A 57,671-nucleotide genomic window follows, 5' to 3' on the forward strand; every position below is an offset into this window, starting at 1 on the left:
GGTGTGGTGCGGGGCGATAAACGGCGGGGTGCGTTGCAGTTGGGTCATTTCGCTCAACGCACCGTGCGTGATCGAGTGGACGGCGGTGGCCTCTAGGGCTTGCTGATCGTCAAGGGGCGCCATGATGGTTGGCAGGCACTTGGCGAGCATCGTTTTGCCGGCACCGGCGGGCCCCACCATGATCAGGTGATGTCCCCCGGCCGCCGCTAGTTCTAAGGCCAGCCTGGCTTCGTGCTGCCCGTTGACTAGTTGCAGATCCGCCTCTTCACTGGCCGCCGGTGTGATGGCGTTCTGTGTTCCGGCAGTTACTTGATCCGCGCGTGGATGGTGCAGATAGGTGCTCAGTAGTTCTCGCGGTGCCCCACAGTATTCAAGAACCTGGCCGAGGTGGTGGGCGGAAAAGATTTCCATGCCCGCAACGAGCCTGGCTTCGTGGGCGTTGGCTTCAGCCACAATCACCCGGCCGAGTCCATGTTCTTTGGCCAGTTGTACCGCCGGCAGCACCCCGGGCACCGGGCGCAACGTGCCATCCAGACCCAGCTCGGCGAGGTAGAGCGTGTTGGGGCTGGTGACTAGCTGTTGATCCGCGGCCAACGCAGCGGTAAGGATCGCTAAGTCAAAACCGGAACCATATTTGGGCAGGGTGGCCGGGGTGAGGTTCACCGTGAGTTTTCGGTTAGCCAGAGGGATCCCGGTATTGCGGGCTGCGGCCTTGATGCGTTCGCGTGCCTCGTTGAGCGAGGCGTCAGGCAGGCCGAGGATGATGAACCCGGGGATGCCGTTGCCAAGATCGGCCTCCACCTCGATCAACGACACGTTGACCCCGTGGATGGCCACCGCGGTAGTTCGGGCGGTACTCATGGTTGCACCGATTGGTGCAGGTCAAAGAGGTATTGGTCGCCCGAGGGATAGACTTCAACGATGTCGATGCGCGGTTGGGCGATGAACATTGCGTGCGCTTGGGCCCAGAGGATCAGTAATTTGTGCAGCCGGCGATACTTTTGCGCGTTGATCGCGTCAAAGCCGGTGCCGAAGCGCTGGCTGGAGCGAGTTTTGACCTCGATGGCCACGATCTGCCCGTTTCCGGCTCGGGCTACCGCGTCAAGCTCACCGGCCGAGCATCGCCAGTTGCGGTCGAGAATCTCATAGTCGTTGTGGCTTAGGTACTCGGCGGCGGCTTGTTCCCCGGCCGCCCCCAAGCGCTGTGCAGCAGTGCACATGATCGCTCCTGGATGTTCAAACTATCTGTAAGGAACATCCTGGGCTTGATCAGCACGCCATGGTGCGGTGTTGTGGCCGGTTGTGGATTACTGCGGTGGGGAATAAAGCGCAGCGAGTGGTTAGGAGTCGATGCCCTCTTTGGGGATCTGCAGTTCGTCGCGGTTCAGTTCCTCGACGTTGACGTCCTTAAAGGTCAGTACCTTCACGGCTTTAACAAAGCGGCCCTGCCGATAGATGTCCCAGACCCAGGCGTCGATGAGGTTCAGCTCGAAGTAGACCTCGCCGGCATTGCTCAGCGTTTTCACGTCAACCTGATTGGCCAGGTAAAAACGCCGTTCGGTTTCAACCACATAATTAAAGAGCCCCACCACGGTTTTGTACTCGCGGTACAGCTGTAGTTCCATATCGGACTCGTAATTTTCCAGGTCGTCGCCAGCCATCACTTTGCTTTCTTTGTTGTGGCTTCACCTTGGGCTGTGTTGGCCCCTGAAGTCAAGTTCCAGCTTTTGCGGTGGTAGTCGCACGGGCCCTGATCCACGATCGCCGCACGATGCGCAGCCGTGGCGTAGCCCTTATTAATTTCCCAGCCGAAGCTCGGGTAGCTTGAGGCCAGGTCGACCATGATCGCATCTCGTTCAACCTTGGCCAGAATGGAAGCCCCGGCGATCGCTTGGCAGGTCATATCGCCCTTGATGATGGTTCGCACCGGCAGGTGTAAACCCACCGGTTCTCGATCATCGGCCAATAGGTCAAAGAGGTCCGGCTCCGGGGCGGTCAACCAGTCGTAACTACCATCAAGCAAGATCGCCTCGGGTGCGACACAGCACTGCGCCGCGGCGCGGGAGCCGGCAAGACGCAGGGCTGCGGTGACACCAAGCTCATCAATTTCTTGGGCCGAGCTGTGCCCCACACCGTAGGCCACCGCCCATTGACGAACCTGCGGCACCAAATCAACCCTGGTTTCGGGACGCAAAAGTTTGGAGTCGCGTAGTTGTGGGAACTCGCTGACCGACTGAATGTCGATCACGGTCATGCCCACGGTGATGGGACCGGCCAAGGCCCCACGACCCACCTCATCCACCGCGCCAATGAAGCGCACCTGCTGCGTCGCGGCTAAGGCACGTTCATGATCGAGGGTGGTGGGCTGGTTTTTGGCCGAAATTTTAGTTGCTGGCACGTTAGTTGGCTGCCGGCTCGGGAACGTTGGAGAAGACCTCATCGTGGGAATCCACGGTGCCCCATCGCGAGGCTGGCCAGGAAATGATCGACGCGCGACCCTGCACGGAGTTTAGGTCCACAAATCCGCCCTGGATGTCGGTGTGGAAGCGTGAATCGGCGCTGGCTGCACGGTGATCGCCCATGACCCAGATCTTGCCTTGTGGCACGGTGACCGAGAATTCCATATCTGAGGGCTTGTTGCCCTGGTACACATATGGCTCGTCGATTTCTTCGCCGTTGATCTTCAATTTGCCGTCACTCTGCGAGTAGGAGACGGTGTCCCCCGGCATGCCGATGATGCGCTTGACCAGGTACTGCTCGTCGGCTGCGGGCAGGATTCCGACAAAGGAGAGCACGTTTTCAAAGGCGGTGGGCGATTGCTCTAGGGGCGGCAGCCAGCCCAGATCATCACGGAAGACGACCACGTCGCCGCGGTTCAGCTCAAAGGGACCGGGAACCATCAAGTTGGCGAAGATTCGGTCGTTGATTTCCAAGGTGCTTTCCATGGATCCCGAAGGAATGTAGTACGCGCGGAAGAAGAAGGTCTTGATCGCGAAGGAGAGCACCAACGCGATGACAACGATGATGACGATCTCGCGAACAAAGCGCCATATTTTGTATAGCGGTCCCGATTCGTGGGAATTTTCAGCTGGGGCGGCGCTCACAGTTCGATTTGTACCTTCCATTATCGCGTAACACCCCCATCTTACGTGCCCCAAGTTGTTCAATCGGTCATTGGGTGGTGCGGATCCTTGGGATGCGCCTGGCGACCGGTTAATTACCCGCCGCTGGGCGCGCTAATGGCCGGCCCGAATTTTCGGACCAGCCACTGTGCGCACCCTGACGGGATGGTGGTAGTTGGTTGGTGGTGGTTAGTTGCTCGCCGGTGAGCCGATGCCGCCGCTAGGTTCTAAGTCCACCGGAATCTCGCCGATCGGCTTCTCGGTCTTGATCAGTGTTTGAAGCGCGTCGATCTGGTTGCTATCCACTGAGAGCGTGAGGCCGCCGGTTTCCGGGTTCAGCGAGTAGGCGTGGATCGAGGAACTGATCGGGGTCTCCTGCTTGGATTGCCAGCTCATGATCTTGCCGATGGCCGCACGTAGCTCTTTGTTGCTGAACTTCACTACATGACCGATCGCCCCAGCATCTTCAATGATGATGGTCTTCGATTCATTGGTGGTAGACACGTGCAGCTTGCCGTCCTTGATCCAGCCCTGCACGTAGTCCTCGCCCAATTCCTTCGAGAGCTTCTCGTTGGTGTCCAATAGTGCAGTTTGGTCCACGGTGTTCTCGCTCGATTCTTCGGAAGGGTGGGCTGAGTGCGTGCTTGCTGACTCTTTGGTGCCCGGTTCCGCTTCTTGGCCACAGCCCGACAGCAGCAGGCTGGCCATGAGCGCCGTCGACGCCAGAGCTAATGGGGTGCGGGATGTTTTGGCGTTGAAATTCATTATTTCCACCTCAGTATTTTTTGCGTTGCCACAGCCTACCTAGAATTCAGGCTAACGCGCCTTTCGTAAAGCATTCGGTGAAGCACATGTGTGCCTACTAAAAATGTCCCGCTACCAATGATGAAGTAGCGGGACATTTTTAGCGGTTGCTAGAACCTCTTAGCGGTTCATTGCTGGACCGTGTGTTGCTTAGCCGTGACGACGGTTGCCGCGACGGAACAGCAGGAACATTGCGCCGACCAGAGCCAGTGCGCCACCTGCAGCGATCAAAGGAGCGCTAGCCGAACCGGTGTCTGCCAAAGGATCGTCGTTCTTAGGAGTTTCCTTTGGAGTAGCCGAGTTGGTTGGCTCATCGGAGGTCTCATCCTGTGGAGCTTCGCTCGACTCTTCAGTTGGAGTCTCGGAAGGCTCCTCAGTAGGAGTCTCCGAAGGCTCCTCAGTAGGAGTCTCCGAAGGCTCCTCAGTTGGAGTCTCGGAAGGCTCCTCGGTAGGGGTCTCGGAAGGCTCCTCGGTAGGGGTCTCGGAAGGCTCCTCAGTTGGAGTTTCCGATGGTTCCTCAGTAGGAGTCTCCGAAGGCTCCTCAGTTGGAGTTTCCGATGGTTCCTCAGTAGGAGTCTCGGAAGGCTCCTCAGTTGGAGTCTCGGAAGGCTCCTCGGTAGGGGTCTCGGAAGGCTCCTCAGTAGGAGTTGGGGTTGGAGTCGGGGTAGGCGTTGGAGTCGGGGTAGGCGTTGGAGTCGGGGTAGGCGTTGGAGTCGGGGTAGGCGTTGGGGTTGGAGTAGGCGTTGGAGCTACAACAACTACTACGCTGCCCTTGGTGGTTGCCGACTTGTCGAACCCATTGCGTGCCTGCAAAGTGAAGGCGTAAGCGCCAGCCTTATCCGGTGCGGTGAACTTGAAGTTGCCATTGCCATCAACGGTTATGGTCTCCACAACCTTGCCGTCGACGATAACGTCAACCTTGGTACCGGAGCCTGCACCCTCTACGTTGCCGGAAATCGAATCTCCAGCGTCAACCTCTGAACCATTCTTGGTGGTCAGGGTTGGTGCGTTGATGAATTTCTTGACGGTGTAACCCTTGACTCCACTAATGCGGTTCAGTGCATCAGTCAGCCCGGTGTACATAGCGATGTCATCACTGGTGTTTTCCACACCGTCGGTTCCGGCACCATTGGCAGAGTTGATGCCGATAGCCTTAGTGCCAATCAGCACGGCTCCACCCGAGTCACCCTGGTCCAAAACACGCTGGCCTGGGTTCTTTGCGGTGTAGCCCCAAACGTCACGCAAGGTTCCGTCTTTGCCCTGCACGAAGAAGATGCCTTCGCCGGTAATTTCCGAACAGCCCCAACCGGTAGTTGAACCCGAGGAACAAGCGTTGGCGCCAACGGCACCGGAAGCGGCACCGGTAATGTTGATGACCTTATCGCGCTCGTCTCCACCTGCTGGCCACTGCGAAACAGCTGGCTTCAGGTTCAGATCTGCGTTGATACCCTCGATAACCGAGATATCAGTGCCTGGGTTTTCAGTGTCAACGTCATCCCATGTTGCATCCGTTGGGTAACCCGAGTTGCCGGGTCCACCAAACTGAGCGAAACCAAAATTACCAAGTTCCGCAAAGTATCCGAGGAACTGGTTTGGAGCTTCTGCTTCAATTACATAGGTGTCGGTCATGGAGCCATCTTCAGTACAGTGACCTGCGCTGAGGATTGCGTCCTTACCAGTCGAGTCCCACGCGTTGAAACCGATCGAGCAACGAGCGCCTGGTTCCTGTCCGCCCTGACCGATGGCGTAGCCCATACCACCGTAAATATCTTCGGTAGCGCCCTGCTTCGCAGCTCCACTGCCATCTTTCTTAGATGGCGCGAAGACAACGTCAGAAGCGGCTGCATGTTCGGCAAATTCTTCCAAGGAAAGCTCGCCGGCAGCGGCCTTCTTCTTGGTGACAGTCTTACGCTTGGTTCCCTCAATGGAGCCAGGACCCGAAGCAATGATCTTCACGACGTTCTTGCCCTTGACGGTCGTATTGACGATCGCGGTCAGTCGGCTTAGCTGCGAGTTATCGACGTTGTCAACGATTTCCTCGTAAACGCCTTCAACGGTTGACAGGTTGTTCTTGTTGATTTCAAGAGACACAGCCGCAGGGGAAACCTCGACAATTTTCTTGGCCTCGGTCGCGTCCTTCTTACTGACCTCAACCTTTGCCTTGCCGTCCTTGACGGACGTGCGGGACTCGATACCCTTGGCCTTCAGCTGCTTTGCAAGGGCTGCGGCGGTTTCGCTGGTCTTCGATTCTTCGAGGTATTCCTCGACGGTTTTGCCTAGGTCGCGTTCGATAGCTTCAGGCAGTCCGGTCGTGTCCACTGCACTTTGGCTAGGCGTCGCGCTAGGGGTTGCCGAGCTGCTCGAAGGGGCCGACGGCGAGCTAGTCGCCTCCGGGGCCGCAACGGCTGGCATGAAGCTACTGCCAACTACCAGAGCGGTAGCGGCTGCAGCAACGAGACCTCGTTGCGCAGTCTTTTTATTTGGATTTGGCATTAATGCTTCTCCCACATTTTTGGTGCGAGTGCTAGCGCGGCCCATACCTCCGGGCACACCTCAGCACAGGTGTTGTTACCAAAATGAAACAATAGCGGGTGCAATGTATGGTTTCAAGTAAGGAATCCAACGAAAATATAAACATCAAAACGCAAACCGCCTAGTCAGTGCGCGCTGTCGAATTTCGACTAGGTCACATCTCGCACCGTTACTCAATTGGTTTAAGATTGGAGTACTCTTTCTAGCGCCTAGTCAGCTTATTGAAACCTGTGTACTGTCGCAGAAATTCCATACTAAACACACAGATTCCCGGTCGAGTCTGGGAACTTGCGAAAAAATACACGAGAAACGAAAAAATAGCGTCAGATGTCGAGGATTTCGTCATCTGACGCTACTTTGCAGCCGTTGTGGCAGTTGCGCACGGGCCATTTATTGGATCTGGGATTTCTGGTCCAGCGGCCACACGATGTTGGTTGCTTTGCCGGTTACACGCTCAACGCTGATCATGCCACCACCGCTGGCACCAAGCAGGGAGCGCGAGTCTTTGGAGGCGGAGCGGTGATCGCCCATCACCCAGAGCCGGCCCTCAGGAACCTTCACCGAGAATGATTGCTCGCTTGGTGCATCGCCGTCAAAAACGTAGGGCTCTTCTAGGGGCTGACCGTTGACGGTGAGCTGGCAGGGTGTGCCTTTGCACTCGATAGTATCGCCGCCAATACCAATGACGCGCTTGACGTACTTGCTGCCGGTGCCCGTCAGGCTCAGTGCTCCGAGCAGATCGTCGGCAAAACTCGCCTTGGCATAGGGCAGGAATGAGCCGCGGCCGTCAAAAACGATCACGTCCCCGCGCTGCGGATCGGTGTCTTTGTAAGCTCGGCGGTCAACGGCGATGCTTTGGCCAGGGTTCAGGGTGGACTGCATCGAGTTGGAGTCGATATGAAACAGGTCAATCACGCTCGCGCGGAAGATAATGGTAGAGAGCAGGCCGAGAATGATGGCGAGTACAGCGAAGCGCCAGACCCATGAAAAGGCCCGGCGCTTCAAAGTTGCTCGCTCGGAGCGGGCAGTCTGGTTCATCGAAGAACGCAGATTACTTCTTTGCGTTGAAGTCACGCTTCTCGCGGATGCGAGCAGCCTTACCGTGACGATCGCGCATGTAGTACAGCTTGGCACGACGTACGTCGCCCTTGGTTACAACCTCAATCTTGTCGATGATTGGGGAGTGAACTGGGAAGGTACGCTCAACACCGGTACCGAAGGATACCTTGCGAACGGTGAAGGTTTCGCGAATGCCGTCGCCGTGACGACCTACAACGTAGCCCTGGAATACCTGGACACGCGAGTTCTTACCTTCGATGATGTTGACGTGTACCTTCAAGGTATCGCCGGCACCGAAAGCTGGAATGTCTGAACGCAGCGAAGCTGAATCAACAGAGTCAAGTAAATGCATGTTGCATCTCCTAGGATCAATGCCGCAGGTCACCGAATCCTCGTAGCGGGGCTCTTCGCTAGCCATCGGCTTTGCGAACTCCCGGAACGTATACCACCGATTGGCTCTAGCAATCGGTGCGGTGGTTCTTTCATATCCAGTCGTCCCCCTGCGGCAGGAGCCGGACAAAAACACACCAAGAAACAATTATGCCGTATCTAACTAGCGGAAGCGAGTCTGCCAGAAATTAAGCCGTCGTGATGTTGACCTCTTAGCTGGCCGATTCCGGATCTGGTGCGGTTGCCGGACTGGTTTCGGCGCCGGCGCCGGTGGCCCACTCCAGCTGCGACTTAGGGGTGATCGTCCCTTCAACTACGGCAAAGCCGTTGTGCCAGAGGGCATCACGGTCGCGACGGTTCAGCGATTGCACGTCGAGCTGCTCGATCAAGTCCGGGCGACGGGCGGCGGTGCGCTTAATCTGTTCGTCGCGACGGAATCGACCCACACGCTGGTGATTGCCACCGAGCAGAACCTCGGGGACCTCGCGGCCACGCCATGAGGACGGCTTGGTGTAGACCGGGTATTCCAGCAGCACATCGGAGTGGGATTCTTCGACCAGCGACTCAGGGTTGCCGATCACGCCCGGGATCAGGCGGGCGATGGCCTCAACCATCACCATGACCGCTACTTCTCCCCATTAAGCACGTAGTCGCCGATGGAAACCGGGATGACATTAAAATTCTCGTGCGCGTAGTCGATGACACGTTCGTCGATGCCTTCATAACGGCCGCAGGCGAAGACCAGGTGCTCTTCTTCGGCCAGATCGTAGGCCATCTGCTGGTTGAAGACCGCGCCGGCAGGCGAAGGAACAATCAGCGTTGGCTTGGGGCCTTGCGCGTTAGCAGAGCGTACCGAATCAAGGGCCTGGCCCCATGGCTCGGGCATCATGACCATGCCAGCGCCACCACCGTAGGGAGTGTCGTCCACCTTGCGGTGCTTATCCTCGGTGAAGTCACGCAGGTTGGTGAGATTCAGGTCCAAAATTCCGTCTTGGGCGGCGCGGCCGATCAGCGACAGTGAAAGCGGCTGCAGGTACTCCGGGAAGATCGAGATGACATCAAGACGCATGGCTTAGCGCTCTTCCTGATCGCTGGAGTTCTCGTTGTCGAGCTGCGCTTCGTCGTCCGCGTCGTCGCTATTGAGGGTGAGCAGGCCCGCTGGTGGGGTGATCACGACGATGCCGGCTTCCGGATCGACATCCGGGACAAACTCGTCGACGAAGGGCAGGTAGATTTCCTGTCCGTCGTTGTCCTCAAAGACCAAAAGGTCCTGGGCAGGGTTGGTGCGTAGTCCGGTGATCACGCCAACCTGCTGGCCATCGAGCATGACCTTCAGGTCCAGCAGCTCGTGCTCGTACCACTCATCGGAGTCATCCTCTGGCACGTCCGAGACTTCAATTTCCAGTCGTGCGCCGCGCAGGGTTTCAGCCTGGTTGCGGTCGGAGATCTCCTGGAAGGAGAGCAGCAAAATGGTCTTGTTCCAGCGCGCGTTTTTCACCGTGAGGGTTTTGACCGGGCCATCGACCACGATGATCTCCACCCCAGGGGTGAATCGCTCTTCGGGGTTGTCGGTCTGGACCTGGGCGGTGACTTCGCCACGGATACCGTGGGGCTTACCAATACGGGCAACCTGCAATCGCATAGTCTGCTGCTCTTTCTGCGTGGTGATCCGGGGATACGCCGGGAGGTGGGGTGCAATATCTGGGTGAAACACGAAAGGAGTTCCCGTCACTTGTAGGACGGAAACTCCTTTCGAAATGAAGCCAACTAGAAGTTGAGCTGCAGTTGCTTAGCCGCGGCGACGGTCGGTGTCGATAACATCAACACGAACCGATTCCTTGGCCAGCGCTGCCATGACGGTACGCAGTGCTCGTGCGGTACGTCCCTGACGTCCGATCACACGACCGAGATCTTCAGGGTTGACCCGTACTTCGAGCAGATCGCCGCGGCGGGTGGACTTCAAGTCAACCTTGACGTCTTCCGGTTCCTCAACGATTCCGCGAACCATATGGTCGAGCGCATCAACGAGCACTGTTACTCAGCCTCGGTAGCTTCGGCCTCTGCCTCTTCAGCAGCTGGCTTTTCAGCCTTCTTGGTGATTGCCTCTGGGAGGATCACTGAACCCTTGTCAGGTGCAACGAATGCTGGCTTAGGCTCGGCAACCTTGTAGGTGCCTTCCTGGCCATCGATGCCCTTGAACTTCTGCCAGTCACCGGTGATGTTCAGCAACTTGTGAACCTGCTCCGATGGCTGAGCGCCAACGGACAGCCAGTACTGAGCACGCTCAGAATCGATCTCGATGATCGATGGGTTCTCGGTTGGGTGGTACTTACCGATCTCCTCGATGGCACGGCCATCGCGCTTAGCGCGGGAGTCCATGACAACAACGCGGTAGAAAGGTGCGCGCATCTTACCGAAGCGCTTCAGACGAATTTTAACGGCCACTGTAGTGGTCACTCCTGTTTCTCAACATGGTCGAGCCCAATTTTTAGCACCTGTGGGGCAGGCCTTACTGATCGGACTCTAAAAGGGACAGGATTCGAAGCGGAGAGAGGGGCCGAATCAAATCGAGTACCCTGCAATTATGCCAGAGAGCGAGCATGCTGGCCAACTCTATTTTGGTCGCGCGTGGCGCTGATGCCATGAGGTTGATCACTCACGCAGTTAGCCGGTAGCACTAGTTTAGCTCAGGGCTTGGGTCAGGACACCGTGTGGATCCGGTTTCGGGCCGGGATCTGGAGCGGATCAAGATGTTTGGGCAGCGTGATGTACGCCAGTCCCCCGATGGTGCTCAGCGTTAACAATCCGGCATGGATCGCATGGTGATGGGCGCGGCACAGGCAACTGCCATTGGCGCTCGAGGTACAGCCGCCATTTTCCCACCAATTGTTGTGGTGGTATTCGAGCATTTCCACCGGCGCGGTGCAGCCCGGAACGATGCAGCCTTTATCGCGAGCATAAATGGCGCGCTTCATCGCCTCGGTGAAGAAGCGTTGAGATCGGCCTACGTCGAGCGGTTGAGAATTAGGGCCAAAAATCACCCGGTAAATTTCGCCTTGGCAGATTAGTTGGCCCGTATCTGCCGGCCCGAGTTTTAGTCCGTGTTCGGTGATAGAGGTGAGCTTGTCCAGATTTTTTAGATCCGCCAATGCGTCGAGCTTGATGTGGATGGCGATCTTTGGGGTGACGGTTTTGGCGGTGTTGCTCGGATCCGAATTTTTCATGGCCGCGAGCAGGGCGTTCAGGCGTCGTTGAGCGACCGAGATATTACCGTCGCCGGGAACCTGCGCGCTGGGATTAACAAAACCTGCGTTTTGTTCTCCCTCCTTTAACAAGGGCTGCGTTTCGGGGGTGGGGTCTTGGGCCCACGGTGGCATCGGGTCGTTGCTGTTAAAGAGGGCATCGCTGTTCAAGGGTGCATCGCTGTTCAGGGGTCCATCGTCTGCCGGGTGGTCTTGATCTTTTGACGCCTGCGTTTCATCAGGTGAGCCGGACTGGTCAGCGCGGGCAGATTTGCCGGCATCGGTGCGCGGGTTATCACTCTGGGCGGCGTGGGAGCGCATTTCCTCGCGCTGATCGCCGGCGACAACTAGCTTCCAGATGTCGCGGTCCCCCACCTGGCTCTGTAAAAACAGTCCGCATTCGGGAGCTGTGGTTTCTTTGCGCGCTTTGCGTTCGGCGGAGATGAAGTTGTTCAGTAGGCTTTCGCGGGTGTTGCGTTCGGGTTCAGCCAGAAGCTGCACTGCGTGATCTTCAAGTAGCTGGCCGTCGGAGTGGAGGGCGGTGGGCGCGAGAGGTAGCCCTTCAAAACAAGTGTCGGTTGGCTCGAAGGAGTCCAGCGCGCGGGCAGCGCGGGCCACCATACGGGGGTCAAGATCGGCCGAAGAAGTGTAGAGGTTGGCTAATTTGGTCAGGCGCGGAGGCATGGTGCTGCCGTCGATGGCGCGGCGGGCGATTAGTAGGTGTGCGTCGTTCACCCGGCGCATCGCCTCGTGGGCGTTGAGCCCCAGAAATTTGGCGGCGAAGTCGGCGGTGTTCAGGTAGTGCGCGCGGCCTGAATGCTGATGGGCGGGGGTGGAAAAGTCGGTGGTGCCGGTGCGGACGGCGGCCAGGTCCTCATCGGCGAGCAGGTGTGCGCCGGTGGATTCCAGCGCGATGATGCTGTGCACCTGTTCGCGCAGGGTGTAGCGGTGCAGGGTTTCGATCAGTTGTGCGTGGGTGGCGGCGATCCGCGGGTCGGTGCTGGTGCTCAGGGTGTGGGAAAGGCGGAGCAGGAGCGCGCAGCAGGCGGCCATGATTTCCAGCAGCAGTGCGGTGGCGCCACGGGGGAAATTTCCGGTGAGGCTGATGCGCAGTGCTGCCAGGGCGGCGGCCAACTGATGAATGCTCATGGGGACGTCATGGTGCGGCGGCGGGAGGATCGGGCACAAAAAATACCGGCTGTGGGTAAGTGTGATGCTGTATAGGCGCTGTTCGACTCGTGCCAAGTTGCTGATCCACTGCGCACAATGAGCTAGGCGACTGTAGGGTAAAAGTTGGATGCGCTGGCGCTTAGATGTCGGCCGGTTGCGTTCGACGTTTTTGAGATCGACCGAAGGAATACCCCCGTGGCTTTGCGCAGCGAAGAACGCAGCGAAGAACTTGACGCCTACATGGTGACGTGGAAGCTCGAACGCGAATTTGGTGGCATGACTACGGTGTGCACCCAACGCGCTGGGCTTTTTGCGCAACGTTATGGCCGCTCGTTTATCGTCACCTTTAATCGCGACCCGAAGCTGTCGCAGACCGTTGAGGATCTGGTGGCGCGCGGTAAGTTGGATCCCAAGGTGCAGGTGCTGAACATCTACTCGTTCTTGGCACAACACGATATCACCGCGCAGGATAGGATTCCGGAGCGCAAGGCGCAGCCGGAACATCAGGATTTTGAACTGCAACATACGGTGTACTACGGCGATGAGCCACAGCTTGCCTTTAGCCAGAGCAGTTCGGCCGGGCCGGACGCGGCCACCACGCAGTTACGTTTTTTGCGCAAGGACGGCAGCACCTTCCTACTTGATACCCGATTTACCGATACTACCGGGAAAAACCGTCGCATCGTCGAGGTGCTTGATCGTGCCGGTAATATCACCGCGCGTTTCCCGAGCGCAGCCTCCTTGTACCGGCATTGGTTAAGCCAGTTGGCCGATCGCGACAATACCTTGGTGGTGGTGGACAGCAAGTACACCGCCTCGATGCTCGGGAGCTGGGAAACCAAGATCGTGCCTAAGTTGTACGCCTTCCACAGTGTGCACGTGACCAAGGGCGAAAGCCTGCTCACCGGTGAGCTGTCCGATCCACATTCCCCGGTGATCGCCCAACGAAAATTGTGGGACGGTTTTGTGTTCCTCACCGAGGGGCAACGCGCCATTTATAACCGCCGTTTTGGTGATGCCGATACTACGTTTGTGATCCCCAATCCGCTCAAATCCAGCGCGGTCACCCCGGTAGTCGAGGGCCAGGATGCACCGGAACGAAAGCCAACGCAATTGATCGCCGCCGGATCGCTGACCACCAATAAAAACGTGGCGGCAGCCATTAAAGTGGTGGCCGAATTGGTGCGCCGCGGACATGCTCCGGTCTTGCATGTGGTCGGCCAGGGATCCCAACGGGAAAAACTTGAGCAGCTGTGCGCCAAGCTCGGCGTTGAAGATGCGGTGATTTTCCACGGCTTCTCCGATAAGTTGCCAACCTTCTTTGCCACCTGCACAGCGCAGTTGTTTACCTCTAGCAATGAGGGCCAGGCTTTGGTGTTGCTTGAAGCTCAGGCCCAGGGCTGTGTGCCGATATCCTTCGACATCAACTTTGGCCCGGCCGATAGCATCCAAGATTCGGTCAACGGCTTCTTGGTTCCGGCCGGTGACATTACCCGGATGGCTGATCGCGCTGAACAGTTAATGACCGATCCACAATTGGCGGCGCAGCTTTCGGCCAACGCTCGAAAATTTGCTCAAGAGTATGCTTCGCGGGACCTGGTCTCGCTCTGGGAGGAAACCATGTCCATCGCGTCCAAGATCAAGCAGCTCGGTGCCCGCCAAGAAGTTCCAGAATTTTCCGCACGACTAAAATCGGTGGAGTTCTTGGAGCGCGGTGCCCTGAAAATCAGCGTTGCGCATAAGGCAAAATTGCCGCGTGACACCGGTTTTGAATTGGTCATCGTGCAGCGCGACAATGAGGCTGAGGTAAAGGTCTATGCAGCCAGCGAATTTGATGAGCAACAGGCCGTGTTCACCATCGACGTCGCCGGGGTAAAGGCAGCTCGCACTCAAGAGAAGCCCACCGACGTGTTTTTGCGTATGCGGGTAGGTTCCAGCATGTTGATGAAGCGCTTGGGTGTGGAAAATTCGCGGGTGCTACCGTACTTCACCAGCCACAATAATCTGTCCTTTAAACCAGAGAAGTAGGCTTCCAGCGCGCATCGGCCTCGCACTTATCGCTCGCCCAGAAACACGAACTAGAGTTGAAGCTATGAAAATTGCGATGTCTGACCTGCAGCCACTGCTCGGCCACCACCGAATCCTGCTCGCAGGCCAAGGCGTGGACACGATGGAAAAGTCCGGGGACTCATACGCTGCGAACACGCAGGTTACTTTTGAGGCAGACCTAGAGCTACACCCTTACACGACGTTTTATGGCACCGCAGGCACCGCCTTGCCACGGATGGGTGCGTTTTCCTACACGATTTCAAAGCTGCATAAGTCGGTGAGCGTAGGTCGTTACACCTCGATCGCCAAGGGTATGAGCGTGATGGGTGCCCGACACCCTCTGGAGTGGGCCTCAACCAGTCCGGTCTTTTACAACCAGCGCGTGATGGCCCAAGCCTACTCTCAAGATCGTGGCGTCAGCCTTGAATCGACCAATTTTGACTATGACCAGGGCCAAATCCTCATCGGCAACGACGTGTGGATCGGCGAGAAAGTGTCCCTCGGCCATGGAGTGAAGATCGGCGACGGTGCAGTCATCGCCTCAAATTCGGTGGTGACCAAAGACGTTGACCCGTATACCGTGGTCGGCGGGGTGCCAGCTCGTGTATTGCGTGAACGTTTTGCCCCCGGGATCGTGCACGCACTGCAAGCCTCAGAATGGTGGGAGTTTGCACCGGAGGATCTGACCCGTTTTGATGTCAGCAATCCCGAGGAGTTTGCCCACCAGGTGATGCGCGGCCGCGAGGATGGCAGTTTAGTTCCGCTGGTGACCCAACCGCTGACCGCGCCAATGATCAACGAGCACCTGAACACCCTGAAGTAGCTGGCACTAACCGCTTAGCCCAGAGTGACGCGCAAATTGTTGTTCCATGGGTCGTTAAAGCGGAGTTCCGATCCGGTGTGATGGTGCGTTACCTTCGCGAAGCTTAGGCGTTCGGCCAATTTGCCAATTTCTTCTTCGCTGGGCACATTGATCAGTACTTCGCCGAGGCCCAGGGTGTCTTTGCGCGGACCGGCGCCGCGGGAGTTCCAGACGTTCATCGCCATGTGGTGGTGGTAGCCGCCGGCGGAGACAAACAATGCCTGCTCACCCAATGCGGTCGTCTCATCAAAGCCGAGGGTGTTCACGTAGAACTGGCGCGCGGTGGCAACATCGCCAACCTGCAGGTGCACGTGTCCGATATCGGCCGCGGCCTTGCGCTGGGTTGCCACAGCCTGCTCACTCAGGTGCGAGTTGAGATATACGTTGGGGTCCAGGTAGATGGTGTCCATCGATACCTCACCGTTTTTCCACGTCCAGCCTTCACGCGGGCGGTCGAAGTAGAGCTCGATGCCGTTACCTTCAGGATCGGTGAAGTAGAAAGCTTCGGAGACTAGGTGGTCTGAGCTCCCCACAAATTTGCTCTGATCAAATTGTGCAGCCGAGAGTACGGTGGCTGCTAGATCGGCCTGAGTGTCAAAGAGCAGTGCGGTGTGGAACAGTCCTGCTTCATTGCGCGAGGCCAGCTGCAGACCCGGAGCATTACGCAGGTTGACCAGCTCTTGAGTCCCGCGGCCCAGCGTGGTGCCTTCGGCCGATTCAACAAGTACCTCTAACCCAAGTGCCTTTTGGTAGTACTCGCTCATGGTCTTCATATCGCCGACCTTGAGCTGTACGGCGTTCATATGAGTTTCGGCGGCGAGCTTATCTTCTTTGAGCGTAGTCATGACCTGTCCCCTGTTTTCTGTTCAATTGTTCCTGATTGATACCTACCGTACTCCGATTTGGTTGATGCTTCAAGTAATTTTCGAAGCTCTGTGCATCACAGTGAATTTACGACGTCGCCAAGAGACTCTTGCTCGCCCTTGCGCGAAGGTGCGCAGCGCTTGCCAAAATGAGCTCCGGAGAGCCATGTGCCAGGGCCACTTCCATCAGGTTTCAACCAAGCTCGACCCCCTAACCTGCGGGTGAATAAGCAAATTCTCCGAAAGTGCAGCTGGCATGCTCCAGCATCAAGGAAGGCGTCAAGGTTCAATAGGAAAAGAATGTGGCAGCCCGGTTATCCGAACTGCCACTGCAGACTCCTGAACTAAGAAATGCTACTGATCCGCCTCAGAACTGTCGTCATCCTGCTTGTTGTACGGCTTCGAATTGTTTCTCCGGAGAGCGGCGAACAAGAAAACCGCAAGCCCTACTGTTACCAATAGTGGAATTATGATGAAAAATACCAATTCAAATGCGTTGGGCACTAGTGGATTCATAGTTCTATGCCACCCACTTACAGGACTGTGTGATACCAAAGCTGTTAGTAATAAACTGGATAGTTGCCGCCCTTCCGGTGGTAGCCCAGCCGATTGTCCTGTTTGAAGTTGCGTCAATTTCCATATGGGCACGGTTATTGCTCTTCCACGCTTTGTCCCCACTGAATGCGATCTTGAGGGTCGGGTCGTACACAGTGGTGATGCGGGCAGTAGGGTTCTCCACGCGGACTAGCGTCGCCCCGAAGTTCTTAGCCCAAACACCGCCAGACACCTTGACTCGTGCGACCACAAGCCCTCCTAGAGACACACCACGCAGATAGCAGGCAACTGGCTGACGGCTTGTTGTGGATTTGGCAGCTGGAGTTGCGAACGGAATTTGAGTGGCCACTTGCGGCTCATCTTCGGCGAATTCCACTTCGCCAGTGAGAATAGAAGCCGCTTCGTCCAACTGTTCCGCACGAGACAAGCTGTCCAATTTCCGAAGGGATTCGATAGCTGCCTCGTCGCCCTGTTCAGCACCTTGCTTGTAGCTGAATTCCAACGCGTCAATTAGCTTCAGTTTTTGAGATTTTGATGGGACAGAACTCTCTTCGCCAACGACCGCAAATACTTCAACGGATGGCCCCAAAGACTGCGCTTGAGCAGGCAATGCCAACCCGCTGGCCAGGAGTGTGGCAGCAAGGGAACTGAGCGCTATTTTTATTTTGATCTTCACGGTTATCCTTAGACGATAGACTTACAAAAAATAGCCTAGTCGCAGCTCGTCTAGCGTGCAATCACACTTAAGTAGTAGTTGGGTGCGCCGACCCACCGCACACCCAGCATGAAGATATCCACTCAAATTCGTAGCGAACAATGGTTCCCCAAACAGTTCCGTTTCGCGAAGAAACTGAAGGCTGACGGAATCAGGCCATCTTTGCGTCTTGAAACCTGAAGCGGGAGTAGTCCTTCTAAACCCTCGTCAATTATGACCTCGTTTCTGCCATAAAAAACGCGTCATTTGAAAGTTCAATAAAACTAGCTATTCTGATGAAATCACTCGATTTTCTGCCAGGGAGCAGAGAATTAGCACTCGCACATCAAGGAACGAACACAATTGAAGAAAACGACTATCTGGGTCTCCGCGCTCTTAGCCGGAACCCTCGCGACCGGTGGCGTGGTCTACGCAAGCACCCACGAGCCTGACTCACGAGGAACCGTGACCCGCGTTATCGACGGCGATACCATGGATATGGAAATTGCAGGCCAGGAAACCAGGGTGCGACTTCTAAACATTGACACGCCAGAAACCGTAGATCCCAACAAACCCGTCGAATGCATGGGCCCAGAGGCATCAGAGAACCTCAAGTCGCTGCTCAAATCGGGCGACAAGGTTGATCTAAAGTACGACGTTGAGCGCGAAGATCGTTACGGCAGAACACTGGCGGCGGTATACAAAGACGGTGAGTTCATCAATCGCTCCATCGCGGCGAACGGCTTGGGGGTCGCCGTAAAGTTTGAACCCAACGTCAAGTACTACCAAGAGATTCTCGACGCGCAGCAAGAAGCGGAACAAGATGATGCCGGCTTGTTCAGCGCCGACATCTCATGCACAATTCCAGCTCAGGTAACCAAGGCACTTGATGAACTGGGACAAGTGCCGAGCGAAACAGCCAGCAGTGTAGAGCAAGCGGAGTCAGCGGCCCAAGAAGCTGCAGCTGCCGTGACTACCGGACTGGCTACAGGCAAAGCTTTGGCGGCAATCACTCCTGACACCCACCCGGTCACGGCCATCTTGCTAGCGACATCGTTCAAAAAATCCGTGACAACGATGAACGAAGTTACCGCGCAGACCCAAAAGCTGGAACAAAAACACACGCAGCAGCACGATGATCTTGTCGCTGAGGATAAGAAGCGCAAAGAGGAAGAAGCTAAGGCCAAGGCAAAACAAAAGGCCGAGGAACAAGCCAAGCGCGAAGCTGAGAAGCAAGCAGCCACCGAAAAGGAAGCTGCGCAATTAGCCGCCAAAAAGAAAGCGGAACAAGACATGGCCGCTGAACAGCAACGAAACGCTGCTCCCAAATACGTTGCACCCAAGTATGTTGCGCCTAAGAATGTTGCACCCAAGAAGACCCCACCAACCTACAAGGCACCAAAATCGGTGGCTCCTAAGGTGAGGACGCCACCAAAGTCATCGGTGCCAGAAAAATACACCGGACCACGATGCTATGCACCCGGTGGAAAATCCTGGAAGCCGTGTGGCTAGCAGCGGAAGCACAGACGCGTAATAGCAGTTTGATGCTCATTAGATTCCCGTATGGCTTCGGCCGTGCGGGAATCGGTCTTTTGTGGCGGCATCACCCCTTCAATCCGTGAGCTCGATTCCATAGAACACAGCACGCAGCCAGAAGGTCTTTCAATTACTAGGACTTCAAAGTAGATTATCTAGTGAGCCACCTCACATCGTCGTTTGTGTCGCTGTAGAGGTGTAGATCTTCCCAGCGACAGAAGGTTTGATTGTGAGCGTTACCGAAGAATTCAGAGCTGCCCGTGACCGACTCCTAGAATTACGCACCGATTACACGAAGGCGCGTGCCGAATTCAGCTGGCCAGAATTTACCGAATTCAACTTCGGCTACGACTGGTTTGATCAGGTAGCCAAGGATCCGGCCCGTGCGCAGGCTCCGGCGCTGATTATCACCGAACGAGATGGAGCCTCCACTCGGCGTACGTGGGCTGAACTGTCCGAACGCTCCACGCAACTAGCTCGTTGGCTCAGTGATCAGGGTGTGGCGCGCGGCGAGACGATCGCGGTGATGCTCGGTAACCAGGTAGAACTATGGGAATCCATGCTCGCTGGCATTAAGCTCGGTGCGGTGCTGATCCCCTGTACCACCCAGTTGACCCCGACAGATCTGGCGGACCGGATCGAACGCGGACATATCAATTGGGTGATCACCAACGAGTCCGAGATGCCCAAGTTTGAAACCGTGCCGGGTGACTACACGCTGATTCAGATCGGCGGCACCCCGGCGGATGGAATTCTGGACTTCGCACAATCGCATACGGCGGAAGCATCTTTTGAACTGGACTCACCGACCCGCTCCGATGAAACTTTGCTGCGCTATTTCACTTCGGGAACCACTTCCAAGGCAAAGCTTGTAGAGCACACACATACCTCTTACCCTGTCGGGCACCTGAGCACGATGTTCTGGATCGGGCTGGAGCCAGGGGACGTGCACCTGAACGTTGCCTCTCCGGGCTGGGCCAAACATGCGTGGTCCAATCTTTTCGCTCCATGGATCGCCGAGGCTACGGTCTTCCTCTATAACTACGACCGCTTTGATCCGATCGCCCTGATGAATCAGATGGATAAGGAAAAGGTCACCAGTTTCTGCGCTCCGCCTACGGTCTGGCGTCTGCTGATTCAAGCAGACCTGAGCGCGCTGAAGACGGCTCCGCAAAAGTTGGTTTCGGCCGGCGAACCGCTGAACGCTGAAGTTATCGATCAGGTTCACAAATCTTGGGGCCAAGTGATCCGCGACGGCTTCGGGCAGACCGAGACCACAGTACAAATCGCCAACCCACCGGGAGAACCGGTCAAGATTGGTGCCATGGGCCGAGCGATGCCGGGCTACGAGGTGGTACTCATCGATCCGGCCACCGGCGAGGTGGGTGATCTGGGGGAAATTTGCTTGGTTACCGAGCAGCGACCGCTGGGTTTGATGAAGGGGTACTTCGAGAACGCGGAGAAGACTAACGAGGTGTTCCGCGACGGCGTCTATCACACCGGTGACATTGCCGAACGTGATGAGCGTGGAATCCTGACCTATGTGGGCCGCGCCGATGATGTGTTCAAATCAAGCGACTACAAGATTAGCCCCTTCGAACTGGAATCGGTGCTGATCGAACATCCCGGGGTCGCAGAGGCTGCCGTGGTGCCAGCTCCCGATGAGCTGCGCCTGAGTGTACCTAAGGCGTATATCGTTCCGACTGCCGATCATGAACCAGGAGCAGAACTGGCCGAATCCATTTTGGCGCATTGCCGCGAGCATCTTTCGGCCTTTAAGCGGGTGCGGCGTATTGAGTTTGCGCAGTTACCTAAAACCATCTCGGGAAAGATTCGACGGGTGGAATTGCGCCAAGCCGAAGAACAGCGCTTCGCCGGCGGCGCGGTTGCGGGAACCGAATACCGAGACACCGACTTCCCGAATCTGAAGCCATAACTGAATCCATAACTGACATTCACCATTGGGGCCTGTAGTTCAACTACGGGCGCCAATGCTTTATGTAGTGACAGAGCCAGATGACCAAGTTGAGACACGAAGTTTACATCGTGGGTTTCAGCTCATACTATGAGTCGAAGATCAGTGACCTAGCTCACTAAGACCCACACCCCTTTGTAGATCGGACCGACCATGTCAGATACCGCGATTCTGATTAATACCGCTGTGGCAGTACTCGCCACGGTGCTATTGATCGTGAAATTTAAGGTCAATCCAGTCATCGGACTGGTTCTTGGATCCCTCTACCTGGGGCTCAGCACCGGGCTGGGCATCACCAAAACCGTTGAGACCATCACCCAGGGCTTTGGCGACATCATGGTGGAAGTCGGGTTGCTGATCGCCTTTGGTGTGCTGATGGGCGCCATCCTGAACGAAGTCGGAGCCATTCGACGACTAGTTGAACGGCTGCTTAGCGTATTTGGGCCGAAGTTCTTGCCTTACTCCATGGCTGTGGCCATGAGTACCGTCCTACAGTCAATCTTTGTTGACGTATTGCTGGTCATCTCCGCCCCGTTGGCCCGGCGCATGGCTCCCAAAATCGGTCCTCTGGGTACCGCGCGACTGGCTACCGCCATGGCCATTTCGCTGGAGTGCGGCATCATCTTCATGGTTCCGGGCGTCGGCGCACTAGCCTTGGCTGGCGTACTCGAAGTCCCCCTGGGAACCATGCTGATCTGCGGTCTGATCGTGGTGGTACCAACGGTATTGCTGGCAATCATGATCATGTCCTTCCTGTTCCGTCGCGGCTTCTGGAAGCCCGAACGCGATGAACAAAATATCTTTGACGAAGAAGATTACCCCCAAGCAAGTCTGCGCAACACCGCTGGCACCAAAACGCAGAATGATGCGGATGAGGCACGCAGCGAACCGGGCGCAGTTAAGCTCGCGGTTGACCCGCAAGCCAAACGCGAAGCACCACTGTGGGTACTCTTTGCTCCCCTACTACTGTCACTGATCCTGATTGCCGTTGGTGCTGTCACTGAAATTGCCAAGATCCATAACGGTGTTCTTGAGCTGCTCGGCAACCCGGTGGTTGCACTGCTGATCGGCCTGATCGGCACCACCATCGTGGGACGGCGCACCCTGGGTCAGAAGGGTTTGGATGAGGCCATCACCATCGGCTTTAAGGACAGCGGACAGATCCTGCTACTGACCGGCGCCGGCGGATCATTGGCAGCCACCGTGGCAGCTGCAGGTCTAGGCGATATCCTCGGCGGCTTCTTTAGCGCCAGCGCCGTAGCACCACTGGTAGTTGTCTGGGTGATCGCCGCCGTTCTGCACATCGCCGTCGGCTCGGTAACCCTCTCGGCCATTACCGCTGCAGGCATGCTTGCCCCAATAGCCCCGGCGCTAGGCCTCGACCCGGTACTGATCGCCCTGGCCGCTGGTGCAGGATCGCTGTTCATGATTCACGTAACCTCCAATACCTTCTGGCTGTTGCAATCCTTGTTGGGCCAAACCGTGCGTGGTGCCCTGAAGTCGGTCAGCGTGGGAGTTTCGGTGGCTTCGGTGATTGCACTAGGCATGGTGCTGACCTTGAGCATCTTCATCTAGTGCGCAACCGATCAACCCAAGGAGTTAACTCATGAACGAACAAGCAACGATCGCACCATTATCCTCAATCCGCGTCCTAGAACTAGGCAACTACATTGCCGCACCCACCGCCGGTCGACTACTTGCCGACTTCGGTGCAGAAGTCATCAAGGTAGAACGCCCGGCCACCGGGGATGAACTACGCAATTGGCGGCTAAAAAAGGGCAGTGTCTCGATGCTGTATCGAACGATCAACCGCAACAAAAAATCCGTTGTCCTTGATCTGCGTAGCGACGCCGGACGGGCCGCAGTACTCGACCTAGTCCGTGAATGCGACGTGTTATTGGAAAACTTCCGACCCGGCACCCTAGAAAAGTGGGGTCTGGGACCCGAGGTACTCAGTGAAGCCAACCCGGATCTGGTCATCACCCGCATCTCCGCCTTTGGCCAAACCGGACCACTCTCCCAGCGCCCAGGCTTCGCCGCAGTCGCCGAAGCCTTCAGCGGCTTCCGCAACCTGGTGGGAGATCCCGACCGGGCCCCGGTACGCGTGGGTGTCTCTATTGGAGATTCCATCGCCGGACTCTATGCAGCCTTCGGCGTGGTCATGGCCTTGTTTGAGCGCGATAAAAATCGTCCCGAGACAAAGTCCTTGCCACTAGATCACCGAGTAATCGACGTGGCACTGCACGAAGCGATGTTCTCCATGATGGAATCGTTGATCCCGGATCACGGCGCCTACGGAGAAACGCGCAGTCGTACCGGTGGACGCATGGAAGGCATAGCGCCATCCAACGCCTATCGCTGCGCCGATGGGGCCAGCATCGTGGTGGCCGGCAACGGGGATGGAATCTACAAACGCTATATGCAAGCCATCGGTAGGCCGGATCTGGCAGATGACCCCACCCTGCAATCCAACCAGCAGCGCTGGGAACAACGAGAGCTGCTCGACGCCGCCATCGGTCAATGGAGCGCCACACTAGACTCGGCGCAAGCATTGGACATCCTTGATACCGCAGGGGTTCCTGCAGGCCCGATCTACACCGCGGCCGACATTGAAAACGAACCACAGTATCAAGCCCGCAATATGATCCAGCACCTCGACGTCTCCACCGGCGAAGAAACCCTGAAAAACGTCGGCTTCCCCGGCATCGTCCCGGTCATGGGAGGAACTTCCCTACCCATCCGCAACCTCGGACCAGACCTCGGCGAACATACCGACTGGGTACTTGGTGAGTTACTGGGCTACGACCAAGACCAGATCCACGACGCCAGCGCCAGCGAAAAGAGCCAAGCATGAGCTACAACTTCACCCCAGCAGCCACCCTTCGCGACGTCACCTTGCGCGACGGACTACAGCTGACCGGCAAACTGTTAAGCACGGAAGAAAAGATCGCCACCGTCAGACAACTACTACACCTTGGCGTCCAAGAGATTGAACTGGGCTCCATGGCCCGAGCAGATTTGGTCCCACCCATGGCCAACACCCTTGAGGTGGCTCAAGCGCTCACCGCAGAAGAACTGGCGCACTGTTGGATCTGGGTGGCCACCCCGGGCCATGTAGCCAAGGCAGCCAAAGCCGGCATCACCAACTTTCAGTACTGCCTCTCCGTCTCCGATGCGCACAACCAGGCGAATATCTCGCGCAGCACCGAGGCAAGCCTTGAAGCACTACCCGAAGCCATCAAGTATGCACAGGCCGTCAACGGGCGCATCCAGTTATGCTTGGCCACCTCATTTACCTGCCCTTTTGAGGGTCAGGTGCCAGAAGCACGAGTACTAGAAATAGCCAACGACCCGCGTGCCGAAGGCACCTGCGACATCGTCATCTGCGACACCCTGGGCCAAGCCGTCCCCGCTCAAGTGGCCTCACTGATCAGCAACGTTAAGGAAAACTCCCCGCAACGAAGAATCGTCTTCCACGGCCACGACACCTGGGGACTGGGAGTTGCCAATACCTTGGCAGCCATCAGCGCCGGTGCCGAAGTTGTAGACGGAGCCCTAGGCGGCTTGGGTGGATGTCCCTTCGCTCCGGGAGCCAGTGGCAACACCTCCAGCGAAGACATTCTCTTCGCCACCCGCCCAGCATGGCTGAGCCCAGAACGCTTCGGCTCTCTGGTGCAGCTCTCCGAGCATCTGCTCAACAAACTGGGTGAACCCAACCGATCAAAGTCAGCCCAAGGGGCAAGGTCTAAAGCCAAAGCGTTCGAATGGGTCATCCCCAGCGAAGAAAGCTAAAGCCGAGCAGGAACGACTAGCCTGCAGGGCGGTGGGTCTCACCGGGGAAACGTCCACCAATGAGTCGAGTCATTCGCTCTGCGGTCTCCAAGAGCGGTTCAACCCACGACTCGCAGACCTCTTGCGACATGCGTAGGGATGGACCACTGATTGTTACCGCAGCGACCAACCCGGCTGAAGAATCAAAAATTGGTGCCGACAATCCTGAAGCTCCACTTTCGCGCTCGCCGGTGGTAATGGCAAAACCATCGGCAAGTGTGGTGTCCACTGCACTTTGTAATTCATCCAGACCGGTAATGGTGGAGGCGGTCAAGGGTTCCAAGGAACCTTCAACAAGCCGTTGCATCAGTTCTGGCTTCCAGGCCAGAAGTACTCGTCCTGCGGATCCAGCGTGCAGTGGAGCCAGTTCCCCCAGATGCATTTCGCGACGCAAAACGTGGCGGGTTTCGGCAATACCTACGCACACCCGGTAGGACTGTTCGGCACGGAAGATGCAGGCGGTCTCCCCTGTAACATCACGCAGTTCGCCAAGCAGTGGGCTGATCACATCGAGGACTTCTTTGCCTCGGGTAGCCGGAGCAGCCCAATAGGCCATCTTCATGCCGATGCGGTAACCGTCTCCGTCCCGATCTAAGAAGCCCTGCTCCACGAGGTTTGATACTAACCGCTGCACGGTAGAGGAAGGCAGGGACGTGGCCTCACGAAGATCCGTCAAGGTAAGGACCGGCTGGCGTAAGGAAAAAGCATCAAGGATGGAGCTGATTTTTCCCAGCACAAGAAGCTGATTCTGATTCTTTGCCGGAGCTTGATCCTTTGACATATTTCAGACGCTAGACCATCGGACCATCACCGTCCAATTGCTCACTATTTTTGACTCAGACATCACAATGACAGATCGAGGGGTCAATCATTGGACAAATACTGAACTGCAAATCAAAAACACCACGCACAATGACGCAACAATTCGTCTGCACTGATCATTATCGTATATTTGGGTTAGAGCAACGATCAGATTCAGGGGCATTGGCGCCCGACAAATGAAGGACTGCGATGAACAATACCGAGAAGTTCCGAGCCGCCCGCGACCTCCTGTTGGCAGCTCGGGATGACTACGAGCGAGCACGGGCAGAGTTCACTTGGCCCCAATTCACCGACTTCAACTTTGCCTACGACTGGTTTGACGCCGTCGCAGCAGATCCGCAGCGTGCCAATGAACCCGCACTGATCTTGACCGAACCTGATGGAAGTTCTGCCCGGTACTCCTGGGCCGAACTTTCACACCGTTCCACCCAAGTAGCGCGCTGGCTCAGCGACGAAGGACTGGAGCGTGGAGACACCATCGTCTTGATGCTGGGCAATGAAGTGGCCCTCTGGGAGACGATGTTAGCCGGTATGAAGCTCGGCGCGGCGATCATCCCGACCACTACACAGGTCACTTCCGAAGATTTGGTTGACCGCATTAATCGCGGCAAGGCCAACTGGGTCATCACCAGTGATGACCAACTGGAGAAGCTACAAGAAGTTCCCGGGACCTACGCCATCGTTCAGGTTGGTGGTCAAGCGCTACCCGGCACCCTGCATTATGCAGATTCTTACCAAGCACCAGCACAATTCTCACTTGAGACTCCAACCCGTGCAGATGAAAACCTGCTGCTGTATTTCACTTCGGGAACAACCTCGCAGCCTAAGTTGGTGCAGCACACGCACACGTCCTATCCGGTGGGGCACCTGGCAACGATGTTCTGGATCGGCGTGGAGCCAGGCGATGTGCACCTGAACGTCGCGTCGCCTGGCTGGGGCAAGCACGCGTGGTCAAACTTCTTTGGTCCTTGGATTGCCGAAGCCACGGTATTTGTCTTCAACTACAAGCGCTTTGACCCCGAAGCGCTGATGAATCAGATGGATAAGGAAAACGTCACCAGCTTCTGCGCCCCACCGACCGTGTGGCGCTATCTAATCCAGGCCGACTTGAGCACCTTGAAGAATCCGCCGCACAAACTGATCTCTGCCGGCGAGCCACTGAACGCTGAAGTGATTGACCAGGTGCGTAATGCGTGGGGTCAGGTGATTCGTGACGGCTACGGACAGACCGAAACTACGGTGCAGATTGCCAATTCTCCAGGTTCCCCGGTGAAGGTAGGCGCCATGGGTCGACCGATGCCTGGTTATGAGATTGAACTTCGCAACCCAACCACCGGCCAGTTGGCTGAGGTTGGCGAGATCTGCCTGCGAATTGATCCTCGCCCGGTTGGGTTGATGAAGGGTTACTTTGATGACCCGGAGAAAACCGACGAGGTTCTACGAGACGGTTTTTACCACACTGGTGACATTGCGGAAATCGATGAGTCTGGTGTTCTCACTTACGTTGGTCGTGCCGATGATGTGTTCAAATCAAGTGACTACAAGCTCAGCCCTTTTGAGCTTGAATCCGTGGTGTTGGAACATCCCGCTGTGGCTGAAGTTGCGGTGGTGCCCTCGCCAGATCCGCTTAAGCTCTCGGTGCCTAAGGCTTTCGTGATACTTGCCGCTGGATACGAACCTAACGCGCAGACGGCCGAGGACATTCTTGGGTTCTGCCGCGAGCACTTGGCTCCCTACAAACGCATCCGTCGTTTAGAGTTCTCAGATCTTCCAAAGACCATCTCGGGCAAGATCCGTCGAGTTGAGCTACGCCTTGCCGAGGCGGAACAACATGCTGCGGGCACAACTCCAGCTGGAGAATTCCGTGACACCGATTTCCCCGATCTCAAGAAACTGAGCTCAGCCTAATTTAGGGGCAGTCCCCCGCAAAAAACGACGGTTGGTCGGAAGCGACTTCGATAGAGCTTCCGACCAACCGCTAAACAAAGAGAGAATGCAGCTTAGAATTTGTTCTTTTCTTTGACCGCGTCAACGACTCCCTTGCCCAGGTAGAACGCGCCGTCGGCATACCAAGCGGACATCAATAGTTGACGTGCGGGCTTGGGTAGCCAAGCAAATTTCTGACTATTGGCCATAACCGCGTGTGCAGCGGCGCCCGAGGCAAGAACCAAGGCGCCGGAGGCCATCAGTGCTTTGGGGTTACATCCACCGCGGAAAAGTACCCGTGAAATACCGGTGGCTTCGCGCTCTTGCTCGCTCAGTGCAGCGCGCAGGCTTCTGAACGGACCGCCAGTGGCAATAATCCGACGGTCTTCAGGGATGGGACGGCCGGTGAGGTAGTCCACGCTGCGCGGGTCGAACCCGAACAGGGCCACAAAGCGCTTGAGGCTAGCCACGTCCGTGGGGTTGCGCAGCAGTGTTAATGCTTCCTGACGCTGGGCGTCATCACTGAGCAACTGGTCAATCAACTCAATAACTTCGTCGTCGATACCACGCAACAACGCATCTAATTCTGCCAACCGGGTTGCAGCCGGCGACTCAGCACCTGGATCAAGAATCACCTGTCGTTCCAGGTCCAGCACCATGGTTAAGGCTGGAGCAAAAAGATCCTTGCGCGCACGTTTGGCTTCTATGGTGGCCATGATGACGTTACCGGTGCGCGTCAGCGACAAGAACGGACGGTTGCTTCGAGAGATACCAGGAGCAAAGACTGGATACGTAGGCATGGCCATGAGCCCGGCTTCACTGTTCCATACGGTGATCTGGTTATCCTCAAACCCGGCAGCCAAAACTAGTTCCGAAGCCTTGAGGGTGGCACCATGAAGCAACTCGTTGGTGGAGCCAAGTTCACCGAGAATGTCTTCATCCGGAGTGGGACCATCAATTTCTTCACCATCAACCAAAACGTAGTTTGCACCGGTGGAGTTCTTCAGCTCATGGACAAGCTTGGTCACTCGGGAACCCTCACGCAGTTTGCCATTGGCATCAATGCGGTAGAGGACCGCGTCGCGTGCTTCGCTGACGGTGGCAACCTCAGCCAATACTTCGGTGGCTTTCTCTCGCTCGATAGCTCCGCCAATGAATCCGAGCAGACGACGGTCGGCCAAAACGCTGCGCACAGCCTGAACGGCATCCGGCTTATCACCCATAAAAATGAACTCAAGGTTGAGGTAGTTGAACTCTGAAGAATCCACGAAGTCTGATCCCTTTCATCTGTGCAATGGTTAGCTACTGTCAATTCTAGTTACCTCGCTGAAGAACAGCTCCAAGACTTCTGCCTATCAGCCAGCCGAAGCCCTTGCGCTCCGCCACTTGACGTGGAATTCGAAAAGTTAGGTTCTCTTCGGAAGGCAACCTGGTCGGCCTGAATACAGCAAGAGCCCTTGCATCGATGGTCATTGACCGATGATGCTTGGGCTCTTGGCTGTCAGATCGCTAGACCATACTCAGCGCATGGTGGAAACGCGGAAGGTTGTATTTTATTTAGCAGTCTTACGTACCGGGTCGCTGATCGAATCAGTACCCTTCAGCCGCTTCTCGGCGCGCTTTTCCTTGATGGATTTGGTGGGCTTCTTCGCTTCGCCCTTGCGTGGTGACTTGTCGGACATGATGTGCCGCCTTGCCGGAAGCATTAATCGCTTCCAAAATATGGGGAGAGTACCCCATGGCCTCATCCTACGGTGCATTCGGTACAACCGATACCAACTGGCTGAAAGGACTCGCTGGCATGAGATGAGAAAGGACCTGCACCAATCGTCTACTGACGATCGGCGCAGGTCCATTTCTACGCGCTAGTGCTTACTTACCCAAGTACTTCTCGAAGCCTGCAGGCAGGTTCAAGCTTGATGGGTCGAAGTCCGCATTGGCGTTCTGACCAAACGCGGCACCCGAAGGTGCTGCTGGCTTCTTGTTCTGAGCTTCCAACTCGGCCTGTGCAGCCTTGGCGGGGTTACCGAACTTCTGCTGCTTTTTGCCCTTGCCCTTGGCCTTTGCCTTGCGAGCTGCGCCCTTACCGGCACCTGGCATACCAGGAATACCGCCACCGGCGGCCATCTTCTTCATCATCTTCTGCGCTTCGGTGAAGCGTTCAAGCATCTGGTTCACCTCGGACACCGTAACGCCGGAACCCTTAGCAATACGGGCACGGCGTGAACCATTGATGATCTTTGGAGCCACACGTTCGTGCTGGGTCATCGAACGAACGATGGCTTCGACACGGTCGATCTGGCGCTCATCAAACTGTTCAAGCTGCTGACGAGAAATCTGTGCACCGGGCATCATGCCCAGCAGCTTCTTCATCGAGCCCATCTTCTTGATCTGGGCCATCTGAAGAAGGAAGTCATCCAGGGTGAAGTCTTCCTGGTCGGCGAACTTCTTCGCCATACGCTCGGCTTCGCCCTTGTCCCAGTTCTTCTCAGCCTGTTCGATGAGCGTCATGACGTCGCCCATGTCCAGAATGCGTGAAGCCATACGATCTGGGTGGAAGATCTCGAAGTCGTCCAGGTTTTCACCGGTGGATGCGAACATCACTGGCTTACCGGTCACCGATGCTACCGACAGTGCGGCACCACCACGGGCATCGCCATCCAGCTTGGAAAGAACGACACCAGTGAAGTCGACGCCTTCATGGAAGGCCTGCGCGGTGTTGACCGCGTCTTGACCGATCATCGCATCGATAACAAAGAGGACTTCGTCCGGGTTGATGGCAGCGCGAATGTTCGCAGCCTGGGCCATCATTTCGGTGTCAACACCCAAACGGCCGGCGGTATCCACGATGACTACGTCGTGCAGCTTAGCCTTGGCTTCAGCGATACCGTCGCGGGCTACTACTACCGGGTCACCGGTTGGAGTATCAAATTCCGAGGAGACACCCGGGTGCGGTGCATAAACAGGTACCCCGGCACGTTCACCGTTGATCTGTAGCTGCTTTACAGCGTTTGGACGCTGAAGGTCACAGGCCACCAGCATCGGGGTGTGGCCCTCAGACTTCAGGTGCTTAGCCAACTTACCGGCCAAGGTGGTCTTACCAGCACCTTGTAGACCGGCGAGCATGATCACCGTTGGAGGGTTCTTGGCCAAGTTCAGACGGCGGGTTTCGCCACCGAGGATGCCAACAAGTTCTTCGTTGACGATCTTGACGACCTGCTGGCCTGGGTTCAGAGATTCGGAGACCTCGATGCCCAGTGCACGTTCTTTCACCTGGGCCACAAAGGCGCGGACCACCGAGACGGCAACGTCAGCGTCGAGCAGGGCGCGACGGATTTCGCGGACGGTACCGTCAATGTCTGCTTCGGTCAGGCGGCCCTTGCCGCGCAGGTTTTTGAAGGTTGCTGTCAGGCGATCGGAAAGTGAATTAAACACGTGCCGGGCACTTCTTTCGATAGGTCTTGTGGTGCGTATAAAAAACGCACAGGACTCGACTTATAAGAATATCAAGAATCGAGGCTGCATCTAACCAGCTCCACACCAATACTGGTTGTGCGTTTGCTTGCTGCGCTCCAGGGTAAAGAAAACCGCCGGTGGCTGCATGGCCCACCGGCGGTTTCCCGGACACCGTAACCGATGTCCTACCCCTTGATTTTGTTCATGTTATTTTTCAGATTCCACCTCGTTACTTGGAAGCCAGCTGGTATCCAGCGTCGTTGTGTTCTGCGGCGTCGATACCGGCGATTTCAATATCTGCCGATACTCGCCATGGGCTGAACTTTCCAATGACTGTTGCGATGATCCAGGTCATCACTGCTGAGAAGATCATGACTACGGCCAGGGTTACGAACTGTGCAACCAGCTGGGCTAGTCCGCCACCGTAGAACAGGCCACCAGCACTTTCCTCGGTTGGCAGTGCGAAGAAGCCAAGGAATAAGGTGCCGATGATACCGGAGACCAGGTGAACGCCGACCACGTCGAGTGAGTCATCATAGCCAAGCTTCCATTTGAGGTTTACTGCCCAAGCCGAACCGGCACCTGCCACTAGGCCAAGAACCAATGCAGCCCATGGGGCCAGGTCTGCACACGAAGGAGTGATGGCTACCAAACCAGCGACCAGACCGGAAGCGACGCCTACCGAGCTTGCACGTTCTCCGCGCAGCTTCTCGATGAGGACCCAACCTAGAACTGCTGCACCAGGGGCAGCGAAAGTATTGATCCAGATCAAACCAGCCTGCTCAACGGTGGTGGCTGCACCAGCGTTGAAGCCGAACCAACCGAACCACAGTAGGCCAGCGCCGAGCATGACCAGTGGGGTGTTGTGTGGCTGTGGACGATCGTGGAAGTTGTGACGCTGGCCGAGCTTCAGTGCGAGTACAAGAGCTGCGATACCTGCGTTGGTGTGAACTACTGCGCCACCGGCGAAGTCAATTGCTTCACCGAAGATCTTGCCCAGTGCGCCATCAGCGGAGAGAAGACCGCCACCCCATACCCAGAAGGCCACCGGTGCGTAAACCAGGGTGACCCACAGTGGGATGAAGAAGAGCCATGGTGCAAAGCGAGCGCGGTCGGCGATTGCGCCGGAAATAATGGCCACCGAAATCATGGCGAAGGTGCCGGAGAAACCGGCAGCAAGCAGATCCGCTTCTGCGGTGTTGTGCATGGCGAAATCACTGATTGGATTTCCCACGATGCCTGCGATGGTTGGCTCACCTGCGGAGAACGAGTACCCCCAAAGTACCCAAACTACTGCGGTGATCGCTGCTGCAGAAAAGCTCATCAGCATCATGTTCACTACGCCGGTAGAACGAGTCATACCGCCGTAGAAAATTCCAAGTGCTGGTGTCATCATCAGTACAAGTGCGGCTGCTATCAGGATCCATAAGCTGGCAACGTCCAACTCCATCTGGATCACATCCCCTCAAGGTGTATCGGTGTATCGGTGGCGAGTCGGGCCCTACTGCAGGAATACGGTGTCCTTGGCCCGGTGTTGACTCCATTCTTCGCCACTGATGTTTCGACATACTCGCGGATTCGTTTCGCGTGTGTATCAAGTCACCCCTTTAAGTAACGTTTAGTTCTCTGCTATGTTTCGAGCCTGTTTCCCCTCTTTCACCACGAGGTTAAATACGGGCAAAAAAGGTTCGGGCGAGCGTCTCTGAATCGAGGACTGACCCGAACCTTTGTGAATTCACACCGTCTTTAGGAGCGCTTAATCTTCACTACCTGGAACTTCGGCACGGTAGTGGAGCCGCCAATAGTGGTGTCATAGGTCAGTGAACCGGTCACCGTGGCGGTGACCTTCACCAGATCCTCAGCCACATAATCATCTAGCTCGGCGCACTCGGAAACTCCATCACCAGCGGCGAACAACGCGTTGTGTTCGTAGTCGTATTTGCCCACCAAAACGTTGCTCAGCTCTGCACGGAACATGCACGGTCCGGTACCGGAATCGAACTGGGTGATCCGCGCGTAGAAGATGACGTTTTCACCGATGTGAGAATCTGGATTCTTCACAATCTGATCAAGTTCACGCTTGCTGATCTTTTTTGCCTTGTTCTCTTGCTCCTTCTGAGCTTTCTCGGCAGCTTCTTTGGCTTCTTTTTCTTCGGCTTTGCGAGATGCTTCAGCCTCTTGCTCTGCGACGCGTTCTTCCTCAGCGGTGCGCAAGGTGTCCGCTTCGTCTTGAACCGTTGCCAAGGTGGTCTTGGTATCAGCAAGTTCAGCTTCCAGTGCTTGCTTCTGTGAGTCCAAGGACGCAGCGGATGCCTGGGCAGCTTCAAAGTCTTCTTTTGAAACTCCACAAGCGCTCAAGGAAAAAACGACAGCGACAGCGACCGCTGCCAATGAGAACCTCTTCATGGTCCTACTCCATTTCGTGGGTGCGAGTTCCCGGATCCCCCAATTGCATCCAGGTACTGCTGATCATGACAGTGGGTAGGGACACTTTGGCTTTATCGGATGTCTCCGCACAGACAAAGCTGCCACCGGTCCGGGACCGGTGGCAACTTTGATTATTCAGTTAAGTTGTTGTTGCGTTCCTAGGACGTTGGAAACAGCTTGGAAGATCCCACAGCCTTTTGTAGACGCGAATCCAAAGTGCCCGAAAGTGACGCGGCGTAGGTAGCACTGAGATGGGAGTGGTCCCAATAGGCCAAAATTCCGCCGATGACGGTGTAGCACTTCTCGTCCTTGCACAGCTGATCGTTCATGTCGACCTCGCCGATGTTTGGATCCTTCAGCGCCTTAGCGGCATCAGCCTGTGGATCCATCGGGATCCAGTCTTCGGCCTTGCCGTTGCATTCATCAAGATCGTCAGAGTTTTCGGCAACACAGTCAGGCGCATTTTCTAGCGTGGCTCCAGGCCACGCAGTGTCACGGATGACCGCTACTTCAGCCCCGGTGTCGGACCATTGGCTCAGGATCTTCTCATAGGCCTTAGTGGCAGGAGCTTCAGAACTTTCCATCGTATGTCCAGCAAGAGGCTCGGACTGGCGGTTGGAAGAGATGACTAGGTCATAGTCCTTCTTCTTGATCTGACCGGTGACCCAGTCCCCTAGATCTTCGCAACCTTGCACGCTGGCTTCATCATCAAATCGCTGACCTTCGCCCATGATGGCGCAACGGTTGGCTACGTAGGTATCAACTTGCCAGCCGTGCTCTTTGGCAATGCGGTTGATTGCTGGATACCACTGGCCGGCATGCGAGTTACCAACCAAGGCAACTTTGATCCTGCCCTTACCGTAGCTGCAGACCGGGCGCTCTTTGAAGTCGGTGACTTGGCTGGCGAAGCAATCGTCCTTGTACAGCACAGGCTTATCGGTTTTTGCGGCTACGGGCGCAGGGGCGATCTCTTGGTCTGGCGTTTGCGCGGCATTAGGCAACGAGCATTTATCGCTCAGTGCTGATGCGCCGAGGCAATCTTCACCGACTGTTTTCTCAACTTGTGCCTTTGCTTTATTGATGTCCTGGGCCTCATCTGCAACATTGACGCTGTTCATGTAGAAGGCGCCAGCAAATAGGGCAAGGACCAGGCTGCCTGCGGCGAGGAAGCGTGGAGCGGTGAGAAGTGCAGAAGTCTCAATGAACTTTTTGAAGCGAACTTCAACGAGCTTCTGCGTCAAGACTGACAGGATTAAAGTCAGCGCAAGGGCAGCAAACTTTTGAGGCCATTTGAAGTCGTCAACCACAAACGGCACTAGGACCAGCAACGGCCAATGCCAGAGGTAGATGGCGTAGGAATTATCGCCGAAGAACTGAAAGAGCTTAGTGCTCAAGAAGATATTTGGGGAATACTTGTGCGTTGAATTGCACAGCAAGACTAATGCAGTACCGAACACCGGAATGGCTGCGATGTAGCCCGGGAATGGCATGTCACCGGTAAAGGCAAAAGCGCTAAAGGCGATTGCGAGGATTCCGCCCCAGGATCCGATCAAGCTAGCTAGATCATTCTTGGCGGCGTGAGCCTTTGCCCCGAGGGCGGCGACCAATGCTCCGGCTGCGAATTCCCAAACTCGGGTGAAGGTTGAGAAGTAGGCAGCGCCCGGGTCTGTTGCCGTGGCGTACAACGAATAAGCAATGGACAGAACGAAGACTAGGCCAACGCCTGCCAGAACAATGTGCTTGATCTGCTTCTTGTACTTCAGTGCTGCGAAAACTAGCAGGCCGATGAGTACCGGCCAGACAAAGTAGAACTGCTCTTCAGCGGAGAGTGACCAGAAGTGCTGGAAGGGGCTTGGCGCGTCACCTTCAGCAAGGTAATCAACTTTGGTGAGTGCTAGGAACCAGTTCTGGAAGTAGAACGTCGCTGCAAGTGCTTGCAGACCCCAGTCCTGCCAGACCGTTTGCGGGGCGAAGATCCAAATACCCAGCACGCTAACGAAAATAACGAGGAACGACGCCGGGAGCAGTCGCTTAACGCGCCGCATCCAGAATCGACCGACATCAACAAAGTTCTTTGGCGGCTTAGAGATCAGGTGGGAAGTGATCAAGAATCCTGAGATGACGAAGAAGACGTCGACACCAACAAAACCACCTGGGAGATAGTGACTCCAGAAGTGATAGAGCACCACAATGCCTACGGCAATGGCACGTAACCCCTGGATATCAGAGCGAAATCCCGCGGGTTTAGGATCCTTTTAAAGGCATGGGCAAGTCTTGATTTGACGACACGTCGTGGTGGATCCTTTACCGGCTGGTTTAGCTTACGGAGCAGGCATCCATGGAGTTCAAACGCCGTTGCTCGCATTCAATAATTACCGGAAATTCTGGTTGATTTCTGAAAATCCCTTCGCTGCTTCGCTTCTAGGGTCGGTTCACATTTCGCTCAGTTCTTGTTTACCTGACGTTTGACTTGGGATATTTCTCAACTGCCCACGAACTGACGCGCTGATTCGCGTAGACCTCGTCCCTGTCGGGCTTTGGGCGTGTCGCAATACGTCTACAAGCAAGAAACCAAAACACTGCCGTAGAGCGCACAAGGCGCCTAACTTCCACGACAGTGGAAGCCAAGCGCCTTGATTGTTTTGAAATGACCATAGTAGCTCCAGGTCCATCCGCCGGTCTTGTCTGGGTCGTAAACAACCTCACCGGTTGCGTAGGGAGAGTCGAGGATGACCTTGCCTCGAATTTCATCCCCTGCTCCGACTGCGATATCTAAGGCATCATCCACATCACAAGAGAATGCCGCAACGGTATTCAGATCATAAACAACAGTGCGGTTCTCCCCGGTGAGACGCCGAAAGCCGAGGCGTCCAATGGCGTCAGCGCAATGTCTTCCTTGACTACCTTTTCGGCTGATTCCGCGAGCTTGGCGCTGACATCCAACAACAGGAACTTCTTGTGCTCTGGTGCGATCTTTTCACCGAAGCCACGCAGTGTGCAGGTATCCAAGACCTTCACGCTGTGCACGGTCACTTCAAAAGACGGTTTGGTTGCCCCATCCATCGTGAGCTTTCCTGCCTGACCCAAGTTTTTGATGACTTGGGCTTGGGTGTCAACGTGGACGTCGTCTCCAGTTTCCGCGTCGGTCTTTGCTACGTCTGCCATCTCGTCCTGCAACTTCTGGGACGTTGGCCCTGCCTGGGCAGAATAGTAGTTGGTGCTCATGATGAGCCCTACCGAGACTGCAGCCACCGCGATAGTGGAACCTACAGCCAGCGCGACTTTGCGCTTTGGGCTGTTGGACGGATTCTTCTGTTCATTGAGTGTGTTCATTGTCCAGTCCCCTTTTCTATGAACGCTTCAGGAAGCCGCCGGAGGAAATGTAGCGGCCCGAATTCTTGACCACTTGCTCCGAGAACGATGTTGTCTTGTACGTCCACGACTCAGATCCGTCGGTGAGCGGAACATTTTGCCTGGTGTACATCGGCTTGCCTTGGTACGTCAGCTGGCCTTCGTAGATATCCAGCTTCCTCAGCATGCCTGGACCGGCCGAATCCGAATATTGGAATTGCTCGGCCACAACGGTTTTTGGACCATTGGTAAGGAAGGTCCAATTCCTATTCCACAATTGGTACAGGGACGAGTTGGCTAACCGCTGGTCCTTGACCTTTTGCTGGAACCCGCCCATGACGTTGTAAGCAGATTGTCCGGTACGCAAGGTGCCGTAGACGGCTACAGAATATGGTCCGTGCTTTCGCAGGTTCCCCGATTCCTTGATCCAACCAGAGATGGAGCCAGCATTAATATGCACCCATCCACCTTCGGCCTTGTGCGTGACAACAACTTTCCAACCCTTTTTGATGCTGCCAACGGAAGCAGAGCCGGAGATCGGATTCTTTCGCAAGGTTAGCCCCATGGTGCTGAAACGGGCGTAGTTCTTGACGTCCACGGCGGGAGGAATGATTGGAGCCGGCTTGTTGCGGTCGGTAACCGAGGACCAGACCCATTTGCCATTAACATTGATTTCACCGCGACGATTAGCAGAGTCCCAAGCACCCCAACGAACACGGGTGCCTCTGGTAATGGTGCCTACCACTTTCAAATTGGTCTTTGATGCGGCGCTGTAGACCGATCCGTTGCGCTGTGCGTACCGGTATTGCGGGGTCACATAGTCGCGATTGGTGGTGCTGGTCCAGACCCAGCGACCGTTGACGTAGATCTCATCACGTCGGTTTGCGGCATCCCAACGACGGTACTCATACTTTTCAGCATGGTGAATCCGGCCCAGATAGGCATCGGTTTTTGGATTCATTGTCGAGTAGATGCTGCCGCTTTTTTGAACGTATCGATACTGCTTTGCCGGACGGGTGCGAACCACATTCTTGGAATCGACCCAACCGTGATAGTACGCAGTCTTGATATGAGAACTGGTTCCGCTAACCTCTAGCAGACTTACCTCAGTGCGAAGGTTCACCGAACCAATTCGCTTGGTACGCGCTGCGGTGGAGTAGATACCTGAGTACCTAGTCATGTACCGGACCGAGTCATCCTTCAAGTAAGTTCGTGTGCTCAGATACTGGGTTGCCGACCAACCGGTCTTGGATCCCCAGGTAAGTTGGCTCCAGGTGCCAGATTTCTGACCGGTCAGTTTAACGATGGTCCCTTCAGGCATGACACCAAGGGATGCTGCACTGGTTGAGGGAGACTTCCTGAGATTCAGATTTTCCGTGGTCTTCGTCTCGGTGACTTTCTTGATGTACTTTGACGGCGGAGCGTTCTCAGGATCGTAGGGGCTTAGTGATACCTGGACTGTCTGAGGTGGAACTGACGAGTTGGCGCCCACGGCCACTAAAGGCGTGACAAAGAGTGACATGATTCCAAGGGTTGCGACAAGCGCATACCGAAGTTTGAGTTGTGCCATGTGCATCGGACCTTGACCTCATCTTCTATTCGAAAGATGCGACTGATGGTTCCGGGCAAGGAATGCCCGGGAGGTTACCTCAATTGAAGAATCGAGCCCAAGAGGTGGTGCCACAAGCGTTTTATCAACTCTTTATATTTTAAGTTCCCACGTGCCCTATGAAACTCGAATGCACCAAAGGTTGTCCATGCAATGAAGTGCCTCGCGCCACTCAAGTAATAACTTGAACCACTTGCAGGTATTCACGACGTGTTTATTATTTATTGACACGTTCTCCCAGTAACCATCGCGCCACGGTGCCTGGCGCACGGAGCGCTGAGACGTAATTGTTATCTTGGAGATGCCTTGGACGGTCAGCGCAGACAACTGTGGCCCCGCCAAAAGGCGGGGCCACAGTTGTACAGATTTTTGGTTCGCTTAGCCTTCGAGCAGCGCGTCCACAAAATCTTCTGGGTTGAATGGAGCAAGGTCATCCGGGCCTTCGCCCAGACCAACTAGCTTCACTGGAACACCAAGCTGACGCTGGATAGCAACGACGATTCCACCCTTGGCGGTACCGTCGAGCTTGGTCAGTACGATGCCGGTAACGTTGACAACTTCCGAGAACACCTTGGCCTGTTGGAGACCGTTCTGTCCGGTGGTTGCATCGAGTACTAGCAGGACTTCGTCAATGGTGGCTTTCTTTTCAACCACGCGCTTGATCTTGCCCAGCTCGTCCATCAGGCCGACCTTGTTCTGCAAGCGACCGGCGGTATCGATCATGACAATATCGACTTCTTGATCGATACCGGCACTGACGGCTTCAAAAGCAACCGACGCTGGGTCAGCACCATCAATATCGGACCGTACCGTGGGAACACCTACGCGGTCGCCCCAGGTAGCCAGCTGTTCGGCAGCTGCCGCACGGAAGGTATCGGCAGCACCGAGCAACACGTCTTTGTCGTCTGCAACAAATACGCGGGCCATCTTGCCGATGGTGGTGGTTTTGCCGACGCCGTTGACGCCGACAACCATAATGATGCTTGGGCGGTCAGTATGAGGTTCAGGCAGGTAGCTGCGATCCAGACTTGGATCTACTAACTTGAGTAGCTCCTCGCGAAGCATCGCCTTGACCCGAACAGGATCCTTGCTGCCCTCGATCTTCACTCGTTCACGCAATGCGTCAACAAGCTCCATGGCTGGTTCGGTTCCGAGGTCTGCCATGAGCAGGTTCTCTTCGATCTCGTCCCAGACATCCTCATCGATGGTGTCTTGGCTGAGCAGGGCCAAAAGACCCTTAGAGAACATGTTGTTGGACTTGGTCAGTCGAGCACGCAACCGCGCAAGACGACCCTGAACTGGCTCGGGTACATCAAGCTTTGGCGCTGCTGGGAAAACTGGTTCCTCAACAGCAATGGCAGTATCGGTGGCACCTTCCGTCGTAGCGGTAGAGCCATCCTCGCCTTGACCAGCTGACCTGTCGTCAGCATCGCGCTCGGAAGTATATGGAGTCTTCGGCTTGCGACCCTTGGTGACAAAGGCGATAACGCCAATGGCCACCACGGCAACAACCGCGACAATGATGATGGTTAATGTAAGCGAATCAGACACAGGTTAAATCGTCTCACACCTTCTGTGAGTTACCACGCCTTGTGATGTCGCAGAAAGCACTCTTCTAGCGATGTCTAATGCAAGGTGGAGAACATAGACTTAGTCAGTTACTGACCCAACTCACTGCTCCGCAGAAAGGCTGGCAGGTCTGAGCTAACTCAGACCATCGGCAATGAACAAGATTTTCACTCGCAATACCAAGGCAAGTGCCCCGATCCCCCGGGAAATCGGAGTCCTTCTGGTGGCGGCCTTTATCATCGCGCTGGGCTTTGGCCTGATCGCACCGATCCTGCCGCAGTACGCAGTTAGTTTTGATGTGGGCGCAGCGGCAGCCAGTGTCATCGTGAGCATTTTTGCCTTCACTCGACTGATCTTCGCACCCGTGGCTGGTGCCTTGGTAGGCAAGCTTGGTGAGCCGCGCATTTATGTCACCGGTGTGCTCTTGGTTGCGCTCTCGACACTGCTGTGTGGATTTGTGCAGAACTACACTCAGCTGTTGATTGCCCGCGGACTGGGTGGCTTTGGCTCGACCATGTTCACCATTTCAGCCATGGCCCTCATCGCTCGACTCTCCCCGAGGCATCTCGCGGTCGAATCTCAGGTTTGTACGCAGGAGCGTTCCTGCTGGGCAACGTCGCCGGACCGGTGCTCGGTAGCGTGCTGGCACCTCTGGGTATGCGGGTGCCCTTCTTCATTTACGGCACCGCGCTGGTTGCCGCTGCAGCCGTGGTGTACTTCGCGTTGGGACGTCGCCGAGATCTGGATCGTGACGCCGAAGATCCGAAGAAGACCCGTGCAGCCATCGAGGTGGTCACCACCCGTGAGGCGTTGATTTCACCTGCGTACCGTGCGGCCCTCTTCTCTGGCTTCAGCTATGGATGGTTAGCCTTCGGTATTCGCAACAGCATGATCCCGCTGTTTGCTTTAGCAGTATTTGGTCAAGGCTTAGGAACCACCGTTGCCGGTTTCTCGATGGCATTGTTTGCTATTGGCAATGGCCTCGCGCTTCTTTTCTCCGGAAAACTCACCGACGTGGTGGGGCGCAAGATCCCTGTCATGGTTGGCCTAACTTTGTTGCTGGTGTCCATCGGCTCGATGGGTGTATTCACCAGTGCCGCAGGATTTATCATCTGCTCAATCTTCGCCGGATTTGGCGGTGGCATTCTTGGCCCAGCTCAGCAGGCATCAATCTCCGACGTGATTGGAACCGGCCGTAACGGCGGTAAGGCACTGGCCGGCTTCCAGATGAGTCAGGATCTGGGTGCCATTATCGGCCCACTGCTCGCAGGTTTCCTCGCCGATGCGTTCAACTATGAAATCGCATTCGGGGTCTCTGCCCTGGTCGCTCTGGTTGGTCTGATCGGCTGGTCCTTTGTTCCCCGGACCATCCGGCCGGTGGCCATTGGCGATGAAACAGACGCCATTGGTTCGCAGAACACCGACACCACAAAATAAGAGCCAGGCGATAATCGGGCTGCGTTAAATCAATAATGGCGCCACTACCATAATTGGGTAGTGGCGCCATTATTTTGCTCTAACGAGGCTGTTTACGCCCACTTGGCTTTACGTAGGTCAATGCTCAACGCACCATTGACAGTTCGGTAGACCCGAACACCTGCAAAGCTAGTTTCCTTGACGTTGGCGGGAACGCGCACTCGACGGGTCTCCGCATGGTCATACTTCACGTGAACATCGGTGATGGCCAGGGACTGCGCCGAAAGTGCTGCGTATGGAAGCAGAGCAACATACTTTCCAGCACCCTGTTCGGTAACCGGGAATTCCAATCGACGATCAGTTTCTCGTTCGTCAACGTACACAGCGCGCGGCGTAGGCCCAAGAGTCGGAACCACAAACTGCAGTTCGAAGTGATCACTCTTGCTCGCAGACTTGGTCAGTTCTGGGCGAACTGCGACCTGTTCATCCAAAGCGGCCAGACGCTTGAGCTCATCGTGATCCCCAGCGATGATCGCATGTGCCTTAGCAGTGTCCTGGTCGTTGAGCACTTCGTTGGTGCGTTCGGACAGGAATTCCTGCACGAACGGGCCAAAGGCCGTCATCCACAACTTGGCACGTGCATCGCGGTACTTCAAGAAGCGTTCTCCAACGAAGAACTTCAGCCCCTTGCGCTTGAACAACCCGGCGATCAATCGACGACCCAGTTCGGGATCATCCTTGGTGTTATCGCGAATGGTATTGCTGATGTGAGTCATGGACTGCACGTAGCCATGTGGCTCAAATGGCTGGGCGCTGATGTTGTTTCCGTCGCCACGTTCACGAATGTAGTAGTACTCGTAGTCGGCAAGAACGCTTACACGTTTTGCGTGTAGGTAGCAGCCGGCTAGAACCATGCCGTCTTCCAGACGGACCTTCTCTTCAGCGAAGCGCAGATCATTGTCGAGGATCATCTGGCGACGGATCAGCTTCTGTGGCATCAAGGTCGCAAAGATGGACTCTAGTGGTACGTCAATCTGGGTCGAAGAGAACAGCGAGGTTCGAATGACGCGGCCGCCTACTGGAACCAGCTTGGGTGCAAGCACGTCAACGTCGTGCTCCAGCGCGAAGTCGCGCATACGGCGCAACGCTTCGGTACCCAACGTATCGTCGGAGTCAGCGTAGAAGACATACTCGCCCTTAGCCAAGGCAGTTCCAACGTTGCGGGGCTTGCCTGGCCAGCCACTGTTCTCCTGATGGACCACGGTGAAGTTCTCATTGCGCTTGGCGTAGACGTCCAAGATTTCTCCACCAAAATCGGTGGAACCATCGTTGACGGCAATAACCTCGTACAGGCTCTTGTCCAGATCCTGAAGCTCTAGAGAATTGAGCAGCTCGGTCAAATATGGCATCGAGTTGTAAACAGGGATGACGACGCTGACAAAGATACCCTCAGGCTTTGCGGGCTCAATGTTTTCGTCCGGCGCTACCGTCGCTTCGGCCGCTGGTGCCTGCGGCTCGGGAGTAACAGTCTTTTGCGGCTCCGAGGTCGTCGACTCTGGGGCTACGGCCTCCTGAAGAGCTTTGTCACCAGTAGTTTTGCTACGTTTTCTAAACAGCGCCATCAAATTCCCAAATTTCAGAACCCGATTAGGTTCAGTGTATGTCTACCCTAATTATATACAGATACACACGATTTGCGAGGCGGACTCACTGGATAATAAATCCGGTCTGATCAGTACGGTTACGATTTGGTAACGGTAAGCCAGATTGGCCATATCCACCACTTCGTCGACTACCTAACGGTAACTAGGGACACATCTTGCACGAACTGAGAAAAATAGTTCTGGGTACATCCTACGCCCCTCCAATCCCCTTAATATGTTGAACGATTCAGCGCCGCACAGCTAAGGTTTTATCTGTGCAAAAGAATGCTATTAATCATGAAAAACTATTTGTCGGCGAAGACCTTGCGGTGGACTACCACGACGGGGTTTTCCCATATCAATCGTCACTTTTGAGGCAAGAAACAAATACATCAGTGCGGTTGAGACAAGCCCGTTTGAAAACGGATATGGTCGCGGTATATTTGCGCAACTAGGTTTAAATGAATTTTTGGTTAAGCGTAGTAGAAATCATTGGTATCAGACCGATGAAATCGAAGAAGTCATCAGGCTCATCAAGGATCGCGCCAAAGGAACCACCGTAATCACCTACGGCGGAAGCATGGGAGGTATGGCGGCGATTAGTCTTGCACCTAAACTCGGCGCCAAATACTTCATTGCCCTCTCCCCTCTGTACGACATTGCTGAGGGTGGCGAAGTCGATGACGACAGGTGGGGCGACGAAGGACAGATCCTTGACTTCACGCACAACTACATCCGGACTGGCGAATGTAAGGATTCCAAAGGCTACGTTTTCTACTGCCCAGACACCATCGATGCGGAACACGCACGCTGCATTGAACGAATGACCGCCGGAACAATGGTTCCCCTCGAATACGGCGGACACCCCGTGTCGTTTTTCCTCAACGACACCTACAAACTGAAACGACTCGTCAGCGAAATTGCTCACGAAGAATTCAACGTGGACCAGTTCCGTGAAGTCGTGAAGACCCAGACTGCGCTCACGCACTATCCGTATGAGTCTCAGGCTGCCGTACTCAATCGCGAAGGCTATCTAACTGAAGCGATCAATAGCTTACGAACCGCGGTCACGCTGAATACAAAACTTGCACGACTCCCCTATAAGCTCGGTGAGTTACTTTTCAAAGCCGAAAACTACGATGAGGCAAAGACAGCCTTCGAACAGGCATTAAGCAGAGAACCAGCGTTGGCCAAGGCGCACGTTCGGCTCAGTCAGATTTTTGAGAACCAGGGCCGCATATCGGACGCCATCAGGGCCATTCGACGAGCCATCAAGATTTCCCCTTCCAAAGCCGACTTCCACCTGCGTTTGGGTGTACTGCTGCTACAAGCCGACAGAGCCAAGGAAGCTCAGGCCTCGATCAGTAGGGCAATCAAGATTGATCCGAAAGTCTCGGCTGCTCACGTTCGATTGAGCTATGCCTACGCCGCTCAGGAACATTGGGTGGACGCTATCGATGCAATGAAACAGGCGCTCGTTATTGCACCTGACCGGGCTAAGTATCACCTGCGTTTAGGCGAGTGGCAGCTGCAAGCTGAAGACTTTGTTGGTGCAGAAAAGTCGATGCAACAAGCCATCACGCTTGAGCCGGATAATTCCCACTATCTGGTTCGGCTCAGCTACGTCTTCGCCGCACAAGACGACTATGAACGTTCGGCGAGCGCAATGGAGCGAGCGGTTGAGCTTGCGCCTAAGACTTCCGCATTTCATCTGAGATTGGGCGAATGTCTGGTGAAGGCCGGAAATTTGGACGCCGCCCAGACATCCATGCGTGAGGCAGTTCGCTTAGCACCGAAACATCACCGTTCGAAGAAGCGCCTTGTGGCAGTACAAGCGGCCGTGGCCAAAAAGAAGCTAGCAGTCACGAGCTGATTGTTGATCTAGCTTGTACACGGCATCCAGACAGAACACGAGATTTACCCGCTACGAAGAAACAGCGCGGTCCATCTTCTGACTGATCACGGTAGTGACGCCATCGCCTCTCATGGTCACGCCATACAAAGCGTCAGCGATTTCCATGGTCTTCTTCTGGTGAGTGATCACGATGAGCTGAGAAGATTCACGCAACTCTTCAAAGATGGTGATCAGGCGTCCCAGGTTCATATCGTCAAGGGCAGCTTCCACCTCGTCCATGACATAGAACGGTGAAGGGCGAGCCTTGAAGATCGCTACCAACAGAGCCACCGCAGTCAATGAGCGCTCACCGCCCGATAGCAAGGACAGCCGTTTGATCTTCTTACCGGCAGGACGTGCTTCTACTTCAATACCGGTGGTAAGCATGTGCTCAGGGTCGGTGAGAACTAGTTGTCCTTCTCCCCCAGGGAAGAGTCGGTCAAAGATACGTTTGAACTGAACAGCAGTATCGTTGTACGCCTCGGTAAAGACGAGCTCTACGTGCGCGTCAACGTCAGCGATGATCTGTTCTAGGTCTCCACGTGACTTCTTGAGATCTTCTAGCTGTCCAGAGAGGAAGTTGTGACGTTCTTCGAGCGCTGCGAACTCTTCAAGCGCTAACGGGTTAACCTTGCCCAGTGCGGAGAGGTCTCGTTCAGCTTTTTTCAAACGCTTCTCTTGCTCAACACGATCAAAAGGTTTGGTGCCGATTGGATTACCATCTTCATCGACATTTTGACGCAGTGATCCCCATTTGTCGTCTTCATCGATAGCTTCTGGAATCAACTGATCTGGGCCAAAGTGAGCAATGAGGTGGTCCGGGGTGAACCCTAGCTCTTCTAATGCCTTGGTCTCTAGATTCTCAATGCGCAACCGCAACTCAGCACGGGCCATCTCGTCTCGATGTACCGCGTCGGCTAGACGAGCTAGTTCGGTGGAGAGCTGTTCAGCTTCGGTGCGCTGGCTGCTGAGCAATTCATCAAGTTCGGCCTTCTTCGCGGACAGTTCTTCGCGTTCTTGGCCGGCCATGGAAACCGAGACTTCAATAAAACGCAGAACTCGTTCAGCGGCCTTTTCAATACGTGCCGCGTTTGCGGCCTGCGCCTGACGTTGTTCGGCCCGGCGCGCAGCAACTTCGCGGTGATTTCTTTCAGCTGCAGCGGTACGGCGTAGTCCTTCAATGCGTGAGCGTAGTGCGGTGACGCGCTCTTCACTGCTTCGAAGCGCTAGCCGAGCTTCGAGTTCCTGCTGGCGAGCGGACGCGGCAGCATCGGCTAATGCCGCGCGTGCTACATCATCGATGGTTTCTTCCTCTTGGTCAGTAGAGGCAAGTTCCATGCGCTCGGTGATCTCTTCAAGAGATTCCTGCTCAATTTCAAGCTTTTCCCTTGAGGCTTCAAGGCGTTCAACGAGCTTTTGCTTGTCTTCTTGTGCACTACGCAGCTTCTGGCCCAGACGGGCAAGGTACGAACTGAGCTCATCAATGGTGGCATCCGATTCGCCCAGTGCTCCCAGTGCGTCTTCTCGGCCCTGTTGTGCTACGGAGAGGATTGGGGAGCGTTCAGCGATTTGTTCTTCAACTCGTGCCAGTTCTTCTTGGCATTCGGTGAGTTCGGTTTCGGTTTGTTCCACCATGGCCTGCTGAGCAATCAGCGAAGCACCTGAAGAGTCACCGACCGAACTGCGTAGTGCGGAGAGTGTTGCCCCCTCTAGGGTGGTCAGTTGAGCCGTTGGGTTCTCTTTCAATATCTCAGCAGCTTGGCTCAGCTCTTCAATCACATAATGACCGGCGAACAAGTTATCTAGCAGGGCGGTCAGATTTTCTGGACCGCCCACTACCTCGCGGGCACTGATAGCACTGGCAATCTTTGGTGTTGTCTTAGCTGCTTCAGGATTAACTGCATGCAGGAATACTGCGCTAGCCTCATCCGCCTGCAACTGTTCAATCAGCTGCTGTGCACTGTGCATATCCGTTGCTACCAAGGACTCCGCGTTATCGCGCAAGATTGCAGCGACGGCCTGCTCGTAGCCGGCGTTCACGGTCAACAGCTCACCGAGGCGTCCAAGCAAGATTTCAGAGGAATCACGCAGTAACCGGGAGGACTGATCATCCGGTTTGGTATTGAGCTTCAGCGCTTCGAGGCGCGAGCGCAGACCAGAGACGCGAACCGAAAGCTCACGTTCTCGATGCGCATCTGAAAGTTGTGCTTGCGATAGTTCTGAATACTCATGATCCGCGGTTTCAAAGGCATCGTTTAGTTCAGCTTCGCCGGCTAGCTGCACATTGAGGTCCACGGAGACTTCATCATGGGACCGCTGATCAAGTTCAAGGTCAGAGTCAAAGGACTGAATACTTTCCTGAAGTCGCACAATCTCTGCTCGGGTGACGTCCACACGGCTACGAGCGGAGGCTACCTGAGAAGCAAGACGAGAGATTCCTTCGCGACGGTCCGCGGCGGCGCGAAGCATTGCAGCCATGCGCTGCTGTTCCGCGCGCGATTCTTCTTCAGCCTGTTCCTTGGCTTCGACCGCTTCGGCAAGAATCTCGTGGCGGTCTTCTACGGCTTCTTCTAGCTCTTCGAGTTCTTCGCTCACCCGTTGGGCTTGAGCTTCTAAGCGTTCTGGGTCTCGGCTTGAATCAAAATGAGTCTCGTTGCTTTCCAGCAGCTTGCTTCGTTCCCGGGCCAGGGCAGCTAGCGAACGATAACGTTCAGCCTGGGTACTCAGAGCCACCCACGTGTCTTGAATTTTCCCTAGGCGTGGGGCAACATCTTCAAGCTCGGTGCTCAACTCGTTGATGTGCTTCTTGACGCGTTCAAGGCGTGAAGCTGCTTCTTGCTGCTGAGCCTGAATCTGCGACTCATCATCAATGTCTTGAGCTAGCTTATTGTTCAGCGATACCAAGTCATCAGCGAGCAGACGCGATTTTGCATCACGCACATCATGCTGGACGGTTTGTGCACGGCGAGCAATCTTAGCTTGGCGCCCCAATGGCGCCAACTGACGGCGGACTTCCGCGTTGAGATCTTCTAGACGGTCAAGATTTCCCTGCATCGCCTGAAGCTTACGAAGGGTTTTTTCTTTCCTGCGACGGTGCTTGAGTACACCGGCAGCTTCTTCAATGAAGCCACGGCGATCCTCGGCCGTTGCATGCAGAATCTTGTCCAGCTGACCCTGTCCAACGATGACGTGCATCTCTCGGCCTAGGCCGGAGTCGGAGAGGAGTTCTTGTATATCAAGCAGGCGGCAGGAATTCCCGTTGATGGCGTACTCTGAGCCACCGGCACGGAAGAGCGTACGAGAGATGGTGACTTCTGCATAGTCGATTGGTAGCTGGCCATCTGAGTTATCGATGGTCAAAGACACGTGGGCTCGACCCAACGGGGCCCGCCCGGTAGTGCCCGCAAAGATGACGTCTTCCATCTTGCCGCCACGCAGTGTCTTGGCGCCCTGCTCACCCATAACCCAAGCAAGTGCGTCCACCACGTTGGACTTACCTGAACCGTTGGGACCAACCACCGCGGTAACACCTGGCTCAAAGTCTAAGGTTGTTGCCGACGCAAAAGACTTAAAGCCGCGAACGGTGAGAGTCTTTAGATGCACGGCGTTAAGTTCCTATGTTTGGGTCAGATCGCTATGGTTGGTTTGGGTAGTAACACTCAATCCTTCACGCAATTCTAGCGAAGCGTGCTTGGGTTTTTCTGATTCTGCTCGCATATACCGTCAAGAAATATCGAGGGATAGATCATTTCATGAGCATTCTGAGCCAGATCGAGCAATGGCCATCCGATAACGCCGTATCCGTTGTTATCAACGGCGAAGGATCCATCGTTGACCAGCACGGCGATACGGGCCGGGTATACCCATTGGCTTCAGTGACGAAGCTGCTCAGTGCCTACACCTTCTTGATAGCTCTGGAAGAAGAAGCCATCAGTCTTGATGAACACGCCGGGCCTGAAGGTTCCACCGTTCATCACCTACTGGCGCACACCGCCGGTTACGACTTCGATTCAGAAACCATTCGCTTTGCTGTTGGTACCAAGCGCGGTTACTCGAATACTGGTTTTGAGAAGCTTGCCGAACATCTAGAGGCGCAAACTGGGATCAGTATGGCCGACTACGCTCGTGAGGCTGTTTTTGAGCCTTTGGGCATGAGCCAAACTACGATCGCTGGTAGCTGCGCCAAAGACGGACGATCCACCGCAGCAGACTTAGCGAAGTTTGCCGCTGAACTGCTGAACCCAACCCTCATTGCTCTGCAGACTTTGAACGATGCAACGCGCGTTCATTTTGAGAATCTGGCTGGGATCCTGCCTGGGTATGGACGTCAGAATCCTAACGATTGGGGTCTAGGTTTCGAGATTCGTTCCACCAAGAAGCCACATTGGACCGGAGCTAATCATCCTGCTACGACCTTTGGCCATTTTGGTCAGTCCGGGACTTTCCTGTGGGTGGATCCAGAACACCGGCTAGCTTGCGTGACCTTGACCGATAAGAACTTTGGCCAGTGGGCCGTTGATGCGTGGACTCCGTTTAATGAGCAGTTACTCGCTGAACTCACTAGCTAAGACCAGCCAACTAACTTCATGCTGTACTCACCGGTCTCGCGCTATTTAGTACTCGAACCGGATGCGCGGCACGTTCGGTGGCCACATCGTGGAATGTGCGCTTCTGGCAATAGCGGGTCGTGAAGTCTCTTCAAATGAGGTGCTTAAGGCAGGTTGTGCCCGGCAGCTTTATATAGGGTGTACCAATCGCTGCGGGTCAACTCAACATCTGAACCTTTGGCTGCATCCAGGATGCGCTGTGGTTTGGTACTACCCAAAACAACCTGAATTCCAGCAGGATGCCGAGTTATCCATGCCACTGCGATAGCCATTGGATCCACTTGATAAACGTCAGCTAGCCGATCCAGCTCTGTATTGAGCTCCTGGAAATCTGAGGAGCCTAGGAAGACTCCGTCTGAAATGCCTTTCTGGAACGGTGACCACGCTTGGAACGTGATCTTGTTGATCCGGCAGTAGTCCAAGAGCGCACCGCCATCTCGGGCGATCGAGTCATCATGACCGGCAATATTAGTTGACAGACCCTGAGTGATAATCGGGGCGTGGGTGATGGACAGTTGAACCTGGTTGGCCACGATCGGTTGGGTGACCGCGGTCTTCAGCAGGTCAATCTGGCGTGCTGTGTGGTTGGAGACGCCGAAGGCCTTCACTTTTCCGCTAGCGCGCAGATGATCAAATGCCCTGGCTACTTCTTCTGGTTCCACTAGCGCGTCGGGGCGGTGCAGCATCAGAACGTCTAGATAGTCGGTATCCAAGGCTTTGAGAGATTCTTCTGCTGAGCCAACAATATGTTCATAAGATTGGTCGTAACCGGATGGGTTAACCAAGATGCCGGTTTTAGTCTGCAAGATAATCTCTTCACGCTGTGAGGAAGTTAGCTGTAGCGCTTGAGCAAAGCGACGCTCACAGTGGTGGTATCCACCACCTGGATGGTTGAAGCCATACAGATCTGCATGATCAAAGAAGTTAATCCCCGCTTGGCGCGCAGTGTCGTACAAGTTTCGGATCTGCTCATCGGTGTCCCCCGCGATTCGCATCATGCCGGCGATTATCGTGGATACCTGAATGTCGGTGTGACCAAGGGGAAGTGTCTTCATTGATTAGCTCCAGTGCGCGAAAGCGATGTTGGCTCTTAGCCTAACCCTCAGCCAAGCTCCATGCGCAGTAGGCGATCATCTTCATTATTCGCAGTTCCCCGCCCATCGGTGTTATTTGTCAGGATCAGTAGGGATCCGTCCGGTGCGGTGGCAACATCGCGCAAGCGGCCGTACTCGCCTGCCAGATGCTCTATGGACGTTGAAGTGTCTTGAAGCGGAACTTCCCGAAGTAGTTCACCGCGAAGGTTGGCTATCCAAATCGAGTCCCCGGCAATAGTCATGCCACTAGGACTAGCCTGGGCTGGATCCCATTGTTGTATCGGATCAACATACTGATCATCCGAGGCGATTCCTTCAACTTTTGGCCAACCGTAGTTCCCGCCGGGTTTAATAATGTTCAGTTCGTCCGAGGTATTCTGCCCGAACTCAGAGGCATAGAGGATCCCCTTTGCGTCCCAGACAATCCCTTGAGGATTACGATGCCCGTAGCTGTAGACGGGCGAGTTTTCAAAGGGGTTATCTTCAGGAACTTTGCCCTCAGGGGTGAGTCGTAGAATTTTGCCGGACAGTGAGCTTTTCTCTTGCGCCACCGAGCTATCCCCAGCATCCCCCACTGTCGCGTAGAGCATGCCATCGGGGCCAAAGGCTATCCGTCCACCGTTGTGGTAACTCGCCGAGGGGATACCTTCCAGAATCGTCTGGGGCTCTCCTAACTCCAGCGCCCCTGGCTCACCGGTGAGCGTGAAGCGTCCGATACGGTTTTCCTCACCTGCAGTGAAGTAGGCATAGAGGTACCGTTCGTGAACGGCAATTCCTAATAGCCCGCCTTCTCCGACACCGGAGACTGCTGAAATATTGCCCGCTTCTCTTTGATTTCCGTTGGCGTCAATTTCAAGTATCCTGCCGGAGTCCCGTTCACTAACCAACGTGGTTTCACCGTGAAAAGCAATAGACCACGGCGCATCAAGCTCAGTGGTTAATGCCGAGATTTCCGAGGCTTCCGAGGCTTCAGGACTGGTTACCGGTGGCTTGGCATCTGCAGAGCACCCAGTCAAGAGGCAGATACTGAGCAGGGGCGACAACAAGGTCACCGCTCGGCGCCGAGCCAAACGGTCATTTGCGGTGCAAACAATAGGGATACTCATCAGACATCTTTTCTCGTGGGCTCTGTGGTCTCTAACCCTAGCGATTTGTTCATCGCTCTGGCAGTCCCTGTTTGTATCTCTACACAACGAATCGAACCAGGTCTAGGTCCATGGGGTACAAAGAATGGCTCCCTTGAGCTCGGTTTTCGTTATACCGACATAGACATGGGTAACAAGTCAGAGGTGCGAGAATTCTTGATTTCTTGCCGCGAGAAGGTGGAATCACCTCAGGTGGGACTGCCCACTGGCCAAAACCGGCGAGTCCCCTGGTTGCGACGCATCGAGGTTGCCAACCCGAAGCCGGCGACGCCCGAGCGGCCGGCGGATCTATTCGGGACCATGAGGAATGGCTGCGCATTCGACGTGTATCTCCGGCACTATCCTGAGCCTGATCATTATCTGACTGGGCGCGGAAGCGCACGGCCTTATACAGGCCAAAGAAAGCTCTCAGCCCGAGACCAGCGAAGTGCGTTTACCGACCCCGCGCAGCACGTGGCCGCGGCTGACAGACCGGGCAACTATACGAAGAGCGACCCATAAACGGGTCACGGCGAATCAATGATTCCCTGCCCTGTTCGACGCACCGAAGGCATGTTTTCCCCTCGCGGCCGTAGGCGTTCAGTGAGCGCGCAAAGTAACCGCTAGCTCCATTTACGTTGACGTACAAGGAATCAAAACTAGTCCCACCGGCAGCGAGCGCGCGAGTCATGACGTCTTTCAAAGCATCATTAAGTCGTTGAACTTCGTTGCGCCGTATCGTTGCAGTTTTACGCAGCCCAGAGAGTTGTGCCAACCAGAGGGCTTCATCCGCGTAGATGTTGCCAACACCAGAGATGACTCCCTGATCCAAGATGGCACGCTTCAGGTCTGTACTGCGTTTGCGCAGGGATACGTAAAGGTCTTCTGCACTGCGGTATGGATCTAGCACGTCTCTAGCGATGTGCGCGGCGGCTAGCGGAATAGCGGCCTGGTCGCTTCCGTCTCCCCAGGGAAACCGTCACTAGTTGGAACGAGCGGTGAGATAAACATTCCACCAAAGATGCGCTGATCTATGAATCTGAGCTCACTGGGATAATCCAAGTGATCACTGAGCGTTAGCCGGACTTTAAGATGTTTTTCGTCGGGTGCATCAGTTTGCTCAACCAGCAGCTGCCCGCTCATGCCCAGATGTGCCATCAGGACGGCAGGAGTAGCAAGCCCGTCAAGGCCCATCCAAAGAAATTTGCCTCTACGGGCAACAGAAGAAATGGTGCAACCGGTCAAGGTTTGCTCAAAGTCGATAACACCATCAAGGTGTCTTCTGACAGAACGTGGGTCCAACACCTGAGCGGTTTGAACTGTACGGGTGCGAACCCACTTCTCTAGCCCACGTCGGACTACTTCAACTTCGGGAAGTTCAGGCATGCGCAGTACCTAACGCTTAGGAACTTGCTCGCCAGGATTAAATTGCAGCCACGTTTGGTGGGCAGCTTCTTGCTCGGCCTCTTTTTTGGATGGACCGTGGCCTTCGCCGTAGCCCTTTTCAGCGATGCACAAGGTGGCTACGTAAGTGCGGGCGTGATCTGGCCCGGAACCGGCAACGTCGTAGCGAAGTTCGCCCATTTTCTGCGAGGCAACAACTTCTTGGATGACAGTCTTCCAGTCGGTAGTCGCACCCACCAGACGAGGGTCTTCAAGCAACGGGGTAACAAAACGCAGGACAAATGCACGCGCGGCGTCCATCCCCTGCACTAGGTACGTTGCGCCCAAAATTGCTTCCATGGTGTCAGCCAGGATGGAGGACTTGTTTGCTCCGTTGGATTGGGCTTCGCCACGTCCGAGAAGCAGGTGTTCGCCTACTTGGAGGTCACGGGCAATGATGGCCAATGCGCGGGTGCTGACGATTGCAGCTCGACGTTTCGCTAGATCGCCTTCAGGCAGATCAGGGAAAGTAGCGTACAAGTATTCAGCTACGCAGAAGCCAAGGATTGAGTCGCCGAGGAATTCAAGGCGCTCGTTCGTTGGAATGCCACCGTTCTCGTATGAATACGAGCGATGGGTAAATGCAAGACGAAACGTCTCGGAATCAATATCGATTCCGAGACGCTTCATTAGTTCTTCTTTAGAAGACATGTCTTAGACGTCTGCGACCTTGCGACCCTTGTACTCAAGGAACAATTCGGTACCAGCCGAGTCAGTCACAACCTTTGCCTGGTGAGGCAGGCTGTAGGTTACGCGACCGTTTTCAACGGTCTTAACCAAGCTCGGTGCGGTAGCCTTCCACTGAGAACGGCGGGCACGAGTATTCGCACGGGACATCTTCCGCTTTGGAACAGCCACGACTACTTCTCTTCTCTCTAGTCTAACGTTTTGTTTTGTGCCACATCTTCAGTGGCGTTGTCGGACAGCTGCGCTAGCGCTGCCCAACGTGGATCAAGAACCTCATGGTGATGCTCAGGTTCATCGTTGAGGTTGATTCCGCATTCGTTGCAGAGCCCCAAGCAATCTTCCCGGCAAACCGGCTGGAACGGCAGGGCGGTAACCACTGCGCTCCGCAATACCGGATCGATGTCAATCAAGTCACCGACTACCCAATACTGATCCACATCATCATCGTCTTCGAATTCTTCGCTCTCTTCATAGTAGAAGAGCTCTTGAATATCAGCCTCGTAGTCATACTCGATAGGATCAAGGCATCGTCCACATTCCCCAGCAATTTGCGCTGTAGCGGTACCCGATACCAAAATTCCCTCATGTACGGCTTCAAGGCGAAGATCTAAGTCAAGCTCAGATCCTCCACGAATACCGATGAGTGCATTTCCCACATCAGTGGGTGCCGGAACCTGCTCGTTTAGAGTCTCCATAGAGCCCGGCGAACGGCCGAGATCCCTGGTTGAAAAAACCAGAGGCGAGTTGCGATCGAGTGCGTCATGTGACGATCGATCAGAACGCTTTTCGCTAATGATGACTCCTACTAAAACATAGTCCGACATTTCATCTTAGCTTACCGCGACCCAAGTTCCCAAACTGAAACCAGCCAAAGAACCCGGATGTTGGTGTTGCACTCACCACAGCCTATCGCAGTGTCCAGTAAAAGACAGAACACTACACAGCCAAACCAAGCCAAGGGCTCAACTATCGCAATTTATAAACCGCCTTGCACGTTACCTGAGCAAATTTAGGTCATAAGCTCAAAATTCCCTATGTACATAGGCGTTTCAAGGCATGTCAACAGTCCTCAGCTAGATCTTGACCTTATGCTTATGGGAACAGGCAGTTACTAGCGGCAAAAAGGATTTGAGATGAAGGTGTTCAACACCCTGAACAGGGCGGCAAACTATGCCGGCCAACGCCTTGCTGCTAGGCAGCAACGACAGTTCATCACTCGTCATGCCACAGAGCTATTCCACACTCCTGTTGGTGACGCCCGTTATAAAGTCGCCCTGTACTTCGCAGATGAGATGGTCAACGCCTATCAGATTCGCCAATGGTACGAACCGATGAAACGCCTGGCTGAATTCCTGCCAGTTGTTGTCATCACCCGTGGCCCGGATTCTGCCTTGGCTTTACGTGAAGAATGCCCACTGCCTGTTCACTACGCGCCAACCATTGAAGATGTTGAGCGCTTAGTTGATTCCCAAGATTTGCGTCTGGTCTTCTACGTAAACCAGAACATCCGTAATTTCCAGATGATGCGCTTCAATCAACCCAACCACGTCTTCATTAGCCATGGTGAAAGCGAAAAGGCCTACATGTGGTCCAACCAGCTGAAGGCCTATGACTATGTCTTCTCCGCTGGCCAGGCCGCCCGCGATCGCCTGGAACTGCACTTACGTAACTATGATGCCCAAGAACGAACTCGTCTGATCGGTCGTCCTCAGATTGACGTTTCCTACTTGGCCCCGTACTCGCTGAACCCGTCTCTGCCAACGGTGCTCTACGCGCCAACGTGGGAGGGTGACCGTCCTTCAATGAATTATGGATCAGTTGTTTCGCACGGCGAGCAACTGGTTGATGCCCTCATTAAAGACGGTGGCTTCAACTTGATCTTCCGTCCGCACCCACGCTCCGGAATGAATTCCGCAGCCTACGGGCAAATGGTGGAAAAGATTCGCCACAAGCTCGCAGCAGCCAATGCAACGTCGAGTGCTCGGTTGCTCTTTGACGACACCGCGCATTGGGGGTGGCAATGGGCCGAATCAGATTTGTGCATCACCGACATCTCCGCAGTTGCCTATGACTTCTTGGCCACCGGTAAGCCGATGTTTGTTACCAAGCCAGTATCTAAGGAAGCCACGGTTACCGATTCGCCAGCATTGGCCAAGGTACCGTCGCTCAGCGCTGACGCTTCTCACGATGCGGCTTCGCTGATTCGTGCCGCTCTAGCTGAAGAGAACGCCAGCTTCCGAGAAGTTGTTGACTACTACTTTGGTGACGTGACGGCGGGAGCCAGCATGCATCGCTTCATTACCGAGTCACTCAAGCTTGTTGTTGGCGAAGTTCAGACCCAACAGTTGCCGATAAAAAAGGCAGCCTAAGGTCACCAGCTAGAAGAACGTTAACGAAATAGTGGAGTGCGAAGAAATTCGCACTCCACTATTTGCGTCCGTACCCTAAACCTTGACTGGCTCGACTAGCCGTTCAAATTGGCTCAGCGCACTTGCCTGATATTCCTCGGGATTAAAGGTCTTTTCAGACTGGAACCCGTTCAGGTGCTTGATCATGCCTTCAGCCAAACCGTCCGCTGAATTCTCTACGAGTAACCCGAAGCCACCTTCAAGGACACTGCGCGAGCCCACAACGTCAGTTGATATAGCTGGCATTCCAAGCATCATTGCCTCGATCATGGCCAGCCCTTGACCTTCATAGTCTGAAGAGAAGACAAAGCAATCAGCAGTTTTCAACGTTGGGAATGGGTTAGCAAGAAGTCCCGTCACCACTACATGTCCGGTCAGCCCTCGCGCCCTGATCTCATTTTCAAGGTCACTTCGCAGTGGGCCATCACCGATGAGCAACAAACGAGTATCTGGGTTCTGCTCATGAACCTTCGCAAAAGCCTGAAGCAGTTTCATCTGCCCCTTTTCAGGCGACAGGCGTGCCATGTTGGCGAAGACCGTCAGACCAACACCGTCAAATACATGAACTGACTCTTCTAGAGTTGACCAAACTATCGGCTTTTCTAGATCCAAGAGATTCTCAGACACGGTGAACTTCTCTGGATCTATACCGAAGAGTCTTGAGAGTTCCTTTTCATTCTGCTCCCCCACACTGTTTGTCACCGAAACCAATTGATCATAGTGGCGATAAGTGGCAAACAGCCCTGGCATTGTTCCAAAGCAAAGCTTCCACTCGCCCACCATGTCGTTGTGCAGGTAGATGAAGTTGCGTTCTGCGTTATTCCGAGCGGCAGCAAAAAGGCTGGCCCAGAAGCGAGAGTACCCTTCAAAGTTGATGGCGGCGTCAAACTTGGCATCGCCAAAGGAGCGTTGCATCTCTCGGGTCATGGTTTGCATGTGTACATTCTCAGCACCCGGCGAATCAAATCCACGATGTGCATGATAGCCATCAGAGACGTGACGTTCCTCCGCTGACATGATCGTTGCCCCAGCGCGCGGCAAGATCTTCACGTGTTCAGGCAATGAAGACAGGATCTCCATTGAGTCTGCGTTTTTGCTTACCGCGCCCATGTCTACCGCAACAGATACAAGGTACTTTTCTGGGTCCAAGGATCCAATGAGATTGGTAAACGCCGTGGCAATGCCGTTGGGCTTAAACGGTCCTTGGAAGAACAGTAGCTTTGTGCGTTCATCTATTGCAGGGGTAAGAACATGACTCTGGTCAGCAAAGAAGAAGAACTCGATGACACGTTGGACAGCGTGCCCGTCTTCCATGGAAGCGAAGGTTTCCAGATTCGTCTCAAAATTCGGGTGCAGTAGTGCATCAGCACCGGCTAATTGGCGCTGCAGTTCTGTTGCTACATCCTGGATTGAGTCGAGCACTTCTCCAGGCCACGTGGAGCGCTCAAAGTAGAGTCCACGCTCTGCCTCATAGGCTTCAAAGTCAGGGGTATAGAAGATCACTGGCTTTT

Annotated in this window: 45 protein-coding genes and 4 pseudogenes (2 of these 49 running past the window's edge); 12 read left to right on the forward strand and 37 right to left on the reverse strand. The window is 55.2% G+C overall.

Going from position 1 to position 57,671, the window contains the following annotated elements:
* The 14 genes and pseudogenes from N6V40_RS12465 to N6V40_RS12530 form a co-directional block, all read right to left on the reverse strand.
* Positions 1 to 861, reverse strand: the 5' portion of a protein-coding gene (locus N6V40_RS12465) for a YifB family Mg chelatase-like AAA ATPase (RefSeq protein ID WP_262197848.1). It extends 699 nt beyond the left edge of the window; 861 of the gene's 1,560 nt are visible here — the first part of the coding sequence; its start codon is at positions 859 to 861; the stop codon falls past the left edge of the window.
* Positions 858 to 1,220: a YraN family protein gene (locus tag N6V40_RS12470; protein ID WP_131088088.1), complete on the reverse strand. Its 363-nt coding sequence runs from the start codon at positions 1,218 to 1,220 to the stop codon at positions 858 to 860. The genes N6V40_RS12465 and N6V40_RS12470 overlap by 4 nt, the downstream gene beginning before the upstream one ends.
* Positions 1,221 to 1,340: 120 nt before the next feature.
* Entirely contained in the window at positions 1,341 to 1,661 is a 321-nt protein-coding gene (locus tag N6V40_RS12475; RefSeq protein WP_131088087.1) for a DUF2469 domain-containing protein, read from the reverse strand.
* Entirely contained in the window at positions 1,661 to 2,398 is a 738-nt protein-coding gene (locus tag N6V40_RS12480) for a ribonuclease HII (RefSeq protein WP_242632433.1), read from the reverse strand. The genes N6V40_RS12475 and N6V40_RS12480 overlap by 1 nt, the downstream gene beginning before the upstream one ends.
* A 1-nt stretch (position 2,399) precedes the next feature.
* Positions 2,400 to 3,104, reverse strand: coding sequence for a signal peptidase I (lepB, locus tag N6V40_RS12485; RefSeq protein WP_242632432.1), 705 nt, complete (start codon positions 3,102 to 3,104; stop codon positions 2,400 to 2,402).
* A gap of 207 nt (positions 3,105 to 3,311) precedes the next feature.
* Positions 3,312 to 3,887, reverse strand: coding sequence for a hypothetical protein (locus N6V40_RS12490; RefSeq protein WP_262197851.1), 576 nt, complete (start codon positions 3,885 to 3,887; stop codon positions 3,312 to 3,314).
* A 189-nt stretch (positions 3,888 to 4,076) separates the two neighbouring features.
* Complete coding sequence (locus N6V40_RS12495; protein ID WP_262197852.1) at positions 4,077 to 6,419, reverse strand: S1 family peptidase; 2,343 nt, start codon at positions 6,417 to 6,419, stop codon at positions 4,077 to 4,079.
* 429 nt (positions 6,420 to 6,848) lie between these two features.
* The gene (lepB, locus tag N6V40_RS12500) at positions 6,849 to 7,532 is read right to left on the reverse strand and encodes a signal peptidase I (RefSeq protein WP_262197854.1); all 684 of its coding nucleotides are present in this window, start codon (positions 7,530 to 7,532) and stop codon (positions 6,849 to 6,851) included.
* Positions 7,510 to 7,869, reverse strand: coding sequence for a 50S ribosomal protein L19 (gene rplS / locus N6V40_RS12505; RefSeq protein WP_131088081.1), 360 nt, complete (start codon positions 7,867 to 7,869; stop codon positions 7,510 to 7,512). Before rplS ends, lepB (N6V40_RS12500) begins: the two co-directional genes overlap by 23 nt.
* Before the next feature lie 250 nt (positions 7,870 to 8,119).
* Positions 8,120 to 8,976 (reverse strand): annotated as a pseudogene (trmD, locus tag N6V40_RS12510) (tRNA (guanosine(37)-N1)-methyltransferase TrmD).
* Between the two features lie 3 nt (positions 8,977 to 8,979).
* Positions 8,980 to 9,549: a ribosome maturation factor RimM gene (rimM, locus tag N6V40_RS12515; RefSeq protein ID WP_131088079.1), complete on the reverse strand. Its 570-nt coding sequence runs from the start codon at positions 9,547 to 9,549 to the stop codon at positions 8,980 to 8,982.
* A 147-nt stretch (positions 9,550 to 9,696) separates the two neighbouring features.
* Positions 9,697 to 9,939, reverse strand: a complete 243-nt coding sequence (locus N6V40_RS12520) for an RNA-binding protein (protein WP_262197855.1) — start codon at positions 9,937 to 9,939, stop codon at positions 9,697 to 9,699.
* A 2-nt stretch (positions 9,940 to 9,941) separates the two neighbouring features.
* Positions 9,942 to 10,352, reverse strand: coding sequence for a 30S ribosomal protein S16 (gene rpsP, locus N6V40_RS12525; protein ID WP_131088078.1), 411 nt, complete (start codon positions 10,350 to 10,352; stop codon positions 9,942 to 9,944).
* 254 nt (positions 10,353 to 10,606) lie between these two features.
* Positions 10,607 to 12,298, reverse strand: a complete 1,692-nt coding sequence (locus tag N6V40_RS12530; protein ID WP_262197856.1) for an HNH endonuclease signature motif containing protein — start codon at positions 12,296 to 12,298, stop codon at positions 10,607 to 10,609.
* Between the two features lie 216 nt (positions 12,299 to 12,514).
* On the opposite strand from N6V40_RS12530, the gene N6V40_RS12535 reads away from it, so the two are divergent.
* Both N6V40_RS12535 and N6V40_RS12540 read left to right on the forward strand, forming a co-directional pair.
* The gene (locus N6V40_RS12535; protein WP_262197858.1) at positions 12,515 to 14,347 is read left to right on the forward strand and encodes a glycosyltransferase; all 1,833 of its coding nucleotides are present in this window, start codon (positions 12,515 to 12,517) and stop codon (positions 14,345 to 14,347) included.
* A gap of 76 nt (positions 14,348 to 14,423) precedes the next feature.
* The gene (locus N6V40_RS12540; protein ID WP_262197859.1) at positions 14,424 to 15,191 is read left to right on the forward strand and encodes a CatB-related O-acetyltransferase; all 768 of its coding nucleotides are present in this window, start codon (positions 14,424 to 14,426) and stop codon (positions 15,189 to 15,191) included.
* Between the two features lie 14 nt (positions 15,192 to 15,205).
* Here the strand turns inward: N6V40_RS12540 and N6V40_RS12545 are convergent, their stop codons facing one another.
* Positions 15,206 to 16,075 carry a VOC family protein gene (locus tag N6V40_RS12545; RefSeq protein WP_262197860.1) on the reverse strand — a complete coding sequence of 290 codons (870 nt, stop codon included), beginning with the start codon at positions 16,073 to 16,075 and terminating at the stop codon, positions 15,206 to 15,208.
* Between the two features lie 538 nt (positions 16,076 to 16,613).
* Entirely contained in the window at positions 16,614 to 17,324 is a 711-nt protein-coding gene (locus N6V40_RS12550; RefSeq protein ID WP_262197862.1) for a hypothetical protein, read from the reverse strand.
* A gap of 381 nt (positions 17,325 to 17,705) precedes the next feature.
* Here N6V40_RS12550 and N6V40_RS12555 point away from each other — a divergent pair, with 381 nt between their 5' ends.
* The 5 genes from N6V40_RS12555 to N6V40_RS12575 all read left to right on the forward strand — a co-directional run bounded on the left by N6V40_RS12555 (position 17,706) and on the right by N6V40_RS12575 (position 24,645).
* Positions 17,706 to 18,854, forward strand: coding sequence for a thermonuclease family protein (locus tag N6V40_RS12555; protein WP_262197864.1), 1,149 nt, complete (start codon positions 17,706 to 17,708; stop codon positions 18,852 to 18,854).
* 253 nt (positions 18,855 to 19,107) lie between these two features.
* Positions 19,108 to 20,814, forward strand: a complete 1,707-nt coding sequence (locus N6V40_RS12560; protein WP_315973679.1) for an AMP-binding protein — start codon at positions 19,108 to 19,110, stop codon at positions 20,812 to 20,814.
* A gap of 192 nt (positions 20,815 to 21,006) precedes the next feature.
* Positions 21,007 to 22,428, forward strand: a complete 1,422-nt coding sequence (locus N6V40_RS12565; protein WP_131088069.1) for a GntP family permease — start codon at positions 21,007 to 21,009, stop codon at positions 22,426 to 22,428.
* 31 nt (positions 22,429 to 22,459) lie between these two features.
* The gene (locus tag N6V40_RS12570; RefSeq protein WP_262197865.1) at positions 22,460 to 23,707 is read left to right on the forward strand and encodes a CaiB/BaiF CoA transferase family protein; all 1,248 of its coding nucleotides are present in this window, start codon (positions 22,460 to 22,462) and stop codon (positions 23,705 to 23,707) included.
* A complete protein-coding gene (locus N6V40_RS12575; RefSeq protein WP_262197867.1) occupies positions 23,704 to 24,645 on the forward strand; it encodes a hydroxymethylglutaryl-CoA lyase-like TIM-barrel protein in 942 nt (313 codons plus the stop codon). Before N6V40_RS12570 ends, N6V40_RS12575 begins: the two co-directional genes overlap by 4 nt.
* A gap of 16 nt (positions 24,646 to 24,661) precedes the next feature.
* On the opposite strand, the gene N6V40_RS12580 is transcribed toward N6V40_RS12575, so the two are convergent.
* Positions 24,662 to 25,465: an IclR family transcriptional regulator gene (locus N6V40_RS12580; RefSeq protein WP_131088066.1), complete on the reverse strand. Its 804-nt coding sequence runs from the start codon at positions 25,463 to 25,465 to the stop codon at positions 24,662 to 24,664.
* A 230-nt stretch (positions 25,466 to 25,695) separates the two neighbouring features.
* Here N6V40_RS12580 and N6V40_RS12585 point away from each other — a divergent pair, with 230 nt between their 5' ends.
* Entirely contained in the window at positions 25,696 to 27,414 is a 1,719-nt protein-coding gene (locus tag N6V40_RS12585; RefSeq protein ID WP_131088065.1) for an AMP-binding protein, read from the forward strand.
* 92 nt (positions 27,415 to 27,506) lie between these two features.
* On the opposite strand, the gene N6V40_RS12590 is transcribed toward N6V40_RS12585, so the two are convergent.
* The 11 genes and pseudogenes from N6V40_RS12590 to ftsY all read right to left on the reverse strand — a co-directional run bounded on the left by N6V40_RS12590 (position 27,507) and on the right by ftsY (position 39,826).
* Entirely contained in the window at positions 27,507 to 28,700 is a 1,194-nt protein-coding gene (locus N6V40_RS12590) for a gluzincin family metallopeptidase (RefSeq protein WP_131088064.1), read from the reverse strand.
* Positions 28,701 to 28,985: 285 nt separating this feature from the next.
* Positions 28,986 to 29,114 carry a hypothetical protein gene (locus tag N6V40_RS12595; RefSeq protein WP_262197871.1) on the reverse strand — a complete coding sequence of 43 codons (129 nt, stop codon included), beginning with the start codon at positions 29,112 to 29,114 and terminating at the stop codon, positions 28,986 to 28,988.
* A 190-nt stretch (positions 29,115 to 29,304) separates the two neighbouring features.
* The gene (gene ffh, locus N6V40_RS12600; RefSeq protein ID WP_131088063.1) at positions 29,305 to 30,867 is read right to left on the reverse strand and encodes a signal recognition particle protein; all 1,563 of its coding nucleotides are present in this window, start codon (positions 30,865 to 30,867) and stop codon (positions 29,305 to 29,307) included.
* A gap of 250 nt (positions 30,868 to 31,117) precedes the next feature.
* Positions 31,118 to 32,338 carry an ammonium transporter gene (locus tag N6V40_RS12605; RefSeq protein ID WP_262199738.1) on the reverse strand — a complete coding sequence of 407 codons (1,221 nt, stop codon included), beginning with the start codon at positions 32,336 to 32,338 and terminating at the stop codon, positions 31,118 to 31,120.
* 296 nt (positions 32,339 to 32,634) lie between these two features.
* A complete protein-coding gene (locus N6V40_RS12610) occupies positions 32,635 to 33,294 on the reverse strand; it encodes a hypothetical protein (RefSeq protein ID WP_131088061.1) in 660 nt (219 codons plus the stop codon).
* A gap of 179 nt (positions 33,295 to 33,473) precedes the next feature.
* A complete protein-coding gene (locus tag N6V40_RS12615) occupies positions 33,474 to 35,537 on the reverse strand; it encodes an acyltransferase family protein (protein WP_262199740.1) in 2,064 nt (687 codons plus the stop codon).
* A gap of 380 nt (positions 35,538 to 35,917) precedes the next feature.
* Positions 35,918 to 36,103, reverse strand: coding sequence for a hypothetical protein (locus tag N6V40_RS12620; protein WP_262197872.1), 186 nt, complete (start codon positions 36,101 to 36,103; stop codon positions 35,918 to 35,920).
* Positions 36,104 to 36,129: 26 nt separating this feature from the next.
* The gene (locus N6V40_RS12625) at positions 36,130 to 36,648 is read right to left on the reverse strand and encodes a hypothetical protein (RefSeq protein ID WP_262197874.1); all 519 of its coding nucleotides are present in this window, start codon (positions 36,646 to 36,648) and stop codon (positions 36,130 to 36,132) included.
* A gap of 16 nt (positions 36,649 to 36,664) precedes the next feature.
* Positions 36,665 to 37,627: a gamma-glutamylcyclotransferase gene (locus N6V40_RS17740; RefSeq protein WP_396268660.1), complete on the reverse strand. Its 963-nt coding sequence runs from the start codon at positions 37,625 to 37,627 to the stop codon at positions 36,665 to 36,667.
* Between the two features lie 267 nt (positions 37,628 to 37,894).
* A pseudogene (locus tag N6V40_RS17745) lies at positions 37,895 to 38,242 on the reverse strand (SH3 domain-containing protein); the annotation flags it as partial.
* Between the two features lie 411 nt (positions 38,243 to 38,653).
* Positions 38,654 to 39,826 carry a signal recognition particle-docking protein FtsY gene (ftsY, locus tag N6V40_RS12635; protein ID WP_262197876.1) on the reverse strand — a complete coding sequence of 391 codons (1,173 nt, stop codon included), beginning with the start codon at positions 39,824 to 39,826 and terminating at the stop codon, positions 38,654 to 38,656.
* Between the two features lie 172 nt (positions 39,827 to 39,998).
* Between ftsY and N6V40_RS12640 the strand changes: the two are divergent.
* Positions 39,999 to 41,281 (forward strand): annotated as a pseudogene (locus N6V40_RS12640) (MFS transporter).
* A gap of 92 nt (positions 41,282 to 41,373) precedes the next feature.
* Here N6V40_RS12640 and N6V40_RS12645 read toward each other — a convergent pair.
* Complete coding sequence (locus tag N6V40_RS12645) at positions 41,374 to 42,882, reverse strand: glycosyltransferase family 2 protein (RefSeq protein ID WP_262197877.1); 1,509 nt, start codon at positions 42,880 to 42,882, stop codon at positions 41,374 to 41,376.
* 490 nt (positions 42,883 to 43,372) lie between these two features.
* Between N6V40_RS12645 and N6V40_RS12650 the strand changes: the two genes are divergently transcribed.
* Positions 43,373 to 44,776: a tetratricopeptide repeat protein gene (locus tag N6V40_RS12650; RefSeq protein ID WP_262197879.1), complete on the forward strand. Its 1,404-nt coding sequence runs from the start codon at positions 43,373 to 43,375 to the stop codon at positions 44,774 to 44,776.
* 51 nt (positions 44,777 to 44,827) lie between these two features.
* Here N6V40_RS12650 and smc read toward each other — a convergent pair whose 3' ends face one another.
* Complete coding sequence (gene smc, locus N6V40_RS12655; protein ID WP_262197881.1) at positions 44,828 to 48,400, reverse strand: chromosome segregation protein SMC; 3,573 nt, start codon at positions 48,398 to 48,400, stop codon at positions 44,828 to 44,830.
* A 149-nt stretch (positions 48,401 to 48,549) separates the two neighbouring features.
* Between smc and N6V40_RS12660 the strand changes: the two genes are divergently transcribed.
* On the forward strand, positions 48,550 to 49,365 hold the full coding sequence (locus tag N6V40_RS12660; protein ID WP_262197882.1) for a serine hydrolase domain-containing protein: 816 nt from the start codon (positions 48,550 to 48,552) through the stop codon (positions 49,363 to 49,365).
* A gap of 143 nt (positions 49,366 to 49,508) precedes the next feature.
* On the opposite strand, the gene N6V40_RS12665 is transcribed toward N6V40_RS12660, so the two are convergent.
* The 6 genes and pseudogenes from N6V40_RS12665 to N6V40_RS12690 all read right to left on the reverse strand — a co-directional run bounded on the left by N6V40_RS12665 (position 49,509) and on the right by N6V40_RS12690 (position 54,447).
* The gene (locus N6V40_RS12665; RefSeq protein ID WP_262197883.1) at positions 49,509 to 50,459 is read right to left on the reverse strand and encodes an aldo/keto reductase; all 951 of its coding nucleotides are present in this window, start codon (positions 50,457 to 50,459) and stop codon (positions 49,509 to 49,511) included.
* Positions 50,460 to 50,506: 47 nt separating this feature from the next.
* Positions 50,507 to 51,604: a PQQ-dependent sugar dehydrogenase gene (locus tag N6V40_RS12670; RefSeq protein WP_262197885.1), complete on the reverse strand. Its 1,098-nt coding sequence runs from the start codon at positions 51,602 to 51,604 to the stop codon at positions 50,507 to 50,509.
* Between the two features lie 472 nt (positions 51,605 to 52,076).
* Positions 52,077 to 53,008 (reverse strand): annotated as a pseudogene (gene mutM / locus N6V40_RS12675) (bifunctional DNA-formamidopyrimidine glycosylase/DNA-(apurinic or apyrimidinic site) lyase).
* A 9-nt stretch (positions 53,009 to 53,017) separates the two neighbouring features.
* Complete coding sequence (rnc, locus tag N6V40_RS12680; protein WP_396267830.1) at positions 53,018 to 53,695, reverse strand: ribonuclease III; 678 nt, start codon at positions 53,693 to 53,695, stop codon at positions 53,018 to 53,020.
* Between the two features lie 24 nt (positions 53,696 to 53,719).
* The gene (gene rpmF, locus N6V40_RS12685; protein ID WP_060701450.1) at positions 53,720 to 53,923 is read right to left on the reverse strand and encodes a 50S ribosomal protein L32; all 204 of its coding nucleotides are present in this window, start codon (positions 53,921 to 53,923) and stop codon (positions 53,720 to 53,722) included.
* A gap of 17 nt (positions 53,924 to 53,940) precedes the next feature.
* A complete protein-coding gene (locus tag N6V40_RS12690; RefSeq protein WP_207306456.1) occupies positions 53,941 to 54,447 on the reverse strand; it encodes a YceD family protein in 507 nt (168 codons plus the stop codon).
* A 438-nt stretch (positions 54,448 to 54,885) separates the two neighbouring features.
* Here N6V40_RS12690 and N6V40_RS12695 point away from each other — a divergent pair, with 438 nt between their 5' ends.
* Complete coding sequence (locus N6V40_RS12695; RefSeq protein WP_262197890.1) at positions 54,886 to 56,121, forward strand: CDP-glycerol glycerophosphotransferase family protein; 1,236 nt, start codon at positions 54,886 to 54,888, stop codon at positions 56,119 to 56,121.
* 75 nt (positions 56,122 to 56,196) lie between these two features.
* Here N6V40_RS12695 and N6V40_RS12700 read toward each other — a convergent pair whose 3' ends face one another.
* On the reverse strand, positions 56,197 to 57,671 hold the 3' portion of the coding sequence (locus N6V40_RS12700; RefSeq protein ID WP_262197892.1) for a CDP-glycerol glycerophosphotransferase family protein. 2,398 nt of this gene lie beyond the right edge of the window; only the last 1,475 of its 3,873 coding nucleotides appear in the window; the start codon falls outside the window, past its right edge; it ends in the stop codon at positions 56,197 to 56,199.

Origin of the sequence: Glutamicibacter sp. M10 (genome assembly GCF_025452055.1) — a bacterium.
Classification (GTDB): Bacteria; Actinomycetota; Actinomycetes; order Actinomycetales; family Micrococcaceae; genus Glutamicibacter.

What these genes read in the sequence shown, in the direction of transcription:
- N6V40_RS12660 (WP_262197882.1), top strand. Translation starts at nt 48,550, where the DNA reads ATGAGCATTCTGAGCCAGATCGAGCAATGGCCATCCGATAACGCCGTA.
- N6V40_RS12495 (WP_262197852.1), bottom strand. Translation starts at nt 6,419, where the DNA reads ATGCCAAATCCAAATAAAAAGACTGCGCAACGAGGTCTCGTTGCTGCA.
- N6V40_RS12570 (WP_262197865.1), top strand. Translation starts at nt 22,460, where the DNA reads ATGAACGAACAAGCAACGATCGCACCATTATCCTCAATCCGCGTCCTA.
- N6V40_RS12595 (WP_262197871.1), bottom strand. Translation starts at nt 29,114, where the DNA reads ATGTCCGACAAGTCACCACGCAAGGGCGAAGCGAAGAAGCCCACCAAA.
- N6V40_RS12530 (WP_262197856.1), bottom strand. Translation starts at nt 12,298, where the DNA reads ATGAGCATTCATCAGTTGGCCGCCGCCCTGGCAGCACTGCGCATCAGC.
- N6V40_RS12475 (WP_131088087.1), bottom strand. Translation starts at nt 1,661, where the DNA reads ATGGCTGGCGACGACCTGGAAAATTACGAGTCCGATATGGAACTACAG.
- rimM (WP_131088079.1), bottom strand. Translation starts at nt 9,549, where the DNA reads ATGCGATTGCAGGTTGCCCGTATTGGTAAGCCCCACGGTATCCGTGGC.
- N6V40_RS12585 (WP_131088065.1), top strand. Translation starts at nt 25,696, where the DNA reads ATGAACAATACCGAGAAGTTCCGAGCCGCCCGCGACCTCCTGTTGGCA.
- N6V40_RS12545 (WP_262197860.1), bottom strand. Translation starts at nt 16,075, where the DNA reads ATGACTACGCTCAAAGAAGATAAGCTCGCCGCCGAAACTCATATGAAC.
- N6V40_RS12695 (WP_262197890.1), top strand. Translation starts at nt 54,886, where the DNA reads ATGAAGGTGTTCAACACCCTGAACAGGGCGGCAAACTATGCCGGCCAA.
- N6V40_RS12690 (WP_207306456.1), bottom strand. Translation starts at nt 54,447, where the DNA reads ATGGAGACTCTAAACGAGCAGGTTCCGGCACCCACTGATGTGGGAAAT.
- N6V40_RS12665 (WP_262197883.1), bottom strand. Translation starts at nt 50,459, where the DNA reads ATGAAGACACTTCCCCTTGGTCACACCGACATTCAGGTATCCACGATA.
- N6V40_RS12625 (WP_262197874.1), bottom strand. Translation starts at nt 36,648, where the DNA reads ATGAACACACTCAATGAACAGAAGAATCCGTCCAACAGCCCAAAGCGC.
- N6V40_RS12565 (WP_131088069.1), top strand. Translation starts at nt 21,007, where the DNA reads ATGTCAGATACCGCGATTCTGATTAATACCGCTGTGGCAGTACTCGCC.
- N6V40_RS12610 (WP_131088061.1), bottom strand. Translation starts at nt 33,294, where the DNA reads ATGAAGAGGTTCTCATTGGCAGCGGTCGCTGTCGCTGTCGTTTTTTCC.
- N6V40_RS17740 (WP_396268660.1), bottom strand. Translation starts at nt 37,627, where the DNA reads ATGAATCCAAAAACCGATGCCTATCTGGGCCGGATTCACCATGCTGAA.
- N6V40_RS12490 (WP_262197851.1), bottom strand. Translation starts at nt 3,887, where the DNA reads ATGAATTTCAACGCCAAAACATCCCGCACCCCATTAGCTCTGGCGTCG.
- N6V40_RS12580 (WP_131088066.1), bottom strand. Translation starts at nt 25,465, where the DNA reads ATGTCAAAGGATCAAGCTCCGGCAAAGAATCAGAATCAGCTTCTTGTG.
- N6V40_RS12645 (WP_262197877.1), bottom strand. Translation starts at nt 42,882, where the DNA reads ATGGCGCTGTTTAGAAAACGTAGCAAAACTACTGGTGACAAAGCTCTT.
- N6V40_RS12470 (WP_131088088.1), bottom strand. Translation starts at nt 1,220, where the DNA reads ATGTGCACTGCTGCACAGCGCTTGGGGGCGGCCGGGGAACAAGCCGCC.
- N6V40_RS12575 (WP_262197867.1), top strand. Translation starts at nt 23,704, where the DNA reads ATGAGCTACAACTTCACCCCAGCAGCCACCCTTCGCGACGTCACCTTG.
- rnc (WP_396267830.1), bottom strand. Translation starts at nt 53,695, where the DNA reads ATGAAGCGTCTCGGAATCGATATTGATTCCGAGACGTTTCGTCTTGCA.
- rplS (WP_131088081.1), bottom strand. Translation starts at nt 7,869, where the DNA reads ATGCATTTACTTGACTCTGTTGATTCAGCTTCGCTGCGTTCAGACATT.
- N6V40_RS12605 (WP_262199738.1), bottom strand. Translation starts at nt 32,338, where the DNA reads ATGGAGTTGGACGTTGCCAGCTTATGGATCCTGATAGCAGCCGCACTT.
- N6V40_RS12670 (WP_262197885.1), bottom strand. Translation starts at nt 51,604, where the DNA reads ATGAGTATCCCTATTGTTTGCACCGCAAATGACCGTTTGGCTCGGCGC.
- N6V40_RS12540 (WP_262197859.1), top strand. Translation starts at nt 14,424, where the DNA reads ATGTCTGACCTGCAGCCACTGCTCGGCCACCACCGAATCCTGCTCGCA.